General features: G+C 34.3%; 32 protein-coding genes and 4 pseudogenes (1 of these 36 cut by a window edge). 8 read left to right on the top strand and 28 right to left on the bottom strand.

The genetic code is table 11. The annotated features are described in order from the left end of the window. Window positions 1–189: 189 nt before the first annotated feature. Window positions 190–486 carry a hypothetical protein gene (locus ABH959_RS13855; RefSeq protein WP_002142559.1) on the top strand — a complete coding sequence of 99 codons (297 nt, stop codon included), beginning with the start codon at window positions 190–192 and terminating at the stop codon, window positions 484–486. A 1,400-nt stretch (window positions 487–1,886) separates the two neighbouring features. Here ABH959_RS13855 and ABH959_RS13850 read toward each other — a convergent pair. Then, entirely contained in the window at window positions 1,887–2,630 is a 744-nt protein-coding gene (locus ABH959_RS13850) for a M15 family metallopeptidase (protein WP_181777895.1), read from the bottom strand. 244 nt (window positions 2,631–2,874) lie between these two features. Here ABH959_RS13850 and ABH959_RS13845 point away from each other — a divergent pair, with 244 nt between their 5' ends. Both ABH959_RS13845 and ABH959_RS13840 read left to right on the top strand, forming a co-directional pair. After that, window positions 2,875–3,129, top strand: a complete 255-nt coding sequence (locus tag ABH959_RS13845; RefSeq protein ID WP_002165351.1) for a SunI/YnzG family protein — start codon at window positions 2,875–2,877, stop codon at window positions 3,127–3,129. A 540-nt stretch (window positions 3,130–3,669) separates the two neighbouring features. Then, window positions 3,670–4,023 (top strand): annotated as a pseudogene (locus ABH959_RS13840) (hypothetical protein); the annotation flags it as partial. A gap of 188 nt (window positions 4,024–4,211) precedes the next feature. Here ABH959_RS13840 and ABH959_RS13835 read toward each other — a convergent pair. The 6 genes from ABH959_RS13835 to ABH959_RS13810 form a co-directional block, all read right to left on the bottom strand. Further along, window positions 4,212–4,493, bottom strand: a complete 282-nt coding sequence (locus tag ABH959_RS13835; RefSeq protein WP_113935975.1) for a hypothetical protein — start codon at window positions 4,491–4,493, stop codon at window positions 4,212–4,214. Window positions 4,494–4,523: 30 nt separating this feature from the next. Beyond that, on the bottom strand, window positions 4,524–4,718 hold the full coding sequence (locus ABH959_RS13830; protein WP_142675673.1) for a hypothetical protein: 195 nt from the start codon (window positions 4,716–4,718) through the stop codon (window positions 4,524–4,526). A gap of 118 nt (window positions 4,719–4,836) precedes the next feature. Next, complete coding sequence (locus ABH959_RS13825) at window positions 4,837–5,151, bottom strand: DMT family transporter (RefSeq protein WP_061675676.1); 315 nt, start codon at window positions 5,149–5,151, stop codon at window positions 4,837–4,839. Beyond that, entirely contained in the window at window positions 5,151–5,492 is a 342-nt protein-coding gene (locus tag ABH959_RS13820; protein WP_002090534.1) for a DMT family transporter, read from the bottom strand. Before ABH959_RS13820 ends, ABH959_RS13825 begins: the two co-directional genes overlap by 1 nt. Before the next feature lie 1,005 nt (window positions 5,493–6,497). Continuing rightward, window positions 6,498–7,091, bottom strand: coding sequence for a TasA family protein (locus ABH959_RS13815; RefSeq protein ID WP_113935977.1), 594 nt, complete (start codon window positions 7,089–7,091; stop codon window positions 6,498–6,500). Between the two features lie 628 nt (window positions 7,092–7,719). Continuing rightward, a complete protein-coding gene (locus ABH959_RS13810; protein WP_113935979.1) occupies window positions 7,720–10,989 on the bottom strand; it encodes a VaFE repeat-containing surface-anchored protein in 3,270 nt (1,089 codons plus the stop codon). A 1,035-nt stretch (window positions 10,990–12,024) separates the two neighbouring features. Here ABH959_RS13810 and ABH959_RS13805 point away from each other — a divergent pair. After that, on the top strand, window positions 12,025–13,281 hold the full coding sequence (locus tag ABH959_RS13805) for an ATP-binding protein (protein ID WP_016100949.1): 1,257 nt from the start codon (window positions 12,025–12,027) through the stop codon (window positions 13,279–13,281). Between the two features lie 168 nt (window positions 13,282–13,449). On the opposite strand, the gene ABH959_RS13800 is transcribed toward ABH959_RS13805, so the two are convergent. Further along, window positions 13,450–13,644: a hypothetical protein gene (locus ABH959_RS13800; protein ID WP_033732005.1), complete on the bottom strand. Its 195-nt coding sequence runs from the start codon at window positions 13,642–13,644 to the stop codon at window positions 13,450–13,452. 1,449 nt (window positions 13,645–15,093) lie between these two features. Between ABH959_RS13800 and ABH959_RS13795 the strand changes: the two genes are divergently transcribed. Then, window positions 15,094–15,726 carry a lysozyme family protein gene (locus ABH959_RS13795; RefSeq protein ID WP_002035240.1) on the top strand — a complete coding sequence of 211 codons (633 nt, stop codon included), beginning with the start codon at window positions 15,094–15,096 and terminating at the stop codon, window positions 15,724–15,726. A 691-nt stretch (window positions 15,727–16,417) separates the two neighbouring features. Here the strand turns inward: ABH959_RS13795 and ABH959_RS13790 are convergent. The 8 genes and pseudogenes from ABH959_RS13790 to ABH959_RS13755 all read right to left on the bottom strand — a co-directional run bounded on the left by ABH959_RS13790 (window position 16,418) and on the right by ABH959_RS13755 (window position 23,579). After that, a complete protein-coding gene (locus ABH959_RS13790) occupies window positions 16,418–17,164 on the bottom strand; it encodes a CPBP family intramembrane glutamic endopeptidase (protein WP_404492731.1) in 747 nt (248 codons plus the stop codon). A 313-nt stretch (window positions 17,165–17,477) separates the two neighbouring features. Then, complete coding sequence (locus ABH959_RS13785) at window positions 17,478–17,588, bottom strand: YjcZ family sporulation protein (RefSeq protein WP_000540371.1); 111 nt, start codon at window positions 17,586–17,588, stop codon at window positions 17,478–17,480. Window positions 17,589–18,332: 744 nt separating this feature from the next. Continuing rightward, window positions 18,333–18,419 (bottom strand): annotated as a pseudogene (locus ABH959_RS13780) (YjcZ family sporulation protein); the annotation flags it as partial. 293 nt (window positions 18,420–18,712) lie between these two features. Next, window positions 18,713–19,693 carry an alpha/beta hydrolase gene (locus ABH959_RS13775; protein WP_404492729.1) on the bottom strand — a complete coding sequence of 327 codons (981 nt, stop codon included), beginning with the start codon at window positions 19,691–19,693 and terminating at the stop codon, window positions 18,713–18,715. Between the two features lie 182 nt (window positions 19,694–19,875). Then, window positions 19,876–21,243 (bottom strand): sensor histidine kinase, encoded by a 1,368-nt coding sequence (locus ABH959_RS13770; RefSeq protein ID WP_404492727.1) that lies wholly within the window; start codon window positions 21,241–21,243, stop codon window positions 19,876–19,878. Beyond that, entirely contained in the window at window positions 21,240–21,914 is a 675-nt protein-coding gene (locus ABH959_RS13765) for a response regulator transcription factor (RefSeq protein ID WP_001142154.1), read from the bottom strand. The genes ABH959_RS13770 and ABH959_RS13765 overlap by 4 nt, the downstream gene beginning before the upstream one ends. Before the next feature lie 386 nt (window positions 21,915–22,300). After that, a pseudogene (locus ABH959_RS13760) lies at window positions 22,301–22,544 on the bottom strand (GNAT family N-acetyltransferase); the annotation flags it as partial. Window positions 22,545–22,691: 147 nt separating this feature from the next. Further along, window positions 22,692–23,579, bottom strand: a complete 888-nt coding sequence (locus ABH959_RS13755) for a LysR substrate-binding domain-containing protein (protein WP_404492725.1) — start codon at window positions 23,577–23,579, stop codon at window positions 22,692–22,694. Between the two features lie 142 nt (window positions 23,580–23,721). Here ABH959_RS13755 and ABH959_RS13750 point away from each other — a divergent pair, with 142 nt between their 5' ends. Beyond that, window positions 23,722–24,480 (top strand): NAD-dependent epimerase/dehydratase family protein, encoded by a 759-nt coding sequence (locus tag ABH959_RS13750; protein WP_404492723.1) that lies wholly within the window; start codon window positions 23,722–23,724, stop codon window positions 24,478–24,480. A 324-nt stretch (window positions 24,481–24,804) separates the two neighbouring features. Here ABH959_RS13750 and ABH959_RS13745 read toward each other — a convergent pair whose 3' ends face one another. From ABH959_RS13745 to ABH959_RS13720, 6 genes are all read right to left on the bottom strand, one after another. After that, complete coding sequence (locus ABH959_RS13745) at window positions 24,805–26,235, bottom strand: IS4 family transposase (RefSeq protein ID WP_113935984.1); 1,431 nt, start codon at window positions 26,233–26,235, stop codon at window positions 24,805–24,807. A gap of 144 nt (window positions 26,236–26,379) precedes the next feature. Beyond that, window positions 26,380–27,468, bottom strand: coding sequence for a phosphotransferase enzyme family protein (locus ABH959_RS13740; RefSeq protein WP_181777890.1), 1,089 nt, complete (start codon window positions 27,466–27,468; stop codon window positions 26,380–26,382). Between the two features lie 249 nt (window positions 27,469–27,717). Further along, window positions 27,718–29,145 carry an IS4 family transposase gene (locus ABH959_RS13735; protein ID WP_113935985.1) on the bottom strand — a complete coding sequence of 476 codons (1,428 nt, stop codon included), beginning with the start codon at window positions 29,143–29,145 and terminating at the stop codon, window positions 27,718–27,720. A gap of 129 nt (window positions 29,146–29,274) precedes the next feature. Beyond that, on the bottom strand, window positions 29,275–30,264 hold the full coding sequence (locus ABH959_RS13730) for an ABC transporter permease (protein WP_088044762.1): 990 nt from the start codon (window positions 30,262–30,264) through the stop codon (window positions 29,275–29,277). Window position 30,265: 1 nt separating this feature from the next. After that, a complete protein-coding gene (locus ABH959_RS13725) occupies window positions 30,266–31,135 on the bottom strand; it encodes an ABC transporter permease subunit (protein WP_063225630.1) in 870 nt (289 codons plus the stop codon). 571 nt (window positions 31,136–31,706) lie between these two features. Continuing rightward, window positions 31,707–32,117 carry an Lrp/AsnC family transcriptional regulator gene (locus tag ABH959_RS13720; protein WP_002087562.1) on the bottom strand — a complete coding sequence of 137 codons (411 nt, stop codon included), beginning with the start codon at window positions 32,115–32,117 and terminating at the stop codon, window positions 31,707–31,709. 358 nt (window positions 32,118–32,475) lie between these two features. Here ABH959_RS13720 and ABH959_RS13715 point away from each other — a divergent pair, with 358 nt between their 5' ends. Then, the gene (locus tag ABH959_RS13715) at window positions 32,476–33,237 is read left to right on the top strand and encodes an MBL fold metallo-hydrolase (protein WP_113935988.1); all 762 of its coding nucleotides are present in this window, start codon (window positions 32,476–32,478) and stop codon (window positions 33,235–33,237) included. Between the two features lie 919 nt (window positions 33,238–34,156). Here the strand turns inward: ABH959_RS13715 and ABH959_RS13710 are convergent. The 3 genes from ABH959_RS13710 to ABH959_RS13700 form a co-directional block, all read right to left on the bottom strand. After that, on the bottom strand, window positions 34,157–35,095 hold the full coding sequence (locus ABH959_RS13710) for an alpha/beta hydrolase (RefSeq protein ID WP_113935989.1): 939 nt from the start codon (window positions 35,093–35,095) through the stop codon (window positions 34,157–34,159). Between the two features lie 51 nt (window positions 35,096–35,146). Beyond that, window positions 35,147–36,220, bottom strand: a complete 1,074-nt coding sequence (locus ABH959_RS13705) for an LLM class flavin-dependent oxidoreductase (RefSeq protein ID WP_088293829.1) — start codon at window positions 36,218–36,220, stop codon at window positions 35,147–35,149. Window positions 36,221–36,320: 100 nt separating this feature from the next. Next, window positions 36,321–37,580, bottom strand: a complete 1,260-nt coding sequence (locus tag ABH959_RS13700) for an MFS transporter (RefSeq protein WP_113935990.1) — start codon at window positions 37,578–37,580, stop codon at window positions 36,321–36,323. Between the two features lie 276 nt (window positions 37,581–37,856). Between ABH959_RS13700 and ABH959_RS13695 the strand changes: the two genes are divergently transcribed. Further along, window positions 37,857–38,438: a TetR/AcrR family transcriptional regulator gene (locus tag ABH959_RS13695; protein WP_201031510.1), complete on the top strand. Its 582-nt coding sequence runs from the start codon at window positions 37,857–37,859 to the stop codon at window positions 38,436–38,438. Window positions 38,439–38,791: 353 nt separating this feature from the next. Here the strand turns inward: ABH959_RS13695 and ABH959_RS13690 are convergent, their stop codons facing one another. The 3 genes and pseudogenes from ABH959_RS13690 to aceA all read right to left on the bottom strand — a co-directional run. Then, the gene (locus ABH959_RS13690) at window positions 38,792–38,950 is read right to left on the bottom strand and encodes a hypothetical protein (protein WP_002137521.1); all 159 of its coding nucleotides are present in this window, start codon (window positions 38,948–38,950) and stop codon (window positions 38,792–38,794) included. A gap of 587 nt (window positions 38,951–39,537) precedes the next feature. Next, a pseudogene (locus ABH959_RS13685) lies at window positions 39,538–39,816 on the bottom strand (hypothetical protein); the annotation flags it as partial. Between the two features lie 612 nt (window positions 39,817–40,428). After that, window positions 40,429–41,389, bottom strand: the 3' portion of a protein-coding gene (aceA, locus tag ABH959_RS13680; protein ID WP_404492719.1) for an isocitrate lyase. It continues 320 nt past the right edge of the window; 961 of the gene's 1,281 nt are visible here — the last part of the coding sequence; the start codon falls outside the window, past its right edge — the gene reads right to left on this strand; it ends in the stop codon at window positions 40,429–40,431.

Raw genomic sequence — 41,389 nt, 5'->3', positions numbered from 1 at the left:
ACTTTCAGTCAAACAGTTGTTGTTATCAAATTAATAACCCTCCTACTTCGTGTTTGCACACTTATGAGGAAACGTGTCGCACAAAGGATTATTTTGTTAAAAACTTGATTCTAATTTATAACCTCTATCTTTTTCTTTTATTTCCCATTAAAATTGAGTAAAACTATTTTGATAACATAGGAGAAAGCTATGAAACATAACCTCAATCTATGGTCCTTTATATGCTCTTTGATTTGCGTTGGACTATTCCGTTTATATTTTGAAATTCCACTTGAATTATTCAAATTTTTCACGGATTCATTACACATTCACCCTTTATTTATATTACTAGTTTTAACAATAGGAACTTTTTTTGCTGGCATTATAGGATTTTCTAAGATGAATAATTGGATTGCGATGCTTAGGAGTGTAGCAACAGTCTTACTAACATTGTTATTATCAGTTTTTTTAACACTAACTTTGATTGTGGGTTATGCATTAAGTTAAACGTAGTTTTTTATGAGTAAAACTCAATATTCCGTCAATAATATAGATGACATTAGATTTTTCTCCTTGTTCTCCCTTGGAGATGAGCAGTTAGTTTTTGCTAACTGCTCTTATATTTATAACAAAGATAAGATTCTTTAGAATGATTCTTCTTTATTTCTCAATATAAGGAGCCTTGGATTTTCATTAAAACTCCTGTAGTATATAAACAAAGAGTAAGGTAAGAGTTACTCTTTGCCATTTTAGGAAAGGTTCTGTTGGAGACAACAGGACCTTTTTTCGTAAAGAGATGGTTTTGTTTAATTTCTCACCACTAACCACAAAAAAATATCTTATAATTGTTATATACTGAATTAAAATAATAGATTAGGAGTAGATCAAATGCCAGTTACACTAGAACTTATTCTTTTCATTCTTCTAGCAATTAGCGCTATTGGCTATTTAGTAAAAGAATTTCAAAAAACTAGGAAAAGAACACTTGGAATTTCACTAGAATTCTTGGTTCTTTTCTGGTCAATATGGAGAATATCGACTATCATAATCTGATTTGTAAAACATGAATTCCTTCGAATAAAAATCAATATTATGTCCATAATGTTGATAGGCTGTATGCCAAAATCCATTTAGTTTTCTCTGTATCTCCTTGTATTGAGCAGTTAGTTTTTGCTAGCTGCTCTTTTATTTATGAAAAAAGATAAAATTTTTATAATGATTCTTCTTTATTTCTCAATATAAGGAGCCTTGGATTTTCATTAAAACTCCTGTAGTATATGAACAAAGAGTAAGGTAAGAGTTACTCTTTGCCATTTTAGGAAAGGTTCTGTTGGAAACAGCAGAACCTTTTTTCGTGATTTAAAGGCACTAAGACAAAATGAAATATTTACCATGAAGGTAATTGTTAAATATTTTACGCTTATATAGTATAATGGGATAGTTATTGTGTATTGGCATTAAGAGGAGCGTCCTGATTAAGCGCTTCTCTTTTTTTATAAAATAGCTCCAAATTACTTGGACACATTTACCAGTTTATTCAACACAAATATCATGTTAAAATCCCTTGTGAATACGACATAACTCAACTTGGTGAAGCCCTGTAATATTTCCTGTAGGGCTTCTTTTTTTACAAGCAGTTATTTCATTAAGCTGACTACCTTGTTGTGCAAAATAACGATTTTGTTCACTTTTTTGATACATTTATAAAACATTCATATGTTATCTTCAGTAAGTTCTATTTCCTTTATAATATTGTGTGAAGTATACCAACGAACGAAGCCTAAAAAACTCTAATGAAGTGATGAAAAAAACCTAATTTCTCTACAAAACATTGAGAAATTAGGCTTTTTAATAGAAAAAGTAGCATTCATAAACAATGAATACAGTTTAACTCTTCAATTCTATTTTCACAGATTCATATATTCTTCTAAAGTCAATTTTTCCTTATATATATTTTCAGCAATATCTCCTACATAGCGAATATGCCAAGGTTCATATGCATAACCCGTAATACTTTCCTTCCCCTTAGGATAACGAATGATAAACCCTGCACGATGCGCGTTTTCTTTCAGCCATTTTCCTTCCTTCGTATTCGCAAAGGATAGCTCTAGTTCATTGTTCGCACTTTTAGAAGAAACATCCATCGTTAACCCTGTTTGATGTTCGCTATGCCCTGGCTTTGCAGAGAAGCGATCCGTATGCTCTTGCCCTTTCTTTTTAACATTGTTGGCATACAGACCTTTTTGATACCCATAGGAACGAAATCCTGAAACAGCATTCAACTGGATCCCATCTTGCTTAGCTAAAAGGAATAGTTTTTCTAACGCTTCCGCTGCTTCTTTACGAAGATGACTCTTTTCTACCGTTCCACTAAATGAGAACGGTACATTTGGTACAACTAAATCCTCTGGCATATAGTCTTCGGGTAAACCATATTCCTTATTTACTACAGCTTGTATACTAGCAAAGGAACTTGCTATCTTATTTGAAGTCCCATTTTGCTTACTATTTTTTTCTTTATTTATGGAGTTTTCACTAGTTTCATGGTTTGTCTTATATGGTTCTTTACCAATAGATATATTGGTGTAAATGATAAAGATACCTAACATTACTACTATACAAGTTAAGGTTCCTACTAATTTAAGTCTCATCATTCATTTCCTTCCTGCAACTCCTACTGTTACTCATTCATCATACTTCAACCATATCAAATCCATATTAATTCCCTGTGAACTTTTCTTCATAACGTATTCCTTAATAGATTGATAGTATATCTTCCCTTTCTTTTGGCACCCTTAAAATATCAGCTCTATTCATACATGTAGAAAAACAATCTAAAAATTTGTATAATAAGATATGAAGTGCAGCATTCTATTATAGAAAGGTCTTGGTATAATGCTAGGTATTGATGTCAAAAAAACAAAAGAAGAGTTAATTATTTCATGGCAATTTGCGGAGGTCACGATTCCATTACGTGATGTGATTGAGGTTACCGAAGATGCTACCTATGCGGGTGTTGAAGAACCAAGTGCAATCCGTATCGGAACAGCATATGGGACAACTGATCGTATATTAATTAGAACTGTAAAACAAAATTATGTATTATTTACTACGAATAAAGTGTCGATTTTAAAAGCTATTCTTGCTTAAATATGGTCATATAATAGACTCAAACAAAGTTCGAATAAAGCAAAGGAGAGAAGTCATAGAATAGACTCCTCTCCTTTGTTTAATCGAAATAAATTTTATAATCCATACTCACTTCAGTATAGCTTTTACAACATAAGTACGTCTTACTGTTTTGATTCTAATATTACTAATCTTATTAAGACCAAATCCACACATCATCATTATTTTGAGTGTTATTGTTTACCTCATGCACTTCTTCGATATGATCAACTGTGTTGTAATTAATAGAAATGCCGCCCCAGCCTACCTACTTCAAAAGCCGTTTTCACGACCCTTCCGTGCAAGTTTAAAAATATCCCTTTATCCATACAACCACTTGAAAAGGTGGTTTTTTTGTCGAAATTTATTTTTATAAAATTCAAATATCAAGGAGGTTTTACAAAATCTTACACAGAATTAGTCGTATATCGTATGGAATTGGTAATTTTTTACGATTTGTTTCATTTTATCTACCACGTTTAGACAAAATAGAAAAAACAGAAAAAAAAGGAGAGGTATAGTTTGAAAAGAAAAATTGGTACAACAATTGTAGGATTATCTGTCTTTAGTTTTGGTCTTTTTGGCTTAAACATTGGGGATGGCGGAGTTGTAAAAGCTGAACATGGCCATACTGGCGCGCCTGCCTATAATATTTGGGATACTGGTGGCGCTCCGAGATTAGAGTCACATGGGGATTCATGGGCTCCTGCTTATGATCATGGAAGACCTCCTATTTCATCATACAATAAAGGAGATACTTGGGCACCTTCATTTACAAATACTCATGGGGAAGGTTGGGCTCCTAAAAAAGAGACTCATGCAGATTTAATCGCTCCTACGTTAGAATCTCATGGTAATACTGGCGTGGCTCCTGCTAATACAGAACCTGGCGGAGATATCTAAGTTACCAAAAGGGGATCAAGTTAGATTTTAAATGATCCGTATTCTAAAAGAAAACTATTTTACGTAACAAATATGATGTATACGCATGTTTTCTAATGTGGTACACTGTAGCCGAGAGAAATCTCTACTACATAAGTGGTTTTCAAGTCTAAAAAATACACCTATACAATAGGTGTATTTTTGTTTCCAACTCGTTTCTTTCTTCTCATCCTCTTTATGACTTCCCATTTTTCTATTGTATATACTTCTGGATTGTAGTCATGCAATATACGAAACGGATTGTTCTTCCAAAAATTATGTAAGGGCGTTGATAAGTCATTTGCAACAACCCACTTCGTATCACATGTTTGTAGTACATCTTCTTCTGCCATCTTATATTTTTCTTTCAATAATATATGTAATACCTGAAGCGCGGTTGATTTATTCCAATATCCTTTTCGCACTCTACAAAATTTCCATTATTGAAATTCACCTCAATATGCTGCATTTAAATAATGAAAAGGATTGTTCCCCCAATGCTTATTGAGCGGGGGTGATAGATTATTTTTTCTAATCCATTCCATATCGAACACTTCTATTAATTTTGAATCTGAAAGCTTTTCATTTTCTTCAATCACCCATTTCAGTACTTCTATCCCTTTTTCTATCCACAGTATTAATTGCATCATAAGTATACACACGTTATAATAGTCACCTGATTACATATGAAGAGGTGCAAAAAATGAAGAAGATAATTTGCTTAATAAAAACAGATTATCTTCTTCATAGTACAATCTAAAAAATCATTTATGAAACGAGTTTTAAACCTATTGCAGCACCTAAAACCATACCTATAAAGATAAGTCTTCTCCAGTCTTTTGATTCGCCATAAAAAACCATGCCTAAAATTGCACCTCCAGACGCACCAATTCCAGTCCAAATTGCATAAGCGGTTCCCATAGGTAGTGTTTCCATTGCGTAAGCAAGAAATATAAAACTTAATCCAAATCCGAGAATTAACAAAGCTAATGATTGCCAATTTTGATCTTTATGCAATTTATTTATCATAGCAACACCAAACATTTCAAAAAGACCTGCTAAGATTAAAGAAATCCATGCCATTAGGATTCATCACCTTTCTGAACTTTGTCATCTGTAACTAATTTCAAGCCAATTACTCCAGCTAATAAAAATAAAATCAAGAGTACTTTTCCCACTTTAAATGGTTCACCAAAGAACAGGATTTCAGAAAAGACAGTTCCAGCTGTACCTAACCCAACAAAAACAGCATAAACAGTTCCCACGGGAAGTTTTCTTCCTGCCATGATCATTAAATAAAAGCTGAAAAATATAGCAATGATAGTCCCCGTCCAAGTCCAAAAATCATCAGCATTTTTTAAACCAATAACCCAAAAAATTTCAAAGAAAGCAGCAATAAATACTTTAATCCAGTCTTTACTCATCTAAAAGACACCTCCAATTTTATTCTTACCAAAAAAAACAAAAAAAGCCTAAGAGAAAACTGTTAAACAGTTTCTTCCAGGCTTTTATCCTTCCGTTACACAGTAAAGCTGTGAGTTTTCTCTCGGACAAGACCAAAACTAAATATACATACACACATGAAAACAAAATAGTTTAATGCTTTGTATACATCTTTCATTCTCATCGCTCCCTTAACTATATTTTCCCATTTTGGAATCCGCTTAGCGTACAAGATTCGTATTTTGTTGACGAGACCACATTAAATAGTTTACCTAAAGTGTTACCGATAATAGAAAATATAATTGAGCGATACTTTTTTCTTTATTATATAAAATTTATATAACAAACGTGGAATTTAACAAAGTGGACAATTGAACCCCGTAACTCATATATCTCGCACATTGATTCATAGATAAAATATTTTAACAAACGTTTGTTTAATTCTCCTACACCAAATTTCTTCATCACATAAATAAAAAAATAAGAATACCCCATTTACATATATTCATGAATTATATTTAGATATAATATGAAATTCATTTTCTTATAGTTAATTAATCTTAAACATAAATATATACCTTTCTGTAAGAATGCTACATTCTTCTCTATTTACCTACACTCACATTTTTTATAATTTATTATGATATAGATATTGTTTTAAAGTGTTTTGTGCAAAATAAACAATTGAGGTTTTTAGGAATTATAATCAGGGTTTTATTTTCTCTCTCTAAATTTACGTAATTTTCAAATATTAAAACTTCACATGTTAGGATTTGGTATATAATGAAGGCAACCCGTAGTTAGAGTGTTTGCTCCGATTCAAATTATGAGATAGTTTGTTTCACCTTTTTTGCATTATCTAAAAAAGAACTTGTAGGGATTCCTACAAGTTCTTTTTGTTTCTCATTTTAAATAACCTACAATCTTTTAAATAATTAAAAGGCATAAACTCAGTTTTACTTTTTACCAGTAACATGCTCTTAAATTTATCTTTCTTGTCCATCTGTTTGATTGGCTTGGAATTCCATTTTTAGCGCAATACTATCCCCTTGGAACACGTTCTGATCTGTGCCGTTGTCTTCAAATACAAACTTTATCCAAAACCAATCCATTTTCCCAGGTTTTAATCCCCCTGTTTCATTCCACTTAGAATGAAATACTTTTTTGGAGGCAATCTCTGGGCTTTGCGATTTTAGTTCTTCAAGAGTTGTCTCGTATACAGGGCTTTTCGCAGGATCCCAATCCAAAAGAAATTGTACTTTAATATGTTTACCGAAATCTTCTGTAGTGTTATTTTGTTTTAAATCGTTTACAGTATAGTCTATTTTCATCATGATATCTTTAATATTTAATGTACCACTATTTTTTAAATTGAATTTCTTTAATATTTTGTCCCCAGGTTTTAAATTTTCTAAGTTAAGTGAAGTAGTTGGTTGCATAGCTAAATCCAATGTACCTGAAGCAAATGAATTATTTGTCACCACTTGATCGCTAAAATATGCATATGTTCCCCCACCAATTAAAGATAAGCCAAGAGCGGCTGAAACCACTCCAACACCTAATTTCTTTTTCAATGACATTTTTTGTTCCTCCCATATCATTTTTATAATCTTTCTCCCTAATCAACTGAAAAGGTCCCCTTAATACAGATATACCACAAATTGTTAAAAAATTATATTAAAAGCAGAAAATTCCTTATTGAGAAAATTATGTTATTATTTATCTTCTGTAAGTGAAACGTCCCAAAATAGAAAAGTTGAATTTATAATTATCAAAACCTCCCCCAAAAACAAATTAATATTAACTACCCTTTATTTCCAATCCCTATCTGCAAAATCAAATCGATGCAAACAAACAAGATAATCAAGTTTCAAAAACGCAAGCCTGGAGAGATAGAATGAACAAAAGTTATAGCGCAATTGAAAGTGTAAATACAAATTTCAAAACATATCCAGATGAAAAAATCCCCAACGATTTAAAGTAGAACCATCATATGCTGAAGGAAGGACTTGGCCTATTGGTAAAAAGTAAAGAATTTCTAATACTCGACTTACAAATAATGATAAATAAGTTATTTCCGCTGGAAATGTATTTACAAAACAAGGAATGAATTTAATTGATCCTGTAACAAATTTAATTTTAGATCAAAAATAATACAAGAAAATAAGCACATCTTGTAAAAAAACAGATGTGCTTATTTTTTAATTTTTATGCATTTTTACGTTTTAAGAATATAACTCCACCAACAATTAACAGTAATGCGCCTGCAGCCATAGAGATCCAACTTGTAAGGTCAGCACCTGTTTGTGGTAACCATCCAATTTTAGATTGAATTTCTTTCTTAGATTGTGGTTGTTCTTTTGGTTGTTCTGAAGTTGGAGTATTTTTATCTTGATGCGGCTGTTCTGGTTTTGGTTGTTCCGGTTTTACTTCTTTAAATTTCACCGTTTGACCCTTATCTTCGATGTCAACGTGAATAGCTACCAAGACATTATCTTGATACAATTCTTCAAACACTACCACTTCTTTACCTTGTAATGCAGAAGCATTAAATGTGAAATCGAGTGTGATAGAACCATTTTTTTCTTTTGCAGTAAACTTAGATTCTACTGTTACTTCTTTACCATCAACTAATAATGGTTTGTTTGTTGCTTTATCCATTAGTTTACCTTTTACAACGTACTCTTTACCCACGATTAAGTCTTTGTATTCCACTTTATCTTGGATTGTTACAGATTTAGAAGCGTCTAACTCTTTAGAACCATCAACCTTATTTGTAGCTGTTGTTTTAATGGAAGGTTCTACAAATCGAACTGTTTGACCTTTGTCGTTAATATCAGCATGTGTTGCAATTACTTGACCTTCATGTAACAAATCTTCAAATACAACTACTTCTCTTCCTTGCTGTTCAGCACCAACGAAAGTAAAGTCTAATGTTACAAAACCATTCTTTTCTTTTGCAATAAACTTAGTCTCAGCTGTTACTTCTTTACCATCAATTAATAATGGTTCATTAATAGCTTTGTTCATTAATTTACCTTTTACAGTGTACTCTTTACCAACAACTAAGTTAGTATACTCTACTTTATCTTGAATAGTGATAGAATCCTTTGAATGAATCTCTTTTCCACCATCAGCTTTGTTTGTAGCAGTTGTTTTTACTGATGGCTTAACGAACTTAACTGTTTGACCTTTATCATTGATATCAGCATGTGTAGTAACAACTTTTCCGTCTTTCAGTAACTCTTCGAATAATACTACTTCTTTTTCTTCTAAACCAGTTGCATCAAAAGTGAAATCTAGTGTAATAGAACCGTTTGCTTCTTTTGGTGTAAACTTAGTTTCAGCAGTTACTTCTTTACCATTTACAACTAATGGTTTATTAGTCTCTTTATCCATTAATTTACCTTTTAAAGTGTACTCTTTACCTACTTGTAGGTCTTTGTATTCCACTTTATCTTGGATTGTTACAGACTTAGAAGTGTGCATTTCTTTTGTACCATTGGTTTTATCAGTAGCTGTTGTTTTTACTGATGGAATCTTTTCATCTTTGACAATATGTTTAATGATTTGACCATTCTCTTTGATCTCAAAAGAGAATATTTCTTCATTCAATACATAACCTTTTGGTGCAACAGTTTCTTTATATGTGTATTTTCCAAATGGTAACTTTTCAAACTTCGCGATACCTTTATCGTCTGTTTTCCCTTTAACTACTTCTTTTCCTGCTTCATTATAAATAGTAAACTCTGCATTCGGAAGCTTATTGTTTCCATCAGCTACATCAACTTTTGTAATTTCTAGATCACCTTTGATAAGATGATTAACTGCTAATAGCTCAATAATTTTTCCGTGTTCCTTTATTTCGAACACAATCGGTTCTGTAATAAGAACGTAACCATTTGGAGAAGCCTTTTCTACAAATGAATATTTACCATACGCTAAATCTTTGACGTTAACTTCACCATTTTTATCTGTCTTATATTCCCCAATTACTTTCCCGCTTGCATCTTTTAGCTCGAATACTGCACCTTCTAATTTTTTACTGATATCTTCATTATCTACTTTTAGTAATTTCACACTACCTTTCACTTCTGTATTTTCCACTGTAAAAGTAAGTGTTTTATTGTGCTCTTTAATTTCAAAAGGATACTTTGTTTTATTTCCAATATATCCATTAGGTGTTTTTGTCTCTAAGAAATAATATTTACCATACGTAAGACCATCAACATTTGCAATTCCATTTTCTTTTGTTACTACTTTTTTCACTTCTTTTCCATCTTCAGTAAAGACCGTGAATTCAACATTAGGTAACATCTTACCTGAATCACTAAGTTTTTTTATTTCGATGTTACCTTTTACTTTGTTGTTTACTACTTGAACAGCTCCTATTTCCCCTGTCTTAACTTCAATAGTTTGTGGTTTATCACCTGAAACATAACCTGTTGGTGCTTTAATTTCTTTTACTGTGTAGGTACCAATTGGTAGGTTATTTAATTCTGCAGTACCATCAGCACCCGTCGTGATTTTTCCAACTGATTCATTATTTGCATTAAAGACTTCAAATACTGCACCAGCTAATATTTCTCCATTTTCCCCAACCTTTTTAATTTTTAAAGAACCAGCAGCTTCCCAATTTACTGCAAGGTCACTACTAAGCTTTTCCTCATTTCTTTCTAGTAGCACTGTAGCATTCTGAACAGTATCAGTACCGCGATAAGCAATTGCTTGAACTTTAGTTAAATTTGCAGCAACACTTAGATTAAATTCACCTGTTTTTGTATCTTTAGGAATTTGGATACGGAATTTTTCCCCAAGTGAAAGCTGATCTTTCACTTCTCCATTTTCACTAACAATTTTAACTCCATTAGGTGCATTTTTCGCTACTACTTTATAAGAACCACTCTTAGCATTTGTTTGTACTGTGTATAGGTTTGTTTCAAAAAACTCACCCTTTAATTCTGCCTTTTGCTTTTCAGCAGGAATCACATTCATAAAAATATCTTGAGTATCTTCACTTGTATTTGCAGCATTAATAATTGTCTTAGCCGCTTTTTCAACATTTTTATTTTCATGCTTTAATTCATTTACATCAAGTTGACCTAATGCATTCCAAACCGCAAGCTGAGTTGCATAATGTGCTTCATTCTTATTAGCTACTCCCAGTTGTTCTATACTTTTTTGTGGGAAACCATTTAATAGAACCCTATATACTACATTATCTGTTTTCCCCATTTCAGGAAGATCTTCACCATTTGGTGATTTTAAACCTAGAGTTAAACAATAAGCAATTTGACCGCTTGAATTTTTGATAATTTCAGTTCGGATATCCTTTCCTAAACTGTTGCTATAACTCCAGTTCATTGAATACTTTTCATGCGTCATAACCTCCGCATTTGCCTTCGGTAGAAACACATTAAAGAATAATGCTAGTACTGATAATAATGCAAAAACTCTTTTAACAACTCTTTTCCCCAATTTTAAAACCTCCCTAGATAAAATGAATCCGATGTATTATTCAAATATTTAAAATAATCACAACGAAGATATTTCATATTATAAGACATAAAGTTACAAATATTATATTATTTTTACAAATTATTCATTTTCTCAACATCCACTATAAATTATAATATTAAAACATTTCTTTTTACAAAAGTAACAATATTAGGATACCTTAACAAAATAAGAAACTTGGTAAAATACTAGAATAACGGTAGTTGGCGTACGGAAACGATTCTTGGCATGAAGGACCACTCCAAAGATATTTTAATATGTAAACAGATATTTTCAGATTGAATATATGTATTAATAATGAAATTTTATTGCATTTACACCTGCAATGTTTATATAAAAGATAGTAAATTATGTTTTTATAGGATTTTTTCTATTAGTTTACTGAAAATTTGCATTATTATGTGACAATAAATATCATTGTATTTAATATAAAATGATATAAAAAAAGGGGTACGTAAATAATTATTAGAACTTTCAATCAATTAATTATACTAAAATTAGTATTAAGAATATTAGTAAAAAAGTAACAACGTTATTACGAAGTTCGAATATTGGTCTAAGTACCCTAGCATCTCAATGGTAACCTCTTGAATACTTTTACGTTTTTAAATAAAATAAATTGAAATAACAAAAAAATAATAATTTTTAATTTTTTTCTTTGTAATTTAATAAGTTGCATGTTAATATGGCGAAGGTTATAAAATGGATTTCGCCATACACAATGTTTTTTCGGAATATTCACTCCAGAGAAACGTAACTATTTCAGTAATTTGCTTCATCTTTTACCTATACAAGGGCTACTTTCAATTTTTTTGTTCATAAGTAAAAGTAACTTTTTATTCTATCTTCCTCATCAATTTTAATATAAATGGTAAAAAAGCACTTTTTCAAGTGCCCTTCCTTTTCTTTTTTAAAGATAGAAAATCTAATAAAAGCAAACACCTAGATTAAACACATACATAATCCTACTTACAAACTCTCAGAGAGGTATAAACTATGGGAATTCCTACACTATTATTAAATACATTTATTATTATTATTTGTATCCTTAGTTACCAAGTATTTTGGCTAGAACATAAAGAAAAAATGGCATGTAATAATATATTAATTTCTGTACTTTCCTCCATTGCAATTATTTTTTGTATGACTTTTCCTTTTCATTTACACGCTGGGTTCATTTATGATTTACGTTTTATTCCCATTATATTAGTTTTTCTATATGGAAATACAAAGAGCATTATTTGTATTGGAGTTTTATATCTTTCTTATAGATTTTACTTAGGTGGAAGCGGAGTCTTCCCATCATTTATTATCTTTACTGTTATTTCTGTTATTACAATCATGTTTCGTTACTTGTCACCTACTTATTTCAAGGAAAAGAAGATATTATTAAGTATTCTACTTATTTTGATATGTACAACTTCCCTTTCTATCTGCGGTATTGTAACGCAAATAAATACAGGTGGTAAAATTGACTCTACTCTCATTGAATTTTTATTCAATTATATAATCATAAATATTTTCACAGTATTATTATCAGTTTATTTAATAGAAGGAATGATCGAGAAATATAAAATAAAAGAAAGAATGCAAAGAGCAGAAAAATTTTATATAGCTAGCGAACTAGCTGCATCGATCGCGCATGAAATTCATAATCCACTGACCACGGTACGTGGATTCACTCAATTACTAAATGAAGATGAGAGTGCTAAGATGTCTCAAGATAAGTACTTAGAAATTATGTTACTTGAAATGCAGCAAATACAATCTACTATTAATAACTATTTATCTTTAACCAAACCACAAAACATTATAAAAGAGGAACTAGATATTAATTACATATTAAATCAAGTGAAAGATAATATTTCACCACTCGCTCTTTCATATAATGTTGAAATAAAACAGCATATTACAACAGATTCCCTTTACATAAATGCTAATACTGAAAAATTAAAAATATGTCTAACCAACATCATACAAAATGGAATTGAGGCTATGAAAAATGGTGGCGTATTACAAATAAATATACAAAAAATAAAAGATAATATTGTAATTGATATTATTGATACAGGAATAGGAATGTCTTCCCAACAAATAAAACGTATTGCCTTGCCATTTTATTCAACAACAGAAAAAGGTACTGGGCTTGGTACTATGATTGCGTACAGTATTATTAAAGAATTAAACGGAGATATAGAGATAGAAAGTGAACTAGGAAAAGGAACACACTTTTCTATCACTATCCCCTGCTAATATAATAGAAGATTTATTTAAATGATATTATTTTGTAGCTAATATAACCATATAAAAAGAAGACGTAACTATTCGTCCTCTTTTTATATGGTTCTGGTGCAAAAATGTTAGTTAGAAACATAGAGTAGCAATTTCACAATTTATTCACAAGTACCGTTAAGCGCAAGTTTACGTTAAGTATGCTATTTGCATAATAATGTTTTCAAGAAAAAAGTAGCTGTACTTTTGTGCAGCTACCTTTTTATGCAATAAATCAGTAATAGATATTCGAGCTGCAATAAATGCCCCTTTTATACTTTGAAATGTAATTTGCAAACTACAATTTGACATAATTCTAATAGTATGGGACGTATATTTCTCCATAAAAGCAACTTATTTTTATCTCTTTTAAACAATTTATCATATTATTTTCATCTAATTAGGCACAGAAACATTTTGCAAAATCTTACTACTTTTAGGAAAAACGTTTTTAGGGTACATTTTAAAATAGCTCTTTTTCTTTGAAATGTTTCTGTGCTTAATATTTAAAATATCTTATGTCAAAATTTTCCGCAACAAATATGTTAAATTATTCATAATTATATATAATACGGAATATTAAAGTTAAATATTCCGTATTATACTCTATTAAATATAGCGTATTTAATTTATTAGTAATTAATTTATTAGTCTAAGTATGAATTATAAAGTATATTCGTTTAAAATTGTCACAATATAATTTTATATTCGACGTTTTTAATTACTCGTGAAACATTTGCAAATGTTTTAACCGTTATGTATAAGGTAAATATCCCCTCTAAATATAAGATTTACTTAATTTAGATTCTTTCTCTCATAGTCGTAATGTCGAAAAAAGTCGAATTTTTATATTTTTTCTTTATTTTCTAGTTGTAAACGTTTTATTTTCATATTACCATCTTAATCAAACATTAGATGGTAATAAAACTTAAAGTATTTCTTTCCCTTAGAGACATATAAACGTTCGGTAATACCATGAAAATAAGGCCAAAGAAATATGAGTTACCTGATAAAAGATTTAATAGGATTTTTACCACTTTAATTTTCTGTCAATTCAGAATGTAACACTTTAACATTTTGTCCCTAAACAAAATTTAAATTTTAGTTTGGTAAACTCAAAAAGCTAAATCACCCACCCAAATTAATAAATGATATATCCTGTTATATCTAGCGATCAGTCATGAGAAATAAATTTCTTCCTAAGAAAACTTAGCCCATTAATAAAAAGTGTCTAAATTTCTATCTTTATTACCATCTATTGTTGATAACATATTTACCAACTATAAAAAAGAGCCTATTGAAGGTTCTTTTTATTATAATCATTAGCACTTCAATTATTGATAATCATTGGTGTTGAATCTTTATTCCCTCACCTTATATAGCTTTCTTTTATTAACACTTGAAGACTTATTGAGGTACGGTTCTGATTTTAATTTTTTTTATTTTTAAGCGACTAATTTCCGAATGATGGGCCATCCACAGTTTTATATCTAATAAAGAAAGAATTATATCTGTTTCAAGTGATATTTTGCTTATCTCCTTCTCTCTTATCGGTTATGTAGATAATATATCTCTTGAATCTAGAGCCTTTAGAACACATAATAGATACCCTAAAAAATGGACTTTATTTTATCTTTATCTTATCTTTACCTTATCTTTAAATTTTTCTATTAAACTTAGCATTTAGAAAAAAATTTTCGAGTCTAAAAAAGCTGGGAAATAGAGAATTATTGAATTTTTTTAATAACCAGCCACCATTGAAAATAGGGTTTCTTGTAAAAGGAGGAGTAATATTTGAAGAATAAGAGAAAAGTACAAACTATTATATTATTCTTTATTAGTATTTTAGGGTTAGGAACAATAATCGGGATACTATATTTTAATGACAAAACCAATACTCAAAAAAATAAAGCGTTCGCTACCGAGGAACGTTTATTGCAATATGAGCCCATCATGAAAAAAGAATTAGAAAAATATAATTTGGGAGAAAAAACAGCAATTTTACTAGGAATTATGTACCACGAGAGTAGGGGTGAGGGCAACGACCCTATGCAATCTTCCGAATCACTTGGATTAAAGCCAAATGAAATCCAAGAGATAAACTTGAGCATTAAACAAGGGGTAAAGCACTTTGTTCAAATGTATAGATATGGAGAAGAAAAAGGTGTTAGCATGGATACAATTATCCAAAGCTATAATATGGGGCCAGGCTATATTGATTTTATTGCCAATCAAGAAGCTAAACAACACTCGGAAGATACAGCTAAACAGTTTTCTAAGTTGAAAGTTGATCAGAATCCAGCTACATACACTTGTGGTGGAAATAAACAAAATTTTAGATATCCATATTGTTACGGTGATTTCACATATACAACAAAAGTGAATGAAAAAGCAAAACTTATTGAAGAACGCCTCCAAAAAAATTAAAATTGTATATATTTGTTTGAAGGAGTTTTCCATTTACTTTTATATGGTTTTTCATCAACTTTTATCCCCTCTTACCATCTAAATGTATATATACAACTATCGTATCATATTTCAATTTAAATACGGCTCTAGTTACATATTTCGCAAGAAATCTATCCAGAATATAAATAAAATCACCATTTTACATGAAATAGTATCCACTTAGCGAATTCATTAGGCATAAAAATAAATGTAGATTCAATAAAAAGAGAGTACCCTCGCTATTGGTGCTCTCAATGTGAATTGGGGTTTATCCTGAGCATTGAATAGGACACGAAAAACTCGTCCTGTTACATAATATTATGCTTGTCCATATTATAATGTGCAATAAAAAAAGCACCCTCGCCCAGGCGCCAAGAGATACATATACGTTGAGGTAACTAACACGTTAGAAAAGGCCCTTCCATATCATTGTATGATTATCAATTATCTTTATACCTAGCAGACTCATTAAATACGTTTAATGTATCATTTCTATTAGTTTAACCATGCCTAATGTCATCCTTTCCTATGATTCTACAGAAAGAATAACGTATTTTTTCATTTTAGGGGAATAATTAATCTCTTAAGTTGATGAGCATGCAGCAAGCCCCTTTAAAGGTAATATTGCGGTACCAGGCTGCCCTCTATACTGAAAAGGTAATATCACAACTCAAACTGCTATATTTATTTCCTGTCGAATACACTCTTTTTTATTAGCACGTTTCCATAAATATATGGTGTAGAAGAATAAAATTGCAATAATAACATATGCGAAAAGCGACGAGGCTTGAACATTCCCCATAAAATTAAAGAAATTATTAAAAGTGTGGAAAGTAATGGTGATAATAATTGATTGCTTATTTACGATAAGTAAGGACAGAATAAGTCCAACTAAAAATGCATATATGATTTGTAAAATGGTATCTTCAATAGACTGCCCACCAATTAGTTGTAATAAATGGGTGAGACCAAACAAAAAACTCGAAATCAAAACTGATTTTTTTATCCCCTTTGAAAACAACATTTTGAGCATAAATCCACGAAAAAAGATTTCCTCAATAAATGCAACAACAAAAAATTGCATGATAAACATAAAAAATAAGTCAGATACCGATGTTGTGTTTAATCCTTTATTACCAAGTAGTATTACTAATAGAACAATCACTAATGGGGAATTTAATAAAATGGTATTCTTCATTGAATTATTTAACTTAATATCAAAGAAATAGAATTTCCACTTGTTCTTTATTGTTAAATATATTAAAATTCCCACTGCTAAAGGAACAAGTCCAATAAATTGTAATACTGGACTGGATGGCTTAGTAATAGTTTGATAGGCCCCGTTAAGCGTGTAAAAAATCATTAATAAAAATTCTAACCCAATAATTTTTAAAACAATATTCTGATTTACCTTCATCTAGAATCCTCCCCTATTTATCGATTTGAGCATTTTTCTTTTGGATTACTGCACTGTTACTATTTATAGATTAATAGTAACTTATTAATTCATCAAATAATTTACTGATATTTCAAAAAAATATAATATAAAACACTTTATTGTCCTCATGATAAGGTAAACAAATACCTCAAACGAGGAAATTGATCTCTTCAAATTGAAAATATATAAAATTCCTTTTTGGGGGTTTTATATATTTTTTTAGTTGATGGCGATGTGGTGAGACCCCATAAAGAAAAGACACCCATATAAGAGTGTCTTTTCCAATAGTTTTTTAGCAGAAGCAACTGCATCCGATAATGATTAATAAAATAAATAATACAACAAGTAAAGCAAATCCTCCAGCAAATCCGCAGCCTTCGCCGCAACTACCACCATATCCCATAATAATATTTCCTCCTTTAGATAAGAGGGTGAAACTAGGGTTCATTCCATGTATTTTAACGGGTTCACTTTACCTTATGTTTTTACGCCTGAATTGAGCACGTCCTAAAAAAAAGACGCCATAAGGCGTCCCCCACAATTGGGTAGATAAGGTTTAGTTTTCCAATTTAAAGAAATTATGTATCACACCTTGAGAGTATATCATAATATCTGTTAAATTTAATATTCTATGCATTATTACATAAAAAAAAGACACCCTAAGGTGCCGGTGCCTTCCTCCGACTTGAACCACTTTAATTTAATAATATGTATTGGACATTAAGTAAACACGTCCTATAAAACAGAATCATTTATTTTCAACAGATTGTTAGTGTACAAATACAAGAGAATCGAGATCGTTTGTTTGGCTAGATTAAAGCAACGCCACACCTATATGGTTGAGATGTGTTACGCCTTCTAATCGGAGAATCAGCTTTATAGAACGTGTCCACAATTTATATTTTACTACATGTAATATTTATTTTATGTAATTTTTACAAATATGTATAATTACATAAAATTCACGAGAAAAAGAGAGTATACTTTGATATTGTGTAATAAAGATAAGGCCCACCTACGGAAATAGGTGGGTTTTTTGTTGGACATTACTATCTCATTGCACAAAAGGGAATTTGCATTAAAATAATATCATATTCTTAGAGTTCTTATATTGAGAAAAAAGACACTCTTATGAGTGCCCCTTTTTTTAGTAACCGAATCCGCCGCCCCAACAACTACATCCTATAATGATTAACAGGATGAATAGAACGATCAGTAAAGCAAATCCGCCACCTAACTGTCTACGCTTAAAGACTAAAGTTACCTTTAGCCCTCCAAGACTCGCTACGAGCGAATGGCTAGTTCTTACTCGACGGGAATCCCACCCGTTATATGATACGACCTAGGCTTGGCCGCACACCTGCCTCGTTAGTTAATATGAAAATGAAACCCAATGTCTTTCAGGCGAAAGTATAATCTTCGTTTGGAAATATACAACTGTTTGGACATAAAAAAGACCATCGAAATGATGGTCTTGCAGACTGTAGACAAATGCATAAAATAACGGATGAACATTTCTCTGAACACTTACTTTACTTCTTTCATAAATAGTCTAACGTTTTCAGCGATTTCTTTGAATTTGGTATGGTGTAAATAATGTGATCCATCCATGGTTACTACTTTTCCATGTACCGAGTCTTTGATCTGCCCTTCATGCAGAGGTATCCATCCTGCTACATCTTCACTATTCGCTTGTACAAAGAGAAGAAGTGGAAGATATTTAGGGAAGATTAAACCTTGAGCCCCTTTAAAATTAGACGAAATATGGTCCATCTCATTCAAGGTTGTGTCATTATACATGTTTTTATTCGAAATCATTTTCATTTGCTCTACGGTTTTTTCATCAAATGCCAGTCCAGCATAGGGGTCAGCACTGATTTTCATAGCCAATCTTAAGAGGCCTGATTTTTTGAGATATGCAAACGTTTTTAATGGGAAATTGATATCTATACCCGGTTGTGTTGCAACACTGCTATCGATTCCGACAAATGCAGTCACCTCGTTTGGATATTTATTCACATAATCAATTCCATAAATGCCTGCAATGGAGTGGCCCATGAGCATGTATCTGTTAATATTAAGCTGCTGTAGAGCTTCATGAACTTCACTTACCATATTCTCCGTGGTTCGCTCTTTTACAGTTTCATCACTTAATCCATAACCGAAAGGCTCTACCACAACAACTTTATAAAATGGAGATAATTCATCGACAAGAAGCTTAAAATCAAGCCCTGGAGTAGCTGTTCCATAACCAGGCAGGAGCACGATCGTTTCCTCGCCCTCGCCTTGAATTAACACATTCATGTTTTTCCCGTCTACAGATACGTGCTGCCCGTAGGGCACTATTCGTTTTTGCTCCGAATGACTACTCATCACATTTACGATATAAACAATACCTAAAAAAAGTACAATGGCTAGAACGATTGCTCCTATGATTTTAAGTAAGATGTTTCGCACTTTCTTTATTTTCATTCCACTCAGCGTTTTCTTTTCCTCTTGTTGTGTCACTGTCATCTTCTCCTGTCCTGATCTGTTTGCCTTCCTTCATGTGCCTGTAATGAAAACTTAACCAATGAAGATGTACTCACCATGACGACAATATGAACTGAATATGAACTGCCAAAAAAAATGCTACGGCTCTATATGCAAGTAAGCTTGCATATGAGTCGTAGCATAGAGAATGAATCTAACTAATCTGTTGGTGTAGTGATTGGCAAGGTGACAATGAAGGTCGTTCCTTGACCAAGTTCACTTTTCACTCGGATGTCACCTTGATGAAGCGACACGATCTGTTTAACGATAGCGAGTCCCATACCACTTCCGTCATACTTACGACTGTGGGAACGATCGGCCTTAAAAAAACGCTCGAATATACGCTTCTGGTCGTCAAGGTGAATACCAATACCAGTGTCGGATATTCGGATTGTCACGTTTTTGATATCTTGTTTGATGCTTACGTTAATCACGCCGGCATCCTCGGAAAATTTGATGCTATTTCTGAGGATATTCGTCCATACCTGATTTAACAGGTCATGATCAGCCGTTACTTTAACTGTCTGTAAATCAAGCTCGAAATGTATATCGCGAGCAGACCATTGTGGCTGGAGCGCCACAATTATCCGTCGGATTTGTTCATCGAGGCTGAGCGTGACGAGCCGCAGTTGCTTTGACTGCGATTCAAGAAAACTCAGCTTTAGCAGGTTATCGCTCATTTTGGACATCCTTTTCGCTTCAGTGATGATAATATCAAGATAACGGCTTCGTTCGTATTCTGAAAGGTCAACTTGCTTAAGCACTAGAGCATAACCGGATATCGAAGTGAGCGGAGATTGAACCTCGTGCGACACGTTCGTTACGAATTCCCTGCGCATCTGCTCAAGTTGCTGCAGATCGTGCATCATTTCTTCGAAGCTGCGAGCCAAAGTACCCAGCTCACTCGTTTGCTTAATATTCAACTTGACGTTGAAATCTCCAGATGCTATCCGCCTGGTCGCTTTTGTCAGCTTTTTTATCGGTCTTACCAGGAATACAGAGGCAACTAGAATCAATAAGCTTCCTGCAATCAACGAACATGTTGCAAAGACCAATGCCCACTTTGTGACAAAAGAGGATGAAGGAGGGGCGAGCGCTTCCAAAAATATCGCTTTCGTTCCCATTTCCGTTTTCAACGGCAACCCTAAGAGGACCGTGGCAATACCATTAGGAGTGTCCTGAACAACACCTCCATCTAATACTTTCTTTAGTTGCTCCATCGTCACAGGCGCAGGTTTGTGTCCGTGAAGTTTACCGTAAGACTTGACCTGACCCGTTGCTTCGTAAATTCGAATATAATAAGAATCGAGCTGCTTCATTTCACTTACGAACAAGTCCGCTTCACGTAACGGAAAGGTCTTGTAAATCCGGACGATGTCTTGGCCAAAGTTACGTGAGTTGATTTGAGCGTTTTCGTTCAATTTATCTTCGAATATCCAAGTTGACACAAAAAAAGAAATGATCGTGCCCCCGATGATGGAGACTAAAAATGTCAGGACAACACGTATATATAAGGATCTGATCATTCATAAACCTCAAGCCGATACCCAAGCCCGCGCACCGTTTCGATCCGAAAATCGGGTGTTGTCGCGAACCGCTCACGCAACCGTTTAATATGTACGTCTACCGTTCGATCATCTCCGGCGTAATCGATACCCCAAATCTGATCGATCAACTGCACGCGCGTATAGACTTGTCCGGGTGTTCCAGCGAGCTTATACAGCAATTCGAACTCCTTTAGCGGCAACGTAAGCGACTCCGTCCCTTTCATGACCTTATAGGTCTGTCGATCAAGGATGACGTTCCCTAAATGGATCGTCTGCGTGGAGCCAATCTTGTATCGTTTGAGTAGTGCCCTAACACGAACCGTCAACTCTAACGGATCGAATGGTTTGGTTAAATAATCGTCCGTCCCAAGTTCGAAACCTTTCACTTTCTCCCATGTTTCTCCTCTCGCAGTCAGCATAAGTAAAGGTAGATCAGGATTGGCTCTTCGGAGCTCCTTGCTTAACGTCCAACCATCCATAATCGGCATCATAATGTCAAGTACGACAAGATCGACATTCGTTGAGATGTAGACGGCCAGTGCTTCCTTGCCGTCCGCTGCTTCAGCTGTTGCGAATCCGTCGTTGCGTAGAAATAAACAGACGAGTTCGCGAATGTTCGCATCGTCGTCAGCAACTAGTATAGTAGGCATCGGTTCCCTCTTTTCCCTGTTTTCCACCGCATTATTTCAAGCAATTATTATACTATAAATTAACACGTATGTTGATTAACCAAAGTAATACAGTTTCTTGATTTATCGACCTGTAGAATTCAAGTGTTTCTTTCAAACTAATTTGCTACTCAATTGACAAGGCTTCACAAAGAAACAGGCGTGTGAAACCTGCAAATGACAAGCGTTTATTTTTTCTTTTGGCCTTGTGCACGAAGAAATTTCAACAAAGCATAGGCAATTATAGCTGTGAATAACTGATTGAACAACGCATTGGATGTTGTGCCAAACAATACGGGAACGTTCAAATTCAGCTAAATCCAGCGGAAAAATGATTCAATTGCCCAGCGCGATTTGTACATGGCGGCGATTCCTTCGGACAGATAGATTGATAGAACGCATATTCCCCAAACTACTCCAGTAATTACACCATCTGAAATAACACGTCCCATACCCACTAATTATTTTTCATCAAATGTGTATGGCGTATCAACTTTGATTGCACATTCGTTCCAAATCATTACTTGTTAATTTAAGTGAATTCCATCATAAAGATTCATATAGGTTTAGTAATTAGTCAAAGTTATTAGGGTATTCTGTCGTATAATTTATATATTACCATATAATTACCTCTTGATTTTTTTATATTATAGTTCTACATCAACACATAATATATAACTTTTTCTCATTGCTTATTGAACTAATCTGCTCCATTCAAGAAGAACCATATCAGTTTAAATAACTCAGATTTTGGCAAAATTAAATTGATTCAAATGATACCCACCTTTTAGTAATCTCAGAAAATTTCTTAGTCGCGAGTGAGGTTGGTTTTCTTATAGCTAATCCAATAGTTCGATAGCTATCACTTTCAAGTGGAATTGCTGCAAAAGAAATTTTTGATGTCGGTATAATCATTTCTGGCAATATACTAATTCCTAGATTATTCTCCACCATGGAGATCACTGAGTATTCATTCATATTTTCGAATCGAATATTGGGGCTAACTTTATTCTCCCTAAATATTTTTTGAATATCATCATAACACTGATATGTTGGCATAATAAAAGGTACATTTTCTATTTGTTGCATTGATACTTGGTTTTCCTTACATAATGGGGATTGGTTAGATACAACACATAAAAGTCGATCCCTCTTCAATTGTACGATTTCAAAGGATTTTTCAAATGATCCAAAGTAAGTATCATTATTAATAAATCCACAATCTAATCTCCCGTTTTGTAACCAATTCTCAACCTCAGCATAATTTCCTTCCAGTAATTCGATTTCAATATTTGGAAACTTTTCCTCCATTTTTTTAAGAATACCAGGAATCCAGTTTTTGGAAATACTCGAAAAAACCCCCACTCTTACTGTTCCTTTTTGGAACCCATTGATAGCGGCTACTTCCTGCTTCAGCATGTTGTTATAGTATAAAATTTTCCGAACGGTAATTAAAAGCTCCTCTGCATTTTTGGTCAATGTTAAAGTAGAGTGATTACGAATAAATAAAGGAAAGGAAAACTCTTTTTCCAAACTGCTAATTGCATGACTTACAGCAGATTGGGTGAAACCTAACACTTCTGCAGCTTTTGTAAAACTATTGAGTTCTGCCACTTTGTTAAATATTTCATATTTTATTAAAGTCACTATGGTCCTCCTCATGAATTTTATTCATGTCTCCATTATATTTCTTCGTTTTATTTAATGCCATTACCAACATACAATAAGTGCATGCTCGATTATATGACCCTTGACAAGGGATGTATTTTTTATGGAAGGATGAAGTGAAATGCAAAAAATTTTAGTTACAGGTGCTGCAGGTAAGATTGGCCAAGATGTTACAAGATTCCTAGATAAGCAAGGGAATTACCAGTTACGGCTAGCAGATATTAACTTATCTGCTTTAGAAACTTTTAAAGATACAAATCATGAAATCGTATATTTAGATGTTTCTGATTTAGCTGCTTGTCAAGAATTTACGAAAGGTATAGATATAGTTATACACTTGGCAGGTAATCCTTCGCCAAATGCTGATTTTTATGGCTCCTTATTAGAAAATCATATAAAGGGAACCTATAATATTTTTAGAGCTGCTAGTGATAATAATGTATCCAAAGTGATAGTTGCTTCCAGTGCTCAAACAATTGAAGGCTATCCTTTGGATTATCAACCACATGCTTATTCACCCACGAGACCCAAAAATATGTACGGGGTAAGTAAGTATTTTGCAGAGGCTGTTGCTTCTTATTTTGCTTATGAAGAAGGGTTACAAAGTCTTGCTATTCGTATAGGTGCATATGATGATTATAATCCATATGGTAAACCACTAACAGCTAGAGATATGAGTGCATACTTAAGCCCAGAAGATTTTATGGACCTTCTCTTAAAGTCGATGACGGCAAAGAACTTACCTCCATTTTCAATTTTACATGGTGTATCTAACAACAGGTTTAAACGAATTGATATTGAAGGAACAAGAAAGTTAGTTGGTTATAGCCCAAGTTCTGATGCTTTTGTACTAAGTGGTATTAAGTTTTTTGATTCTTGATAAAGGCATATCTAGAAAAGAGATTATATTATTGTTATTTAGCTTTTATTTGTTCTATTTTCAATAGCTACAGTTTCTATAATCATAAATATTCCAATTTTCCCAGATAGAGCACACTATTCTTCTGTCTCATTTGTGGAACAACTCTATTGTCACCACTAGTTCCACAGATGTTCTTTTCCTTTTCAACATAATGGGGTAGCACCACATGCCCATCAAGCTAACCAAGTAAATTACTAGATACGAAATGATTCTTGTTTCAAAACTAGCAAGTGATAAAAAAGTAGGCATGCTAAAGAAGCCTATTAAAATGCGATTTTTTCGCTAGGCAGCTTGTCTATGCTTCACCGTCGTTTTATACACAATCCCTAGAATATCAAAGACGGTCATCTTCTTATACCTATGACATTTACGACCGTTTTTTTTGAGCAGCTGATAAAGGCGATGCAGAATTTTTAAAAGTTCTTCTGTGCCAACGGCTATCGCTTGAAACAGTAAAGGAAAGTAATCTTTAATCATATAAATCGCTTTGTATTCACTCAGCTCCTGCTTTTTCTTTTCAAGCAGAAACTGTCGCATTTGAAACATTGTAGAAGAACAGAGGAGAATGCCCATGAGTTGTCCATATAAATGGCACTCTAGGCGTTCCCTTTTAATATTTTTACATTCATCAATTTCAAAGAATGACTTCCACGTTTTAAACAAAATTTCAATCTGCCAACGAAGTGAATATAATGAATGCACGTAGTTCGTCGGTACTTCTTCTAGCGACGTGTTCGTGATATATACATTCATGCCCATTAAACGTTTACTTTTATCCTTCATGACAATGCCTTTCTTCTTTTCACGTATCGCTTGGTTTTTCAGGCGTGTTTGCGTTTGATCATCGGTTAAACGATGGATAATAACACGTACTGGAAGTTTCTGGTTTTGGCCAATGTATACCTCGGGGATTTCTATCGTTTCATCAGGGATTAGACCAGACATCATTTGTGTCATATCAAGTTGGATGTATTCTGTCTGCTTTTTTAACGTACCATTGTTGAAGTATTCTGGTTCAGGGTTCTTGATATAAATGCGTGTATTTAACTTCAACCTCGAGATATAATAAGCATTTTTATCATGAATGGTTTGTAAGTCTCCTAAATCGAAGTAACCAAGATCACGTAAACACAAATCGCCCGCTTCTACGGTTTCAAGGCAGATAGTACCGTATGTTTTATCATTATTCTTTCCTGGTCCAAGCTGCACGTTAAGAAATTGACCACTAAGTAAATCATATTCCAATTGGATTTTCACGCCTGCGGTATTACTACTCCCACCTGAACCTTGATAGTCAGTGGCGAAATGGTCAGGCAGTTGAAACACTGTTGCATCTAAAATACGGATACGATTGAAAGTAGAGATCACGTGTGCAGAAAGTGAGTGATTTGAACAGAGTTTTTGTGTGAGAAGAGAAGTAAAGACTTCTCGAAGAAATGCGACAGCTGCTGGATTAAAGCGTTGATTCAGTCCTTCTGAGCTCATAAGTACCCCAGTGGAAACTTCTAACTGACTGCACAATTGTGTAAGTGATGTGCTAGCAATTTCTTGGCTGATCCATACGCAAAGGGCAATGAGTTCGTTGGCTTGATACTTGCTAGATCGCTGTACAAAGCCAACTTGTTTGGCGATATCTTGTAGGAATACTGGAGATAAAAAGTATTGTAGCTCTTGTGCGAAAAGATTCAGTTCATTTGAAATGATAGGATTCATCAAAAACGCTATCCTTTCTGTATATTTCTACAAAAAGAATAGCGTTTTTTTCGTTTTATGGATACAATTTTTTAGCTTGATGGCGATGTGGTGCTACCCCATACCCATCAACTTAAGAAATTATTAAAGGTTGCTACAAAAAGACTATATATTTCGCTCCTCATACTCAAAGGGTTCTTTGCACGAGTAAATTTTATGAAAAAATCCCATATACGGAATATCGTCTTCCAAGCATTTTATGCGATATGACAACTCTTCATCGCATTCCGGTTCTTCACCATTGTTCCGCATACAGTCGAATTCCTCTATAATAGATTCCATGAGGTTTACCTTGATAAATAAGGGTAACTTTTCTAACATCGCATTTTCAATTTTGGTCTCAGATTTGTATCCTGCGAGGACTACTTCAAAATAATTATCCATAAACTTTTTACGTTTATCCGCATCTGGTTCAAATTGTATCCAACCCATTCCGTTTGTCCAGAGACTTGCAAGGTCAAACATATACCAACAGTAACATGAATTATCGAAATCATATACGGTTATTTGCCCCGTATCAAAATCTATCGAATAATTCCCATCGTTGTAATCAAAATGGACCATACCGAAAGACTCACGGTTCCTGTCCAATCCTTCTAAGGTTTTAAGGAGCTGTATCATCTTCTCCTTAAGTAGCGATAACGAGTCAGGTATAAGTTTATCGACATATTCGGCATTATACTTTTCAGAAAAACTATTCCGGTGGTGGACAGGAGTATACCCCTTTGATATTTGGTGCAGTTTTCCTAGGGATTTACCACAATTATAATAATACTCGGAGATCAGAACTCCTTCCCGGTACCTATAATTATTTTCCACAAGCATTTTTCCTTTTGCCTTTTTAAATAGACAGATAAAAAAGGTATGATTATTATAGATAATCTCTTCCAGCAGTTTCCCCTTCTTAGAGCTGATTACATCCGATACACTTCCTCCATGCTTGAATAAATACCTGATGTACTCAACTTCTCCCAGAAAATCTTCTCGGCTTCTGTCATTTAAAAAGGAGATTCTAAGTATCTTGGCATCAGTGCCCTCTTTCTCACAGGTATAAACGACATTACGCCCTCCGGTATGTGCCTTAACCGGCTTGACTTCATAGCCTTGCAACCCGTACAAGTTTGATACTAATGGAAGTAAATATGCATCACCGATTCTAATAACCTCGTTATGGGTCATAATACCTACACTCATAAATCGACGTCCCCCGCTTCCTTATTTTTCCTTGCATTATTATCATATTGTGAATAGGGAAATTTCACAATTATTTTATTTGCTTTGGGGAACGATGAATTTCCTAAGTTGATGGGTATGGGGTCGCACCACATCGCTATCAAGCTAAGCTTATGCAAAGTCAATTTGTTTCTTTTTTCTAAGGGGTAAGTGTAGGTGATTGAAAGATTTGCATACGAAATAAACCCTAATGGGTTTCACTTTTTTGAATTAAGCGGCTTGATTATCAGACATGGAATTGTAAACGACACCTAATATATCAAAGACCGTTTTTTTCTCATATCGATGAGATTTCCGCCCGTTTTGCTGTAGGAGATTGAACAGACGAAGTAACACCTTTGATAGCTCTTGGGTGTTTTTTTGTATAGTTTGGAATAGAAGAAGAAAATAGTCTTTAATCATATATATGGCTTTATACTCACTAAGCTCTCGTTTTTTCTTCATGAGGAGCAATTGGCGCATTTGAAACATGATAGAAGAACAGAGTAGAATGGCAATCAACTGACCATATAAATGGCACTCCAATCGTTCTGGTTTTATCTTTTTACAATGATGAATTTGAAAGAATGACTTCCACGTTTTAAATAAAATTTCGATTTGCCAACGCAAAGAATACCAGTCATGTACCTGTCCCATCGGGACAATATCTGTAGGGGTGTTTGTCATATATACATTGATACCACTGAGTCGTTTACTACGAGAAGAATACTTCATTCCTTTCTTTTTTTCTCTTACAGCTTGATCTTGTAATCGTTTTTGTTGCTGTTGTTTTGTTAATCGATGAACAATTACACGAGCTGGCACTTTATCAATCATTCCTACATAAGCATCAGCTATTTCACATGTTTGTCCTGGTTGAAGAGAGTTCAGTAACATCTCCATATCTAACTGTATATACTCTGTACCTTTCTTAATTCTTCCATCTTGAAAATAATCAGGGTTAGGATTTTTTTGATACATACGTGTATTCGACTTGATACGAGAGATATAGTAGGCCTCTTTATCTTGTATATATTGAAGGTCTTTTAAATGAAAATAACCTAAATCTCGGATAAATAAATCATTTGCCGTCACAGTTGGGGCACACAGAGAGCCGTAAGTACGATCATGTTGTTTACCTGGACCTGTATGAATATGTAGGAACTGTCCGCTTAACAAATCATACTCAAGTTGAATTTTTATCCCAGCAGTATGGCTACATCCTCCTGCACCTGGATAAACCGATGAAAATACATCCGGGAGTTGAAATGCAGTTGAATCTAAAATACGAATACGCTTGAAAACAGAAGTGTATGGAGAAGAAATCGGCATAGATGCGGCCAATTTTTTGCTTAGTAGTTCGGCTAGTAGCTGTTGTAAGAGTAGGACGGCCGACTTATTAAACCGTTGATTTAGTCCCTCAGGACTGATGAGTACTTCTGTTGATGCTTCTAAACAGCTAGATAACTGAGTTAAAGAAGTCATAGCTACATTTTGGCTCACCCATACACATAAAGCTACTAAATCTTTTGCTTGGTACTTACTGGTTCGTTGTACAAAACCAACATCTCTAGCAAGATCCCGTAAGGCATATGGAGATAAAAAACTTTGAATCTCTTGAGCAAATAGTTGTAATTCGTCAGACACAGAAACAGACATAAAATACGCCATCCTTTCCTATGATTCTACAGAAAGAATAACGTATTTTTTCATTTTAGGGGGCATTTCTTTTTATAAACTTGGTAGCGATATGATGATACCCCTTGTAAGTGAGAATTAAAGCTGTGTTTATGCTTGATGTTTGAATGTAAACAATTCATTTTCAGGTACCTGCAAAACACTCTTATTAGTATTTTTAACAGAGATACTGGCAGCTCTGTTTCTTTCTAAAGAATCTTGAATACTATCAGTTATTTTATTCGCAGCTAGAACAGTCAAACTAAAGAAGATTATCGGAACCATTGGAATCCAAGTATCAGCAGATAGAGAAGGATAGTACATCCCAATTAAACCAGTCCACTCATGTGTTACAGAATCAGCCTCATCACCATAAAGAACTGTTCCACCAAAAAACAAAGTTAGTAAGCCTAAATGAAGCAACAATGTTAGTGTTTGTACGAATTGTTGCATAAGCATTATTATAAACGTTGGAACCAGGTGAGGAAGAATGTGCTTAACAACAATGTATAATTTTCCGCCACCGAGGATCTTTGCAGCTTCAACAAACTCTTCAGTTTGCAATTTCCTTACTTCATTTGCAGCATATAATGATAGAGTGGGAACACTTAAAAGAACAATCACAGCCAATTGGAATAGAAGTCTTTGGTAAAATGGAGCCGGTATCGTCCCATTTGCATAAATAAGTACTTCTGATAATATGAAATAACAAATCATAACCATTGGTACAATTGTAAAACTATCAAAAAATGCTTCAATTTTTTTAAACCCTCTTTTAACATATGCACCAAGTAAAAAACCGATTATAACGCCTAACACCATGCGTAATATGGCTACTACGATTGCAAACCCAATAGTCCATTTTGCCCCTTCAATTATCAGATTGAGTAAGTCGTACCCCGCTCTGTCGGTACCAAATAAAAACTGCATTGAAGGTGGAAATGGAGGCACTTCAGGATAACCAGTTTTATCATATTGAAGGATTACTTTATGTATATTTCCGTCATTAAAAACAGTATTTCCTATACTTAGGACCATTAATATTGTTAAAAATAAACCACCTAACCAGAACCGTTTATCACGTTTTAAATAATTCCACATATTATATTTTCTCCTTCATCGCAGTAGGTACCAACCAATGGAAACATTTAAAAAATAAGAATATAGGTAAGTAAATTAATATTAATCCAACCGTGAATACCTCAACACTTTGGTATTCTTTAATAAAAACAAAGAATCCGAGAGTATTGAAAATCGATTCTATTATGTATAAGTTAGAGAGCATAAACCATATATTAGCTTTTACAAAGAACAAAGTACTTAATAGAACGTTTCTTAGTACATGGTGGTTTAAAATATGAAGACGATCCATCCCCTTTGAAGCAGCGAACAACACATAATCCTTTCTCAACTCATCCTCAAATCTTAGAAGTAAGAACTTAACAAACATGATAACGGTAGGTATACAAAAACAGATAATCGGTAAGAGTCGCACCTTCTGGTCTCCAATTCCTGCTACTTGTGCTGCCATAACACCAGTTTTCTGGAATATCCATACCACCAACAATTGGGAACCAACAATAAACAATATGTCAGGTAAAGATTGAAGAAATAACATGAATTCTTTAATCCTATTCTGCCATTTTTCGTTAACCCTTAAGATTACGTGTACTAGTATAAATGACACTATTAATGAAACAATCAGTGAAATTGAGAGTATAACCATCGTCTCTTTATAGTGAAAAAATATTTGTGGGAACAAATCCTTTTTAATCTTCATACCATACTGCATAGATGAAGCATGTAGTATTATCTTCTCGCAAATTTTATAAATACTACTAAAATACCCTGGAATATCTATTGAAAGCCCTTTGAATAGAATTGGTAGAGAGCCAACCGCTAGTATACCGACAAACGACAACAATAGATGAATAATTAGCTCCCAGCCTGATAGAATGATTTTCTTCGACACAGAACCACATCCTTCTTACTTAATTTTCCACTATTAATAATAGATTTAATTTTCAGAAATGTAAACCCTTATATCGGTATAGGTAAACTTTCAACGGGGCATTTACAAAAATATGGAGCTCTATTATAGAATTGGCTAAAATCTAACATCATTTAGAGCATCGTTATTTTAAAGTCCTTGATAGTTTTGTATTTCCTAGGATAAGGGAAGTCCGTGAAAAAACGGATGATCTTTAGCCTATTCTATTACCGTTGAGGAGTTTGAAAAGGCCGTAATGGAACTTCTTACAGGGGTACCGTCACATTGCTATCAGGCAAAAAAAATACAACTACCCACAATAAGATTTTGTGCTAACTTGTAACCAAAAAGCTCATTTTTTCGTTTTGGGGTAATTCTGAATTCTTAAGTTGATGGGCATGGGGTCGCACCATCAAAACGTGAATTTCGTACGCTAAGCAAAATTTCATAAGAAAAAGAAACTGTTTTGATTAGTTTATTTAAAACTTTTTTCAAAATCGTTTCTTTTTATTAGTTATCTATTTTGAATTAAACGAACATTTTTAGTGCTGTATTATTTCTTGATTACAATGGATAATTTATAGTTTGCATACTTGTTTAAATCCATTAAAAATTGATCTAATGATTCATTAGATGGAAATCTGCATTCAAGAAGATAACAACCTTCCCCACTAATTTTATAGTTATTTATGATGTGTTTCTCATATGTTTTAATAAATGAAAGATACGGTTGATGATGTGTATCTTTTATATAGATATTAATAAAAGCATACATAAAGCAACCTAATTTAACTTGATTTACTTTAATGCTATAACCTTCAATTACCCCATTATCCTCTAATTTAGCAACTCTAGATGCGGCGGCTTGTCCTGTCAAATGAACTTTCTCTCCTAATTCTTTCATAGTGATACGACTATTTCCAGATAATTCCTCTAATATTCGCATGTCTGTATGATCCAGCATAAAATCAAATCCTTTCAAAAAAGTGTAAAAATCTTTATGTAAATGAAGTGCTTTTTAATAAGTTTGTTAATGCTAAAAATTGTGCTGATGACAAATTTTTTTGAAATAGCTCAGCACATTTACTTAAAAAAGAATAAAGTGACTCTTTTTCTCCACACATTATTTTAAATGAATCTCTATATTTCTTCAATTGAAATGTGGTTTAGCTTAATTAATACTCATGAACACAAAAACATGTTGGGTCTTTCAAAATTCAAGTCAAACTACAAAAACACTTGATTTTATCTATGTAAATATATATTGCAAGTGTTATAGAATATACGTAAGTTACTAAACAAAAATAAAAGGAAGTGTAAATATGAAGATCACACAAATTAGGAATGCAACGATCGTTGTAGAATATGCAGGAAAAAAGTTTTTAATAGATCCAATGTTAGCTGAGAAAGGTACTTACTCACCTTTTCCAAATTCACCAAGACAAGATCAAAATAATCCTTTAGTTAGCTTACCAGTATCCGTTGAAAATATTATTAATAATATAGATGCTGTCATTTTGACTCATTTGCATTTAGATCACTTTGATGAGGCAGCTCAAAGAATATTGCCAAAAGATATAAAAATGTTTATACAAAATGAAGAGGATGCTACAGAAGTTAGAAACGCCGGTTTTCAAAATGTGGAGGCTTTACAAGAGGATACAGTCTTTGAGAATATCCAATTAATCAAAACAAAAGGCGAACACGGAAGAGGAGAAATTTTAAAACTTACTGGTTTAGTGTGTGGCTTTGTCTTCAAGCACTCAACTGAGCAATCATTGTATGTAGCTGGGGATACAGTATGGTACGACGCTGTCCAAGAAGTGATTGATACACATAAACCAGAAATCATTGTAGTAAATGCTGGAGATAACCAATTCTTTGAAGGTGGTTCTCTTGTCATGGGGAAAGATGATGTTTATGAAGTGTATAAGGCTGCTCCCAACGCAAAAATTATTGCTGTTCATATGGAAGCTATAAACCATTGGGCATTGTCTAGAGAAGAATTAAAGAGCTTTATTCATGAAAAAGGAATCACGTCTAATGTGTTAATACCAGACGATGGTGAATCTTACACGTTTTAGGTAAAGAAACACACAGCAATCTTAGCTAAACATGAGATCCGTAAAGGGTCTCATTAATTATTTTAAAAGCCGATTATTCTGAAGTGCACCCCGATTGTTAGACACAGTCTAACAATCGGAGGTGCACTTCAACGGTACTCTAAGAGAATAATTGGCTTTTTACTGTTAAGTTGTTTGTAGTGATCGTAGGAAGTCTAATGATGCAATTTCTTTTATACTAAATCGGTATTTTCCTAGAATATTAATGTGTTCCCATTCTAATGGAGGAATATATTTCAATAATTCTTCATTAAGATGGGAATTAAATAACTCAACTTTCGCACCTATAAAATAAGCGGGAAGATTTAGCTATATTGAATTTAGAGTCTATCAATTGTGTACTGTACAACTTGAGTAAAATGAAAAACACCTCGATCCTTGGTATAGTGAGATTACCTAGAAATCACTACCACAGAAGAGGTGCCTTAACTACAATAGCTCAAAATAACCAATGTCATCAACTACCAAAAGAACTTAATTCTATTTTTTCCGAGCTTGAAATGAAGATCCAGCTAAGGATGCAGTCTATCGCTTCTTATAAACGGTGCCAATGTTCAATTGGCGCCCTTTCCTGCTGCTGTTTAGTATGAATGCGATTAAAAAAGTAACTCGACTTACGAAAAAAACGCTCCAAAGTGTTGATTGTGCTTATCATCGTAACTGCAGTAAAAAGTTGAATTGCTAGCACACTATTTTGAAATCTTGGTTAACTATTCCAACTTTGAAGTATTTCCTGTTTTTAATCAATGAGTAAGGGGCAAAATTCAAAGTATATGGTGGCACTATTTGTACTTTGTCCTGTAATCTTTGCTCATCGAATAAACCTAGAGCTATCACTCATGCCTTCAGTTGAACACCCCGATGACTGAACTAAGATAAGTTATGGATGAAGCGCCCGTGCCATCGCATCAAAATAATTCTGACTGGCACGCTGACTCACTTCGGCTTCAGGCACAAGTACTTCAAAGCAATGGAAGCAGCCGGGGTAGAGATGAAATTCAACATCTACTCCTGCTTGTGCAAGTCGTGTTACATATTCAATAGTTTCATCTCGAAATAAATCGAGTTGACCTACACATGTATAAGTTGGCGGTAGCCCTGCTAAGTTTTCTGCTCTCGAAGGTACGGCATAGGGAGATAGTTCGTTGGAATCTTTCTCCTTGCCCAAGTACATACTCCAAGCCGTCAAATTGTTTGATCTATTCCATGTTGCGTGGTCTTCTGTAATCTCATAGCTTGATGGTGTTATGTTGTGGCTATCAAGCATCGGATACAGCGGCATCTGGAATATAATAGATGGACCTCCTTTATCCCGAGCCATTAACGCAAGCGCTGCTGTTAGTCCACCGCCTCCACTTGCACCGGCGATCGCAACTCGATTCACATCAATGCCCAGCGAGTCTGCCTCATTTGTCATCCAAACCAAGCCTGCATAACAATCTTCAATAGCCGCTGGATAAGGATGTTCGGGCGCAAGTCGATAATCGACAGACACAACAACGCATTCAGCAGTCTGAACAAAGCGTTCACACAAAACATCGTCCATATCAGGGTGGCCTATTACGTATCCACCACCGTGAATCCACAGCATAGCTGGAAGTTTATCAAGATTTTTCTCAACGGGTTCGTAAATTTTAACTAACATCTCGCCGGCTGCGCCAGGAATCATTCGCTTGGTCATGTTTACAAGCTCTGATTTTTCCAAATGTGGATTCGACAAGAGACTTCGACTCGCCTCTAAATCCTCCTCTAATTGAAAGCCTGGAAATTGTGAGAAAGCCTGTTTTAATTCTGGTAATACTCGACTGTCAATTTTCATATAAATTCCTCCAGTTAAATAATGAAACCTGATGTAATCCTTATGGAATAATTAACGGAATAGATGTGTCTCCTGTTCTCCTTCAGCTTCCCATTTGGCAATTTCCTCTCTTACACGAGGAGCAACTTCTGTTCCAAGCAATTCTATGGCACGCATGACTTGATCATGTGGCATGGTACTTAATGGTACATACATCATAAAGCGTGTAATCCCTACATGCTTACGAAGATGAATGATTTTTTCGGCGACTGTATCTGGATCACCAACATACAACGCCCCTTCAAAACTTCGTGCAGCATCAAAGCTGGAACGATCATAATAAGGCCATCCCCGCTCTTTACCAAGTTTATTCATGCCTGCCTGAGTGGAAGGGAAAAATGTATCTGCTGCCGATTCCGTATTCTCTCCAACAAATCCAATTGAATGAGATCCCACCTGAAGCTTTGATACATCATGACCAGCGTGAGCCGCTGCTTTCTTATATAGCTGTACAATTCGTGCAAAGTGCATTGGGCTACCACCAATAATCGCCAGCATAAGTGGTAATCCCAGAAAACCAGCACGGATAGCAGATTCCTGATTCCCACCACTACCAACCCATATCGGTAAAGGATTTTGAACAGGTCTTGGATACACACCTAAATTATTGATTGCTGGTCTATGTCCGCCTTCCCAAGTCACTTTTTCGGACTGACGTATTTTGAGCAGTAGGTCCAAATGTTCTTCAAACAGTTCTTCATAGTCTTTCAAGTTATAGCCAAACAATGGAAAAGATTCGATAAAGGAACCACGACCCGCCATAATCTCTGCGCGTCCATTTGAAATGCCATCCAGTGTAGAAAAATCCTGAAAAACGCGCACAGGATCAGCTGAAGAAAGCACAGTTACTGCACTCGCGAGCCGTATCTTTTTCGTTTGTGGTGCCGCGGCTGATAGAACCATCGCTGGAGAGGATGCTGCATAATCCTTCCTATGGTGCTCACCAACACCAAACACATCAAGTCCTACTTGATCAGCAAGAACGATTTCTTCAACAACTTCACGTAATCGCTGTGCGTGACTTATCACTTCACCACTATGTACATCTGGTTTCGTTTCTACAAAAGACGTAATACCTATTTCCATTTGTTATCTCTCCTAGTCCAATTAGATTTTAAGTCAAAAAAATTAAACATTTCCTTTATGGTAGTAACGTGTTTCTCATATTGGCTAACACACGTTTATTTCATGAAATCTTAACTCGTCTGGTCATAGCCCAAAAAAGAAGAGCGAAAGCACTGACAGAGGCTCCAAGTAAGGAAACCCCTCCCCAGCCAAAGTGTGCGTATATTTGAGTCGAAGCAATTGAACCACCAGCACTGCCGATAGAATAAAACACCATATATCCAGCAGTAAGTCGACTCCGTGCTTCTGTATGCAATGGAAGGATCATGGTTTGATTCGTGACATGTATTGCCTGTACGGCCAAATCAAGTAGAACTATCCCTATCACTAATGCGATTAATGACTGCTCTATATAACTGATGAACAACCATGAAATCAATAATAGAGCTAAAGCAATACCTGTCGTTCGTTGTCCGTAACCTTGATCGGCCAATTTCCCTGCCCGTGCCGCAGCTAAGGCTCCAGCCACACCTACAAGACCGAATGCGCCAATTGCACTATGAGATAGAGCAATTGGAGGTGTACTAAGTGGCAGTACTAGTGAAGTCCACAAAATGCTGAAATCAGCAAAAATCAGCATGGCTAGAATGGAGCGAACGCGTAACGTTCGTTCTTGAATAAACAAAGCAAGCACCGATCTAATCAACTGAGGGTAAGATAGCGATTTTACCTCGCGCTCAACATTGGGCAACATCTTTATAAACATAAAAACCATCAAAAGCATGAGCGCAGCAGAAAATAGATATACAGAACGCCATCCCGCAACATCTGTTAATATACCAGCAAAAGTACGTGCAAGAAGTATGCCAATAACAATCCCACTTGTTACAATGCCAACGACACGTCCTCTTTCTGTAGGGGAAGCGATGGTCGCTGCAAACGCCACGAGAGTCTGTGTCACAACTGCAAGCAGACCCACCAAAGCCATACCTGCGAAAAGTACCATGCTGGAGGAAGCAGTACCAACTATAACCAGAGCTGTTGTAGATAATAGCATCTGACCGACAATTAGACGTCGCTGGTTTAGCAAATCTCCAAGCGGTACGAGTAGCAGTAAGCCCACTCCATAAAAAATTTGTGTAACGGTAATAACAATACCAATAATGGAATGGTTAATACTAAACTCATTAGATAGTTGATCAAGCAACGGCTGTGCAAAGTAAATATTGGCAACAGACATTCCACAGGCAGTCGCAAACAATAATGCCAAAGCGTGAGACATGGATGGCTGTTGATTCAAATTAGGTTTTGTTATGGAAGATTTATGACTTATCTTAGTGTAGAGTGGATCATCTTCTATATTTGTCTCTGTTTTAAACATACCTTAACCTCCAATCACATTAGATTTTTGATCATAACGTACCGTTCAGTACAATATGATTACTGGTAAATATAACTTAGCCTTATTCATGATGTCAACGATTTTTTTGCACTAAAGTTAATATTGCATTAAATGAATGGAGGTTGATTTGACAGGAAGAATGGCTAATTATATAATAATTACATACTGTTTGGTAATAAAAACAACAATTGTAATTACCTACACACCTATCCTAAAACAATTAATAAAATCAAAGTTTGAGGAGGAGAATTCTTAATGGCAAGAACTCGTGAATTTGATGAGGATCAAGTTTTAGATGCAGCAATGCAGTTATTTTGGGAGAAGGGATATGAGGCTACCTCATTAAGTGATCTTACTTCTAGAATGGGCATTCAACGCCCTAGTATTTATTCGACTTTTGGAGATAAGAAAGAATTGTTTGAAGCCGCACTTCGCAGGTATACAATGTCTCGGGCCTCTGATATACGAAATAGGCTTCAAAGTCACTCCTCTGTAAAAGAGGCATTTTCTATTTTCATTGCCGATGTCGTCAATGAAGAATACGCAGGGGATCTTAGTAAAGGTTGTTTTTGTATCAATACAATGGTTGAACTAGCACCTCATGATGAGAGATTTGAAATTTTGACCAGAGAACATCAAATGTACCTCGCCGTCATTTTTCAGGAGACGATCGAACGAGGAATCCAATCAGGTGAGCTGGAAGCCAACACAGATGCAAAGTCTTTGGCACAGGCACTGATTGTATCGTTAATCGGTCTAACGGTTATGATGAAATCTCGCCCCCAACGTTCCTTTGTCGACAATGTAATAGCAGCGACGCTCACATTACTTAAGTGACATAATTGTATTTAACAGTACGAAAACCATACCTTTATAGGGGTAACGTCAAATCTCCATCAAGCTACAATTTTATAGTACCCCCAGAACGAAATTTTGTGCTAACTTGTAACAAAAATGCTCATTTTTTCATTTCGGGGTAATTCTGAATTTTTAAGTTGATGGGTATGGGGGAGCACCACATGCCCATCAACTCAAAATCTCATACCACCTCCAGAACGAAAATTTTATGCATGTTGCTCGTATTTATTGTTGGGGGATAAATCGTTCTTTAAGCTTGATGGCGATTTGGTGCTATCCCTAAAACATCTGGACTGTAATAGCCAATTAAAAAAATGCAAACAAAAAGACCTTTAATCAGTCGTTTTGTTTGCATTTCCTTTTTCTAAAACCACAGAAAAGATAAGTACTATAGTTAACACCATAATAAACCCTACTTCACTTCCATCACTTACAAAAAATGAATACAAAGTATAAATTAAAATTAATATTCCATAAATAACTTTGTGCAATGAACTCCCCTCTTTTTGCCGTATATATTTTAGTGTAAAAATTTAATGCAAGCCCTATATTAAAATGAAAATAAAAAGCACCTGTGATATACACAAAGTGCTGTTCTCTTGTCAATTTATCTATTTTCTTTTTATAACTCAAATTTCTTCGAATCGTACTTTTCTAGGGTTTGTTACAATTCATTTTGTTCATATGGAATATGTTTATCTGTCTGTACATCTTCAACATTTTCTCCACCTGTTAATAATCTCCTGTACTTAAAAGAGTGCCCTGTTAATACTGTTGTAATCATTTTGTATTGCCCTCCTTTTGTTTGATTACTTGTATCATAAAACAAGTATCTGAAGTTGATATGTAGTCTATCTAGAGTGTATGTAAATTTAGAAAACCTCTAATAAAATGTTTATGTCGTAACGTTACCACCAAAACTAGTGCTTCAAACACCATGATTTGAAGAGACAGTAACCCATATTCTAACCTCAATTCCTCCTACAGTTCTATATTGAGTAAAACCAGTTGATCCCTATAATATAAAAAGAGCACCACTTTTTGGATGCTCTTCGTTATAACTATATATTATTTAATTTCCTTCTTTTGTTGGTACCATTTTTCCTTCTTGAGAGTCTGTGCCCTCTGTTCTTTCAACAGTTTTTGCATGTTCTTTAAAAGTTGCTGGCACTGCATCTTTAGGTACATCAAAGTTTTGTGAGAAAGACGTTGTTCCATCTGCACTCCGTGTAATTACTTGATTTGAACTATCTTCATTTGATTTTAAATTGTCCATTTTCGCATCATCTGCACCTACTGCACCCCCCGCTACCAATCCTGTACTTAAAAGTGCTCCTGCTAATAATGTTTTAATCATTTTTCATTACCTCCTTGTTTTGTTTGGAACTACATTTAGCATAAGACAAGAATCTATAGTTGATATGGACTGTATCTGGAGATTATGTAAAGAAAAATAGATGATCAGTTGTATATCCTAATGGGTGCTTAGGCAAGATTGAAACTTAATATGAGTTTGATAATTGAGTTTCCCTTCGTTTTTGGGTGTAAGGTTTTTGGCTGGGGTGAAGTGAGGAGCTAACCTTTTCTAATTTGAAACATTTACAAATAAATTTCTCAATATAGATATACTTGTTATTTATAGTTTCAAAATTTTAAAATAAAGCGTGATAAAAATATGATGATTATTCCTTATGTTTACTCCTTGTACTAAAGATAAGATTGAATTCTCCGATCTTATCTTTTTTGTTTGTAGAAATTTAATGCAAAAAAACAGAATCCTTATAATAAGGATTCTGTAACAAGAAATGACAGATATATAGCAATAAAAAGAGTTACTTATATTATAATTTAAAAATGCAACAAACACATCGAGAAAATTCAAAATAAATAGAATATTATATATGTGTTTCTCATGCAATTTTTGTTCAAAATGCCAATGTTATTTAAGACTTTCTCCACAATAACTGAATTAATTATCTTTAAACTGCAATTCTTCCGTAGAACCTTTCAGCGCTGTCGTAGATGAAGTTCCACCCGTAATCACTTGTGCTACTTCGTCAAAGTAACCTGTTCCAACTTCGCGTTGATGACGCATAGCAGAATAACCATGCTCTTCTGCTGCAAATTCGGCCTGTTGTAATTCAGAATACGCTGCCATACCACGTTCTTTATAGCCGCGTGCTAATTCGAACATACTGTGGTTTAACGAATGGAATCCTGCAAGTGTTACAAATTGGAGTTTGTAACCATATGATGCCATTTCTTTTTGAAAGTTTTCAATTGTTTTTTGATCTAATTTTTGTTTCCAATTAAACGACGGTGAACAGTTATATGCGAGTAACTTTCCTGGGTATCTCTCATGAATTGCTTCTGCAAAACGCTTCGCATCTTCTAAATTTGGTTCAGACGTTTCACACCAAATAAGATCTGCGTACGGTGCATATGCTAGGCCACGTGCAATTGCTTGATTGAGCCCCGCTTTTGTACGATAAAAACCTTCCGTTGTTCTTTCTCCTGTAATAAATTCTTGATTAATTGGATCAATGTCGCTCGTAATTAAATCTGCTGCATCTGCATCTGTTCTTGCCACGATTACTGTCGGCACGCCCATAACATCCGCAGCTAAACGAGCAGAAATTAAATTACGTACCGCCGTTTGTGTCGGTAATAATACTTTTCCACCTAAATGTCCGCATTTCTTTTCTGAAGACAACTGATCTTCAAAATGTACACCTGCTGCGCCTGCTTCAATCATTCCTTTCATTAATTCAAATACGTTTAATTGCCCACCAAAACCAGCTTCTGCATCTGCAACAATTGGTACGAAATAATCTATATCACTGCCACCTTCCATATGCTGAATTTGATCAGCACGTTGCAACGTTTGATTGATTCTTTTTACAACAGCGGGCACACTATTCACTGGATAT

Origin of the sequence: Bacillus sp. RC51 (assembly GCF_044908115.1) — a bacterium.
GTDB classification, from domain to species: domain Bacteria; phylum Bacillota; class Bacilli; order Bacillales; family Bacillaceae_G; genus Bacillus_A; species Bacillus_A mycoides.
This window is presented reverse-complemented; position numbering and strand designations above follow the sequence as displayed.

Coding starts and splice junctions, on each gene's coding strand:
- ABH959_RS13855 (WP_002142559.1), top strand. CDS start 190: ATGAAACATAACCTCAATCTATGGTCCTTTATATGCTCTTTGATTTGC.
- ABH959_RS13850 (WP_181777895.1), bottom strand. CDS start 2,630: ATGAGACTTAAATTAGTAGGAACCTTAACTTGTATAGTAGTAATGTTA.
- ABH959_RS13845 (WP_002165351.1), top strand. CDS start 2,875: ATGCTAGGTATTGATGTCAAAAAAACAAAAGAAGAGTTAATTATTTCA.
- ABH959_RS13830 (WP_142675673.1), bottom strand. CDS start 4,718: ATGATGCAATTAATACTGTGGATAGAAAAAGGGATAGAAGTACTGAAA.
- ABH959_RS13825 (WP_061675676.1), bottom strand. CDS start 5,151: ATGGCATGGATTTCTTTAATCTTAGCAGGTCTTTTTGAAATGTTTGGT.
- ABH959_RS13820 (WP_002090534.1), bottom strand. CDS start 5,492: ATGAGTAAAGACTGGATTAAAGTATTTATTGCTGCTTTCTTTGAAATT.
- ABH959_RS13815 (WP_113935977.1), bottom strand. CDS start 7,091: ATGTCATTGAAAAAGAAATTAGGTGTTGGAGTGGTTTCAGCCGCTCTT.
- ABH959_RS13805 (WP_016100949.1), top strand. CDS start 12,025: ATGGGAATTCCTACACTATTATTAAATACATTTATTATTATTATTTGT.
- ABH959_RS13800 (WP_033732005.1), bottom strand. CDS start 13,644: ATGGAGAAATATACGTCCCATACTATTAGAATTATGTCAAATTGTAGT.
- ABH959_RS13790 (WP_404492731.1), bottom strand. CDS start 17,164: ATGAAGGTAAATCAGAATATTGTTTTAAAAATTATTGGGTTAGAATTT.
- ABH959_RS13785 (WP_000540371.1), bottom strand. CDS start 17,588: ATGGGATATGGTGGTAGTTGCGGCGAAGGCTGCGGATTTGCTGGAGGA.
- ABH959_RS13770 (WP_404492727.1), bottom strand. CDS start 21,243: ATGATCAGATCCTTATATATACGTGTTGTCCTGACATTTTTAGTCTCC.
- ABH959_RS13765 (WP_001142154.1), bottom strand. CDS start 21,914: ATGCCTACTATACTAGTTGCTGACGACGATGCGAACATTCGCGAACTC.
- ABH959_RS13750 (WP_404492723.1), top strand. CDS start 23,722: ATGCAAAAAATTTTAGTTACAGGTGCTGCAGGTAAGATTGGCCAAGAT.
- ABH959_RS13745 (WP_113935984.1), bottom strand. CDS start 26,235: ATGAATCCTATCATTTCAAATGAACTGAATCTTTTCGCACAAGAGCTA.
- ABH959_RS13740 (WP_181777890.1), bottom strand. CDS start 27,468: ATGAGTGTAGGTATTATGACCCATAACGAGGTTATTAGAATCGGTGAT.
- ABH959_RS13735 (WP_113935985.1), bottom strand. CDS start 29,145: ATGTCTGTTTCTGTGTCTGACGAATTACAACTATTTGCTCAAGAGATT.
- ABH959_RS13730 (WP_088044762.1), bottom strand. CDS start 30,264: ATGTGGAATTATTTAAAACGTGATAAACGGTTCTGGTTAGGTGGTTTA.
- ABH959_RS13720 (WP_002087562.1), bottom strand. CDS start 32,117: ATGCTGGATCATACAGACATGCGAATATTAGAGGAATTATCTGGAAAT.
- ABH959_RS13715 (WP_113935988.1), top strand. CDS start 32,476: ATGAAGATCACACAAATTAGGAATGCAACGATCGTTGTAGAATATGCA.
- ABH959_RS13710 (WP_113935989.1), bottom strand. CDS start 35,095: ATGAAAATTGACAGTCGAGTATTACCAGAATTAAAACAGGCTTTCTCA.
- ABH959_RS13705 (WP_088293829.1), bottom strand. CDS start 36,220: ATGGAAATAGGTATTACGTCTTTTGTAGAAACGAAACCAGATGTACAT.
- ABH959_RS13700 (WP_113935990.1), bottom strand. CDS start 37,580: ATGTTTAAAACAGAGACAAATATAGAAGATGATCCACTCTACACTAAG.
- ABH959_RS13695 (WP_201031510.1), top strand. CDS start 37,857: ATGGCAAGAACTCGTGAATTTGATGAGGATCAAGTTTTAGATGCAGCA.